This window comes from Mucilaginibacter rivuli (genome assembly GCF_019391655.1).
In the GTDB taxonomy this organism is placed as follows: Bacteria; Bacteroidota; Bacteroidia; order Sphingobacteriales; family Sphingobacteriaceae; genus Mucilaginibacter; species Mucilaginibacter rivuli.
The window spans coordinates 403700-461370 of sequence record NZ_JAHXPQ010000004.1 but is presented as its reverse complement, the minus strand read 5'-3'; the positions used below and the strand labels follow the sequence as shown (position 1 = coordinate 461370).

At 40.8% G+C, this 57671-nt stretch carries 59 protein-coding genes and 1 tRNA gene (2 of these 60 running past the window's edge); 39 read left to right on the top strand and 21 right to left on the bottom strand.

The window, feature by feature from the left end; translation table 11 throughout:
- Nucleotides 1-968 carry the 3' portion of a pyruvate dehydrogenase (acetyl-transferring) E1 component subunit alpha gene (pdhA, locus tag KXQ82_RS11970; protein WP_219488611.1) on the top strand. 25 nt of this gene lie to the left of the window's left edge, so 968 of the gene's 993 nt are visible here — the last part of the coding sequence; its start codon lies off the left edge, out of view; the stop codon is at nt 966-968.
- Between the two features lie 38 nt (nt 969-1006).
- On the top strand, nt 1007-2707 hold the full coding sequence (locus KXQ82_RS11965) for a dihydrolipoyl dehydrogenase family protein (protein WP_219488610.1): 1701 nt from the start codon (nt 1007-1009) through the stop codon (nt 2705-2707).
- A gap of 100 nt (nt 2708-2807) precedes the next feature.
- Here KXQ82_RS11965 and KXQ82_RS11960 read toward each other — a convergent pair whose 3' ends face one another.
- The 3 genes from KXQ82_RS11960 to KXQ82_RS11950 all read right to left on the bottom strand — a co-directional run bounded on the left by KXQ82_RS11960 (nt 2808) and on the right by KXQ82_RS11950 (nt 5036).
- Nucleotides 2808-3350, bottom strand: coding sequence for a hypothetical protein (locus KXQ82_RS11960; RefSeq protein ID WP_219488609.1), 543 nt, complete (start codon nt 3348-3350; stop codon nt 2808-2810).
- A 1-nt stretch (nt 3351) separates the two neighbouring features.
- Complete coding sequence (locus KXQ82_RS11955; RefSeq protein WP_219488608.1) at nt 3352-3828, bottom strand: RNA polymerase sigma factor; 477 nt, start codon at nt 3826-3828, stop codon at nt 3352-3354.
- 140 nt (nt 3829-3968) lie between these two features.
- Nucleotides 3969-5036 carry a branched-chain amino acid aminotransferase gene (locus KXQ82_RS11950; protein ID WP_219488607.1) on the bottom strand — a complete coding sequence of 356 codons (1068 nt, stop codon included), beginning with the start codon at nt 5034-5036 and terminating at the stop codon, nt 3969-3971.
- Nucleotides 5037-5187: 151 nt separating this feature from the next.
- Between KXQ82_RS11950 and KXQ82_RS11945 the strand changes: the two genes are divergently transcribed.
- The 5 genes from KXQ82_RS11945 to KXQ82_RS11925 all read left to right on the top strand — a co-directional run bounded on the left by KXQ82_RS11945 (nt 5188) and on the right by KXQ82_RS11925 (nt 8913).
- Nucleotides 5188-5571: an HYC_CC_PP family protein gene (locus KXQ82_RS11945; RefSeq protein WP_219488606.1), complete on the top strand. Its 384-nt coding sequence runs from the start codon at nt 5188-5190 to the stop codon at nt 5569-5571.
- A gap of 94 nt (nt 5572-5665) precedes the next feature.
- Complete coding sequence (locus KXQ82_RS11940; RefSeq protein WP_219488605.1) at nt 5666-7030, top strand: hypothetical protein; 1365 nt, start codon at nt 5666-5668, stop codon at nt 7028-7030.
- A gap of 25 nt (nt 7031-7055) precedes the next feature.
- On the top strand, nt 7056-7565 hold the full coding sequence (locus tag KXQ82_RS11935) for a DUF3347 domain-containing protein (protein WP_219488604.1): 510 nt from the start codon (nt 7056-7058) through the stop codon (nt 7563-7565).
- Between the two features lie 17 nt (nt 7566-7582).
- The gene (locus KXQ82_RS11930; RefSeq protein WP_219488603.1) at nt 7583-8101 is read left to right on the top strand and encodes a heavy-metal-associated domain-containing protein; all 519 of its coding nucleotides are present in this window, start codon (nt 7583-7585) and stop codon (nt 8099-8101) included.
- Nucleotides 8102-8106: 5 nt separating this feature from the next.
- Nucleotides 8107-8913 carry a hypothetical protein gene (locus KXQ82_RS11925; RefSeq protein WP_219488602.1) on the top strand — a complete coding sequence of 269 codons (807 nt, stop codon included), beginning with the start codon at nt 8107-8109 and terminating at the stop codon, nt 8911-8913.
- Here KXQ82_RS11925 and aat read toward each other — a convergent pair.
- From aat to mqnB, 3 genes are all read right to left on the bottom strand, one after another.
- Nucleotides 8896-9531: a leucyl/phenylalanyl-tRNA--protein transferase gene (gene aat / locus KXQ82_RS11920; RefSeq protein WP_219488601.1), complete on the bottom strand. Its 636-nt coding sequence runs from the start codon at nt 9529-9531 to the stop codon at nt 8896-8898. The genes KXQ82_RS11925 and aat overlap by 18 nt on opposite strands.
- Before the next feature lie 209 nt (nt 9532-9740).
- Nucleotides 9741-10595, bottom strand: a complete 855-nt coding sequence (locus tag KXQ82_RS11915; RefSeq protein ID WP_219488600.1) for a menaquinone biosynthesis family protein — start codon at nt 10593-10595, stop codon at nt 9741-9743.
- A 17-nt stretch (nt 10596-10612) separates the two neighbouring features.
- On the bottom strand, nt 10613-11248 hold the full coding sequence (gene mqnB / locus KXQ82_RS11910; RefSeq protein WP_219488599.1) for a futalosine hydrolase: 636 nt from the start codon (nt 11246-11248) through the stop codon (nt 10613-10615).
- A gap of 64 nt (nt 11249-11312) precedes the next feature.
- Between mqnB and KXQ82_RS11905 the strand changes: the two genes are divergently transcribed.
- The 4 genes from KXQ82_RS11905 (at nt 11313) to KXQ82_RS11890 (ending at nt 17137) form a co-directional block, all read left to right on the top strand.
- Nucleotides 11313-11729 carry a 6-pyruvoyl trahydropterin synthase family protein gene (locus KXQ82_RS11905; protein WP_219488747.1) on the top strand — a complete coding sequence of 139 codons (417 nt, stop codon included), beginning with the start codon at nt 11313-11315 and terminating at the stop codon, nt 11727-11729.
- 6 nt (nt 11730-11735) lie between these two features.
- Nucleotides 11736-12374: a GTP cyclohydrolase I FolE gene (gene folE / locus KXQ82_RS11900; RefSeq protein ID WP_219488598.1), complete on the top strand. Its 639-nt coding sequence runs from the start codon at nt 11736-11738 to the stop codon at nt 12372-12374.
- A gap of 80 nt (nt 12375-12454) precedes the next feature.
- Nucleotides 12455-13336 carry an ACP S-malonyltransferase gene (gene fabD / locus KXQ82_RS11895; RefSeq protein WP_219488597.1) on the top strand — a complete coding sequence of 294 codons (882 nt, stop codon included), beginning with the start codon at nt 12455-12457 and terminating at the stop codon, nt 13334-13336.
- Between the two features lie 66 nt (nt 13337-13402).
- On the top strand, nt 13403-17137 hold the full coding sequence (locus KXQ82_RS11890; protein ID WP_219488596.1) for a sensor histidine kinase: 3735 nt from the start codon (nt 13403-13405) through the stop codon (nt 17135-17137).
- A 91-nt stretch (nt 17138-17228) separates the two neighbouring features.
- Here KXQ82_RS11890 and KXQ82_RS11885 read toward each other — a convergent pair whose 3' ends face one another.
- A complete protein-coding gene (locus KXQ82_RS11885) occupies nt 17229-18131 on the bottom strand; it encodes a DUF8428 domain-containing protein (protein WP_219488595.1) in 903 nt (300 codons plus the stop codon).
- A 267-nt stretch (nt 18132-18398) separates the two neighbouring features.
- On the opposite strand from KXQ82_RS11885, the gene KXQ82_RS11880 reads away from it, so the two are divergent.
- Entirely contained in the window at nt 18399-19970 is a 1572-nt protein-coding gene (locus KXQ82_RS11880; RefSeq protein WP_255563632.1) for a glycoside hydrolase family 10-like protein, read from the top strand.
- Nucleotide 19971: 1 nt separating this feature from the next.
- Here KXQ82_RS11880 and KXQ82_RS11875 read toward each other — a convergent pair whose 3' ends face one another.
- The 5 genes from KXQ82_RS11875 to KXQ82_RS11855 form a co-directional block, all read right to left on the bottom strand.
- The gene (locus KXQ82_RS11875) at nt 19972-20766 is read right to left on the bottom strand and encodes an MlaD family protein (RefSeq protein WP_219488594.1); all 795 of its coding nucleotides are present in this window, start codon (nt 20764-20766) and stop codon (nt 19972-19974) included.
- Between the two features lie 8 nt (nt 20767-20774).
- Complete coding sequence (locus KXQ82_RS11870) at nt 20775-21557, bottom strand: ABC transporter ATP-binding protein (RefSeq protein ID WP_219488593.1); 783 nt, start codon at nt 21555-21557, stop codon at nt 20775-20777.
- Nucleotides 21558-21559: 2 nt separating this feature from the next.
- Nucleotides 21560-22333: an MlaE family ABC transporter permease gene (locus KXQ82_RS11865; RefSeq protein WP_219488592.1), complete on the bottom strand. Its 774-nt coding sequence runs from the start codon at nt 22331-22333 to the stop codon at nt 21560-21562.
- 89 nt (nt 22334-22422) lie between these two features.
- Nucleotides 22423-23133, bottom strand: a complete 711-nt coding sequence (locus KXQ82_RS11860; protein ID WP_219488591.1) for a pirin family protein — start codon at nt 23131-23133, stop codon at nt 22423-22425.
- Nucleotides 23134-23269: 136 nt separating this feature from the next.
- On the bottom strand, nt 23270-24304 hold the full coding sequence (locus tag KXQ82_RS11855; protein ID WP_219488590.1) for an NHL repeat-containing protein: 1035 nt from the start codon (nt 24302-24304) through the stop codon (nt 23270-23272).
- A gap of 168 nt (nt 24305-24472) precedes the next feature.
- On the opposite strand from KXQ82_RS11855, the gene KXQ82_RS11850 reads away from it, so the two are divergent.
- From KXQ82_RS11850 to KXQ82_RS11835, 4 genes are all read left to right on the top strand, one after another.
- Nucleotides 24473-26350 (top strand): ABC transporter ATP-binding protein, encoded by a 1878-nt coding sequence (locus tag KXQ82_RS11850; RefSeq protein WP_219488589.1) that lies wholly within the window; start codon nt 24473-24475, stop codon nt 26348-26350.
- On the top strand, nt 26347-26598 hold the full coding sequence (locus tag KXQ82_RS11845) for a CBU_0592 family membrane protein (protein WP_219488588.1): 252 nt from the start codon (nt 26347-26349) through the stop codon (nt 26596-26598). Before KXQ82_RS11850 ends, KXQ82_RS11845 begins: the two co-directional genes overlap by 4 nt.
- Before the next feature lie 48 nt (nt 26599-26646).
- Nucleotides 26647-28509, top strand: coding sequence for a tRNA uridine-5-carboxymethylaminomethyl(34) synthesis enzyme MnmG (mnmG, locus tag KXQ82_RS11840; RefSeq protein ID WP_219488745.1), 1863 nt, complete (start codon nt 26647-26649; stop codon nt 28507-28509).
- 113 nt (nt 28510-28622) lie between these two features.
- The gene (locus KXQ82_RS11835) at nt 28623-30260 is read left to right on the top strand and encodes an Ig-like domain-containing domain (protein WP_219488587.1); all 1638 of its coding nucleotides are present in this window, start codon (nt 28623-28625) and stop codon (nt 30258-30260) included.
- Here KXQ82_RS11835 and KXQ82_RS11830 read toward each other — a convergent pair.
- Nucleotides 30250-30762, bottom strand: a complete 513-nt coding sequence (locus KXQ82_RS11830) for a gamma carbonic anhydrase family protein (RefSeq protein ID WP_219488586.1) — start codon at nt 30760-30762, stop codon at nt 30250-30252. The genes KXQ82_RS11835 and KXQ82_RS11830 overlap by 11 nt on opposite strands.
- 35 nt (nt 30763-30797) lie before the next feature.
- Here KXQ82_RS11830 and KXQ82_RS11825 point away from each other — a divergent pair.
- A tRNA-Gly gene (locus tag KXQ82_RS11825) sits at nt 30798-30870 on the top strand.
- Nucleotides 30871-30875: 5 nt separating this feature from the next.
- Here KXQ82_RS11825 and KXQ82_RS11820 read toward each other — a convergent pair.
- Nucleotides 30876-31433: a hypothetical protein gene (locus KXQ82_RS11820; RefSeq protein ID WP_219488585.1), complete on the bottom strand. Its 558-nt coding sequence runs from the start codon at nt 31431-31433 to the stop codon at nt 30876-30878.
- Complete coding sequence (nadB, locus tag KXQ82_RS11815; RefSeq protein ID WP_219488584.1) at nt 31433-33028, bottom strand: L-aspartate oxidase; 1596 nt, start codon at nt 33026-33028, stop codon at nt 31433-31435. The genes KXQ82_RS11820 and nadB overlap by 1 nt, the downstream gene beginning before the upstream one ends.
- 410 nt (nt 33029-33438) lie before the next feature.
- On the opposite strand from nadB, the gene nadA reads away from it, so the two are divergent.
- From nadA to KXQ82_RS11800, 3 genes are all read left to right on the top strand, one after another.
- The gene (nadA, locus tag KXQ82_RS11810) at nt 33439-34431 is read left to right on the top strand and encodes a quinolinate synthase NadA (protein ID WP_219488583.1); all 993 of its coding nucleotides are present in this window, start codon (nt 33439-33441) and stop codon (nt 34429-34431) included.
- 103 nt (nt 34432-34534) lie between these two features.
- Nucleotides 34535-35575: a thiamine-phosphate kinase gene (gene thiL, locus KXQ82_RS11805; RefSeq protein WP_219488582.1), complete on the top strand. Its 1041-nt coding sequence runs from the start codon at nt 34535-34537 to the stop codon at nt 35573-35575.
- Nucleotides 35576-35634: 59 nt separating this feature from the next.
- On the top strand, nt 35635-36498 hold the full coding sequence (locus KXQ82_RS11800) for a hypothetical protein (protein WP_219488581.1): 864 nt from the start codon (nt 35635-35637) through the stop codon (nt 36496-36498).
- Here KXQ82_RS11800 and KXQ82_RS11795 read toward each other — a convergent pair.
- From KXQ82_RS11795 to KXQ82_RS11780, 4 genes are all read right to left on the bottom strand, one after another.
- Nucleotides 36495-37829, bottom strand: a complete 1335-nt coding sequence (locus KXQ82_RS11795) for a DNA recombination protein RmuC (RefSeq protein WP_219488580.1) — start codon at nt 37827-37829, stop codon at nt 36495-36497. The genes KXQ82_RS11800 and KXQ82_RS11795 overlap by 4 nt on opposite strands.
- A 97-nt stretch (nt 37830-37926) precedes the next feature.
- Nucleotides 37927-38412, bottom strand: coding sequence for a gliding motility lipoprotein GldH (locus tag KXQ82_RS11790; RefSeq protein WP_219488579.1), 486 nt, complete (start codon nt 38410-38412; stop codon nt 37927-37929).
- A 1-nt stretch (nt 38413) separates the two neighbouring features.
- The gene (locus tag KXQ82_RS11785; RefSeq protein ID WP_219488578.1) at nt 38414-39817 is read right to left on the bottom strand and encodes a PSP1 domain-containing protein; all 1404 of its coding nucleotides are present in this window, start codon (nt 39815-39817) and stop codon (nt 38414-38416) included.
- Nucleotides 39818-39820: 3 nt separating this feature from the next.
- On the bottom strand, nt 39821-40966 hold the full coding sequence (locus tag KXQ82_RS11780) for a DNA polymerase III subunit (protein WP_219488577.1): 1146 nt from the start codon (nt 40964-40966) through the stop codon (nt 39821-39823).
- Nucleotides 40967-41113: 147 nt separating this feature from the next.
- Here KXQ82_RS11780 and ruvX point away from each other — a divergent pair, with 147 nt between their 5' ends.
- From ruvX to ffh, 7 genes are all read left to right on the top strand, one after another.
- On the top strand, nt 41114-41533 hold the full coding sequence (ruvX, locus tag KXQ82_RS11775) for a Holliday junction resolvase RuvX (protein ID WP_219488576.1): 420 nt from the start codon (nt 41114-41116) through the stop codon (nt 41531-41533).
- 27 nt (nt 41534-41560) lie between these two features.
- The gene (locus tag KXQ82_RS11770; RefSeq protein WP_219488575.1) at nt 41561-42202 is read left to right on the top strand and encodes an O-methyltransferase; all 642 of its coding nucleotides are present in this window, start codon (nt 41561-41563) and stop codon (nt 42200-42202) included.
- Between the two features lie 3 nt (nt 42203-42205).
- Nucleotides 42206-42739 carry a glucosaminidase domain-containing protein gene (locus KXQ82_RS11765; protein WP_219488574.1) on the top strand — a complete coding sequence of 178 codons (534 nt, stop codon included), beginning with the start codon at nt 42206-42208 and terminating at the stop codon, nt 42737-42739.
- Nucleotides 42740-42803: 64 nt separating this feature from the next.
- Nucleotides 42804-43676, top strand: a complete 873-nt coding sequence (locus KXQ82_RS11760) for a glucosaminidase domain-containing protein (RefSeq protein WP_219488573.1) — start codon at nt 42804-42806, stop codon at nt 43674-43676.
- A gap of 62 nt (nt 43677-43738) precedes the next feature.
- Nucleotides 43739-44479: a peptidase associated/transthyretin-like domain-containing protein gene (locus KXQ82_RS11755; RefSeq protein ID WP_219488572.1), complete on the top strand. Its 741-nt coding sequence runs from the start codon at nt 43739-43741 to the stop codon at nt 44477-44479.
- 67 nt (nt 44480-44546) lie between these two features.
- Nucleotides 44547-45551, top strand: a complete 1005-nt coding sequence (locus KXQ82_RS11750) for a DUF3078 domain-containing protein (RefSeq protein WP_219488571.1) — start codon at nt 44547-44549, stop codon at nt 45549-45551.
- Between the two features lie 122 nt (nt 45552-45673).
- The gene (ffh, locus tag KXQ82_RS11745) at nt 45674-47002 is read left to right on the top strand and encodes a signal recognition particle protein (protein ID WP_219488570.1); all 1329 of its coding nucleotides are present in this window, start codon (nt 45674-45676) and stop codon (nt 47000-47002) included.
- A 56-nt stretch (nt 47003-47058) separates the two neighbouring features.
- On the opposite strand, the gene KXQ82_RS19850 is transcribed toward ffh, so the two are convergent.
- The gene (locus tag KXQ82_RS19850; RefSeq protein WP_255563631.1) at nt 47059-47181 is read right to left on the bottom strand and encodes a hypothetical protein; all 123 of its coding nucleotides are present in this window, start codon (nt 47179-47181) and stop codon (nt 47059-47061) included.
- A gap of 317 nt (nt 47182-47498) precedes the next feature.
- On the opposite strand from KXQ82_RS19850, the gene KXQ82_RS11740 reads away from it, so the two are divergent.
- From KXQ82_RS11740 to KXQ82_RS11685, 12 genes are all read left to right on the top strand, one after another.
- Nucleotides 47499-48167, top strand: coding sequence for a hypothetical protein (locus KXQ82_RS11740; protein ID WP_219488569.1), 669 nt, complete (start codon nt 47499-47501; stop codon nt 48165-48167).
- An 83-nt stretch (nt 48168-48250) separates the two neighbouring features.
- Nucleotides 48251-49174: a hypothetical protein gene (locus KXQ82_RS11735; RefSeq protein ID WP_219488568.1), complete on the top strand. Its 924-nt coding sequence runs from the start codon at nt 48251-48253 to the stop codon at nt 49172-49174.
- Nucleotides 49175-49587: 413 nt separating this feature from the next.
- Entirely contained in the window at nt 49588-49983 is a 396-nt protein-coding gene (locus KXQ82_RS11730; RefSeq protein ID WP_219488567.1) for a hypothetical protein, read from the top strand.
- Between the two features lie 95 nt (nt 49984-50078).
- Nucleotides 50079-50651, top strand: coding sequence for a hypothetical protein (locus tag KXQ82_RS11725; RefSeq protein WP_219488566.1), 573 nt, complete (start codon nt 50079-50081; stop codon nt 50649-50651).
- Complete coding sequence (locus tag KXQ82_RS11720; protein WP_219488565.1) at nt 50624-51451, top strand: sensor histidine kinase; 828 nt, start codon at nt 50624-50626, stop codon at nt 51449-51451. The genes KXQ82_RS11725 and KXQ82_RS11720 overlap by 28 nt, the downstream gene beginning before the upstream one ends.
- On the top strand, nt 51417-52064 hold the full coding sequence (locus tag KXQ82_RS11715; RefSeq protein ID WP_219488564.1) for a response regulator transcription factor: 648 nt from the start codon (nt 51417-51419) through the stop codon (nt 52062-52064). The genes KXQ82_RS11720 and KXQ82_RS11715 overlap by 35 nt, the downstream gene beginning before the upstream one ends.
- 43 nt (nt 52065-52107) lie before the next feature.
- Complete coding sequence (locus tag KXQ82_RS11710; RefSeq protein WP_219488563.1) at nt 52108-53178, top strand: PA0069 family radical SAM protein; 1071 nt, start codon at nt 52108-52110, stop codon at nt 53176-53178.
- Nucleotides 53179-53289: 111 nt separating this feature from the next.
- On the top strand, nt 53290-54300 hold the full coding sequence (locus KXQ82_RS11705) for a metallophosphoesterase family protein (protein WP_219488562.1): 1011 nt from the start codon (nt 53290-53292) through the stop codon (nt 54298-54300).
- A 4-nt stretch (nt 54301-54304) separates the two neighbouring features.
- Nucleotides 54305-54838, top strand: a complete 534-nt coding sequence (locus KXQ82_RS11700; protein WP_219488561.1) for a YceI family protein — start codon at nt 54305-54307, stop codon at nt 54836-54838.
- Nucleotides 54835-55245, top strand: coding sequence for a c-type cytochrome (locus KXQ82_RS11695; protein WP_219488560.1), 411 nt, complete (start codon nt 54835-54837; stop codon nt 55243-55245). The genes KXQ82_RS11700 and KXQ82_RS11695 overlap by 4 nt, the downstream gene beginning before the upstream one ends.
- 47 nt (nt 55246-55292) lie before the next feature.
- Nucleotides 55293-56306, top strand: coding sequence for a sensor histidine kinase (locus tag KXQ82_RS11690; protein WP_219488559.1), 1014 nt, complete (start codon nt 55293-55295; stop codon nt 56304-56306).
- Nucleotides 56303-57013 carry a LytR/AlgR family response regulator transcription factor gene (locus tag KXQ82_RS11685; protein WP_219488558.1) on the top strand — a complete coding sequence of 237 codons (711 nt, stop codon included), beginning with the start codon at nt 56303-56305 and terminating at the stop codon, nt 57011-57013. The genes KXQ82_RS11690 and KXQ82_RS11685 overlap by 4 nt, the downstream gene beginning before the upstream one ends.
- Nucleotides 57014-57016: 3 nt before the next feature.
- Here the strand turns inward: KXQ82_RS11685 and KXQ82_RS11680 are convergent, their stop codons facing one another.
- A protein-coding gene (locus KXQ82_RS11680; protein WP_219488557.1) for a tetratricopeptide repeat protein crosses the window boundary here: on the bottom strand, nt 57017-57671 show its 3' portion. 833 nt of this gene lie beyond the right edge of the window; only the last 655 of its 1488 coding nucleotides appear in the window; the start codon falls outside the window, past its right edge — the gene reads right to left on this strand; it ends in the stop codon at nt 57017-57019.

The following is a 57671-nucleotide window of genomic DNA, read 5'->3' as shown; positions in this document are numbered from 1 at the left end:
CCTATCTGCATTGGTATGAATCAATGCTTCTGATGCGAAAATTCGAAGAAAAAGCAGGTCAATTATACGGACAACAAAAAATAAGAGGTTTTTGCCACTTATATATTGGCCAGGAGGCTGTTTTAGCCGGTGCCATGTCGGTAATAAGACACGATGATAGTTTGATAACCGCTTACCGCGATCATGCGCACGCTTTAGCAAAAGGCACATCGGCAAATGCTGTAATGGCCGAGCTGTATGGTAAAGCTACCGGTTGCTCAAAAGGCAAAGGCGGCTCCATGCACATGTTTGATAAAGAGAACCATTTTTACGGTGGACACGGTATAGTAGGCGGACAGGTGCCAATGGGTGCGGGTATCGCTTTTGCTAACCAATACAGCGGCCGCGATAACGTTAACATTGCCTACATGGGCGATGGCGCAGTTCGCCAGGGTGCATTAACCGAAACCTTTAACATGGCTTCGTTATGGAAACTCCCTGTAATTTTTGTTTGCGAAAACAATGGTTACGCCATGGGTACTTCGGTAGCGCGTACTACCATCCAACCTGATATTTACAAATTAGGCTTACCTTACGATATCCCTTCATCGGCTGTTGATGGTATGGACCCTGTTGCAGTACACAATGCCATGGACGAAGCTGTTGACCGCGCGCGCCGTGGTGATGGACCAACATTCCTTGAAATGCGTACTTACCGCTACAAAGGCCACTCAATGTCCGATCCTCAAAAATACCGTACTAAAGATGAGGTTGAAAGCTACAAAGCAAAAGACCCTATCGAAACTGTAAAGGCTACTATCGTAAAAGAAAAGTATGCCGATGAGAAATGGTTCGAAGAAATTGATGAGAAGATAAAAGCTATTGTTGATGAATCAGTGAGATTTTCTGAGGAATCACCTTGGCCGGATGCCTCTGAATTGTATACCGATGTGTACGTGCAGAAAGATTATCCATACATCAGAGACTAATTACTAAAATATAATTCAAACTATTCATCGAATAAAACATGGCTGAAGTAGTTAAAATGCCTAAAATGAGCGATACCATGACCGAAGGGGTATTGGCTAAATGGCATAAAAAAGTGGGCGATAAGATAAAATCAGGCGATGTAATGGCCGAGATAGAAACAGACAAAGCCACAATGGACTTTGAATCGTTTCAGGATGGCACCTTATTATATATAGGTGTTGAAGAAGGCAAAGCCGTTCCGGTTGATACTGTTATTGCCGTTTTAGGTAAAGAAGGCGAAGACTACAAAGCTGCTTTAGCTGCCGAAGGTGGTGCTGCTGCTCCAAAAGCAGAAGCTGCGGCGGCACCTGCTGCCGATAAAAAAGCTGACGCTCCGGCTGCTGAAAAGCCTGCCGCTGCTGCCGCTCCAAAGGTTGATCTTTCAAAGATACCAGCAACGGTTATCCGTATGCCGGCCCTTAGCGATACAATGACTGAAGGCCTCATTGAAAAATGGAACTTCAAAGTAGGTGATAAAGTAAAAAGCGACGATTCGTTAGCCGATGTGGCAACCGATAAAGCTACTATGGAGGTTGTTGGTTACGAAGCCGGTACGTTATTATATATAGGTGTTGAAGAAGGTAAAGCTGCTCCTGTAAATGGCATCATAGCCATTGTAGGTAAAGAAGGTACCGACATCACCCCTTTATTACAAGATGGTGGCGCAACACCTGCTGCTGCACCTGCCGCCGCCGAAACCGAAGCTCCTGTTGCAGAAACTGCCGCTGCTCCTGCAACTACCGCTAATGATGATGACAGCCGTGTAAAAGCATCTCCTTTAGCGCGTAAAATTGCTAAAGACAAAGGCATCAGCCTTACCGAACTAAAAGGCAGCGCCGAAGGTGGCCGCATTGTTAAAAAAGACGTTGAAGCATTTGTGCCGGGCGCCGCTAAACCAGCCGCCGCTCCGACCACTGCTGCTGCACCAGCCGCTACAACTACTGCACCAGCCGCTACAACTACTGCAGCTCCGGCAAAAGAAGCACCGAAGGTTGTCATCCCTGAATTTACAGGTACCGAAAAATATACCGAGAAACCGGTTTCGCAAATGCGTAAGGTTATTGCCAAACGCCTTTCGGAAAGCTTGTTTACCGCGCCTCACTTCTACGTAACCATGTCTATCGATATGGACTCGGCTATTGAGGCACGTAACAAAATCAACGCGTATGCGCCAAGCAAGGTGTCATTTAACGATCTTGTTTTGAAAGCTACAGCTATCGCGCTGAAACAACACCCGGTGATCAATTCATCATGGTTAGGCGATAAGATCCGTTACAACGAGCACGTTAACATTGGTGTTGCCGTTGCTATCGAAGATGGTTTGTTAGTGCCTGTTGTGCGTTTTGCCGATGGCAAATCATTAAGCCACATCAGTGCCGAGGTAAAAGACTTCGCTGCAAAAGCTAAATCTAAAAAACTGCAACCTACTGATTGGGAAGGCTCAACCTTTACCATATCAAACTTAGGTATGTTTGGTGTTGACGAGTTTACCGCCATCATTAATCCACCTGATTCTTGTATTCTGGCCGTTAGCGGTATCCAGGAAGTTCCGGTTGTTAAAAATGGTGCTGTAGTGCCCGGTAATGTGATGAAGCTTACCCTAAGCTGCGATCACCGTACAGTTGATGGCGCATCGGCAGCTGCGTTCTTAAATACATTAAAAGCATTGTTAGAAGAGCCGGTTAGGTTGTTATTCTAATCATTCGCTTATTCATATTGAAGCCGCTATCTTTTAGGTAGCGGCTTTTTTGTTGATCGGCTTAGGCTATGATCTATTCATCTTTTAAATACTACCCCTATCAATTAAAAGCCAAAAATGTTTTTTGGAGATTTTTTATTCGTTTTAACCAAATGCTGCTCAAAAACACCATCTGAACGGTAAAGGTTAGGCCGATGATAGCTATCGCCATATACCTGTTCGAATTAAAACTGAGATTATAGGTGAAAAACGACAATAACCCTACTATGAAAATAACCCGTGCAGCAATTGATACAAAAGCATAGATCTTTACTTTGGCAAGATAATTTGCCAACGATGCTTTAATTGACGCCCCGTTGATGAGATATTTTGCAAACCGGTAGCCCATAAGGTTGTGTACCAATGGCAGCAAAACAGAAACAATAAGCAACGCATTAACTAATAGCGGTTTACCAGAACCATCGAACATGGTATAATAACATAATAAGAAAACAATCCAGCCGGTAATCTCAATAACGAGTTGTTTCCTGATCCCCTTTAAAACCGGGTGCTTGTTTTCTAATAGCATAGTTTGCAAATCATCGATGCTTTTTTTTGTGGTTTCCATATTATTCCATTCGGATTTAAATTGATCGAGTTCCATATTATTTGATTATAAGTTTTTGAATTTTATTTTTTATCCTGTTGATCCTGACACCGATGTAGCTTTCGTTAACTCCGATGATCTCGGCAATTTGTTTATAGCTGTGCTCCTCAAAATACAGAGCTATAATTGCCTTTTCATTATCGTCAAGTTGTTTCAATACGGCAAACAACCCTTCCTGGCGTATTGCCAGCTCGTCACTTTGTAGCTCTTCGGGATAATCCGGTAAAATAACACCGTATTCGATTTCAGGCTTTTTTTTACGAAATGTTGCGACCGCCGTGTTCAAGGCAATCCGATACATCCATGTGCTTATTTTTGCCATGCCTTTAAAAGTATCACGCCCTTTCCATAGCTGGAAAACGATCTCTTGAAACAAGTCCTCTCTATCTTCACACGTGTCACGATATAAATGACAAACTTTATGAATGATCTTTTGGTGATCCTTAATCAATGCTAAAAATTCGGCTTCATCCATATATAGTTATTGGGTTAATGTATCCATTAATATCATTTTTCCTTATAGGTTGGTAAAATGTTGGAAAACTTACACTACCCTAAAACAAAAAGAGCGATGAGTTTAAAACTCATCGCTCTTTAAAAACTGTGTAATGCTGATTACACCATATAATTCCATCCATACGGGTCGGCTGTTACACCATAGCGTATCTCGTTCAGTGTTTTAAGCACTTTCTGGCTAAACTCACGTTCGGCTGGGTCACTTAATGTATACAGTTGTCCTTCGTGTTCTATCTGGCCTATAGGTGCAATGGTAGCGGCAGTACCGGCACCAAAAGCATCTTCAAGGGTGCCGTTTTTAGCGGCTTCTAATACCTCGGCAACGCTTACACGACGCTCTTCAACAGGGTAGCCCCAATCACGGGCAAGGGTCAATACTGTATCGCGGGTAACGCCTTTTAAAATAGTGCCTTTATCTGTTGATGGCGTTATCAATTTACCATCCAATAAAAACATTACGTTAGCAGCGCCTAATTCTTCCATATAAGCGTGCTCCTTGCTGTCAGTCCAGATCAATTGATCGTAACCTTGTTCAACAGCCATTTTACCCGGCAACATAGCACCACCATAATTTCCGGCTGCTTTGGCGTAGCCAAAACCACCCTCGGTAGCACGCGAAAACTCTGTCTCAATTTTAACCTTTAACGGTTTAGTAAAGTAAGGGCCAACCGGGCCTGTCAATACCATGTACTTATAGGTTTTTGATGGAGAAACGCCAAGGTAAGGATCAGTAGCGAACATAAACGGGCGGATATACAAAGAGTGGCCCGGTTTTGTAGGTACCCAATCGCTATCCACATCAACCAGCGCTAATATGCTTTGTATAAAAATATCTTCGGGCAAGGTAGGCATACACAAACGCTCCGCCGATTTATTAAAACGCTCGGCATTTTTGTTCGGGCGAAACACAGAGACATTTCCATCGACATGCTTATAGGCCTTAATACCTTCAAAAAACGATTGTCCGTAGTGCAGCGAAGAAATTGCAGGGCTCAGGCTAATATCGCCATAAGGTACAATTTGAAAATTCTTCCACTCACCATCCGCGTAATCCGCGACGAACATGTGATCTGAAAAAGTATGTCCAAAAGTTAAATTATCAAAATCCGTTGTGGTTAAACGCGAGTTTTGATTTTTAGTGATGCTGATGTCAAGTGTCTCAGTCATAATTGTAAATGCTTAGTATAATGAACTACAAAATTACGATTAATTGTCGAAAAAAACAGCCTTACAGCCACGCAATCAACATATTGTGTCCGACCAATATCATAATTAGTATGTTTTTACTATTTAAACGTTTTAACCCTATATTTGTGATATGTTAAAAAGAATGATAATTTATGGGATGGCTGTATTTTACCTTGCGGTAAGTACAGGCTTTACTGTAAACTTTCATTACTGTTTTGGCCAATTTTCATCGGCATCGTTCGGGGCGCCCCAAACCTGCGCCGGTGGCAAAATGCGCATTAATAAGCCTTGCTGCAAAACAGAGCATGTAAACATCGCTGTAAAGGATAAACATGTAAACAGTACAGCACACACATTTACCGCACAATACGCAGCGGTAATGCCGGTTGTTTATCATATCCAATACAACGCTTTTGCTACCTGCCGGGATATTGTTAAACACGCCCCCAACAAAGCGCCGCCCAATGCCGCTGCCAACCCTTTGTACCTTACTTTCGGTAATTACCGAATCTGATCCCTCTTTCCATTTTTTGAGAGCTAAGGCTTTCTCATAACCGTATTTTTCAATACGGTTACCATCAATTTTTTAAGTTTTCAAAACAATTAAAATGAAAAGAGTAATTCTTCTTTTCGCGCTGTTGATGGCATTTACCATCACCAACGCGCAAAAAGTAAAAAAAGACACCACCAAAAACCATGATATGCATGGCATGGATATGGGTGATATGAATATGGACGGCATGAACATGGAGCACCACATGGATATGAAAACCATGACCAGCTCACAATCCATTAACCTACTCATGAACCGCGACGGATCGGGTACCGGCTGGCTGCCCGATGCTTCGCCCATGAATGGCATTATGCTTCAGGGCAAAAGCTGGAGTTATATGCTGCATGGCAATATTTCGGCGCGTTACACCCGGCAGGATATATCAAACTCCGGTTCGCGCGGTAGCGAAAAATTTGACGCGCCAAACTGGTTTATGGGTATGGCGCAACATAAATTAGGGGCAAACGGCCTTTTGCACATTAACATGATGATATCGCTCGACCCGTTGACCGAGGGCGGTTACGGCTATCCGCTGCTTTTTCAATCCGGCGAAAGCTGGAATGGCCTGCCTTTGGTTGATCGCCAGCACCCGCATGATCTGTTCGACGAACTTTCGGCCAGCTATGCCTACGCGCTATCTAAAAACAGCGATCTCAGCATTTATATAGGCTACCCCGGAGAGCCTGCTTTGGGCCCTGTAACATTTATGCACCGCCCATCGGCATTCTCTAACCCCGATGCACCCATCAGCCACCATTGGGCCGATGCTACACATATTACCTTTGGTGTAGCCACCATTGGGTACCGGTTTTATAATTTTAAGATAGAGGCATCCTCCTTTACCGGCCGCGAGCCTGATGAGAACCGTTACAATTTTGATAAGCCACGTTTTGATTCGTGGAGCGCAAGGTTAAACTTTAACCCGTCAAAAAATTGGGCCCTGCAGGTATCACATGGCTTTATCAAAAGCCCTGAGTCACTTAACCCGGCCGAGGATATCAACCGTAGCACGGCATCTGCAATTTATGCTTTACCTTTCGGCGATGGCAAGTATTTTAATGCATCGGCAGTTTGGGGGATGAATAAATCTGAAGGCCACAATGCAGAGCACGCTGTATTGCTGGAAGGCGATCTGAATATTAAAACAGCTACTTTTTACACCCGGTACGAATTTGTTCAAAAATCAACCGAAGAGCTAAATTTAAACCCATTACCTTACGGCGGGCATACTGCTTTCCCGGTTAATGCCATTACATTGGGGCTCAATAAAACGCTCATCAATATCGGCCAGTTTAAAACCGCCATTGGTGCACAGTTAACTTATTACAGTGTCGACGACCGGTTGAACAGCCTTTACGGCAAAAACCCCATAGGTGGCGAGGTATTTATCAGGATATACCCCCGGTTAATGAAAATGTAATATTCAATAATAAAATCAAAAAAACATGAAAACCTTTAAAATAACTCTTCTGGCTATAATTACATTAATACAATTCAGCCAGGTAAAAGCTCAAAATACCAATAGCGCGATCAATAAAATTATCAGCGACTATCTTGATGTGAAAAACACCCTGTTCTCCGGTGATGGAAATGCTACCCAAGCTAAGGCTAAAGTGCTTTATACCGTAATAGCCGGATTTCCTGTTAAAGCAATGTCGCAAGATCAAAAAACTATCTGGGCAAAGTATGCAGATAAATTACAGTTCGATAGCCGCCACATTAGCGAAACCAATGCCATTGGACACCAACGCGAACATTTTGCAAGCCTGTCTAACAATATGTTCACTGTAGTTAAGGCATTGAAGGTTAACAGCACTACCATTTATCAGCAGTATTGCCCTATGAAAAAGGCATATTGGCTAAGCGAAACCCAAGACATTAAAAACCCATACTACGGGGCAGAAATGGCCGATTGCGGTAAAATAACTGAAACATTAAAACCTGTTACCAAATAACATTATCCCAAATTAACATGAAAAATTTCATCATATTTTTTGCCCTTGTCGCCACTATCGCGCAAGCAAAAGCACAATTTATAAAAGCCGAATTAGAAGTGAGCGGCCTAACCTGCTCTATGTGTTCGTTATCTACACAAAAGGCACTAAACACACTCGATTTTGTAGGTCAGATAAAACCCGACCTTAACAAAAACATATTTTACATTACGTTTAAGGCAGACAAAGCTGTTAATCTTGATGCCATAAAGCAAAAAGTAAAAGCGGCGGGCTTTTCGGTAAGTACGCTTATCGCGGTATATAATTTTAACGGCGCCGCAGTTACCGATTCACGTTTTACTTATAATGGATCAATATACCAACTGGCTGCCCCTCCGGCCAAAACATTAAATGGCGACGTACGGCTACAAATTGTAGATAAAGATTTTGTTTCCCCGGCTACTTTCAAAAAATACACCCAGCAGGTAAAAGACCCGGCATACACATCGGGGATAAATGACAAAAAACAACGTGTTTACCATGTTATCGTATCGTAAGTTATATGAAGTATATAAAATTTTTAGTTTGCCTGATACTATTATCGGGTAAACTTTATGCACAGGAGCTATATGTAAATACCGAACCCGCAAGCAATATGGCAACAAAAGCCATTGGTATAAGGTTAAACACCGAGTTGCAGCCCCTGGCAGATAACCGCGCGGGCCTGAGGTTAAATCCCGAAGTAATGTTTGGGTTTTCAAAAAACCTGATGGTGCATGCTAATTTGTATGCCTCATCGCTTTACCAGCCAGCCTTAAATTTTGAGGGCGCGAGCATTTATGCCAAATACCGCTTTTTAGCTCTGGACCAGCCCCGGGCCCATTTTCGTATTGCAGGCACCGGGCGTGTATCCCTTATTAACAACCCGGTTAGTTATAACTCTATAAATTTGCAGGGCGATAATTCCGGCTATTCGGGCGGCCTGGTGGTTACACAGCTATTGCATAAACTGGCACTTTCGGCAACGGCAAATGCCGTTCATAGTTTAAATAATATTTCAAACCCTGTTCCGGCCGCAATAAGCCGCAACCAGTTAGATTATAGCTTTTCGGCAGGTTATTTATTACTGCCTAAAACGTATACTGATTACAAACAAACCAACGTGAATTTATATGTGGAGTTTTTAGGCAAATCAAGTTTAGATAACAAAGGTAGCCTGATTGATATTGCTCCAGCTGTGCAATTCATTTTTAACAGCACCACCCGATTAGATCTGAGTTATCAAACACAACTAAGCGGTAACCTGAGCCGGACATCGAACACCACATACCTCATCAGGCTTGAACATAATTTATTCAACGCTTTTTAACATTGACAGGTATTCATCCCTTCCGATCATCTTCGCGCCTAACGACGCGAGATGATCGGTATGTACCTGGCAATCTATCAATCTGTATTTTCCGGTTTGGCAAAGGCTTATCAGCGCGAGTTTTGATGCATTACTTTTATGGCTAAACATACTTTCGCCACAAAAAACAGTGCCCACCTCAATACCATATAGCCCACCCACCAATTCATCATTAAACCAAGCCTCAACCGAATGCGCCATCCCCATTTTATGCAGCTTGATATAGGCTTGCTGCATGTCCCCGGTTATCCATGTGCCATCCTGGTCGGTGCGCTCTGTAATGGCGCAGGCTTGTATTACGCCTGCAAAATTCCGGTTAAATGTTATTTTAAATTGGCCCGAACGCATTACCTGTTTCATGCTTTTTGAGATCCGTAACTCTTCGGGATATAAGACAAAGCGCTCGTGTGGCGAGTACCATAAAACAGGGGTATCATCACTATACCACGGAAATATTCCGTTTTGATACGCTAACTGTAACCTTTCGGGAGATAGATCGCCGCCAACGGCCAGCAATCCGTCATCTTCGGCCAAAGCCGGGTTCGGAAAAATCAAGCGTTCATCAAGCCGGAATATCATGGGGCAAAATATTTCTTTTTTTTATTAAACCTTTTAAACCCAACACTGTCAAACGTACTCATCTCATAATGAAGCCGCAACAGAACACCTACCTTCTTTACGGCAACAATTTAGTATTAGTTTAATTTGGCGAAGTTGCGGCTGGTTACCGCAACTTCATTTTTTTATACTAATCACATCTTTTTAACACCGCCTATCAGTTCCCCACTTCAGGGGGTTAGGGGGCTAAGAAATATCTCTTCTTTTATGGGTGGGATGATCTCTTTCTCCAGCGCCTTGTCAAATAATAATGTAATGGCCTTTCGGCCTTCGGCACCCAGATCAACCGAGTATTTATTTACATACAGATCAATGTGTTTATACATTACCTCCTCGCTCATTTCCTGCGAGTGCTCGCGGATAAACGCCAATCCCGATTTCGGGTTCGCGAAGGCAAACTCTACGGAGCGGCGAATACATCTGTTTACTTTTAGCTGAACATCCAAAGGCAGGCGGCGGTTAATCACAATACCGCCAAGGGGTATGGCACAACCGGTTTGCCTTTCCCAATAATCGCCAAGATCCAATATTTTATGCAGCCCTTTATCCTGGTAGGTAAACCGGTTTTCGTGAATGATGAGGCCTATATCTATTTTTCCATCCAATAAAGCATTTTCAATTTCTGAAAATACCATTTCCTGTTTGTTCTTCGCCTCCGGGAAAGCTAATCCCAACAGAAAATTTGCTGTAGTGTATTTACCCGGTATGCCAATCTTATACTGCATTGATTTTTCCTGCAGATCCGAAATTGAAATCGCGAAATTCGAAATCAGCAACGGCCCAACACCAAAACCCAATGCGCTACCGGCATCCAGCAATACGTATTTATCGATAACATAAGCAAAGGCATGGTAGCTCAGTTTGGTAATATCCAACACACCCTGCATGGCTTTTTGGTTCAGTGTTTCCACATCATCAAAAAACACTTCAAAATCTAAACCTTCGGTATCAATTTTATGATGGATGAGCGCGTCGAAAATAAAGGTATCGTTAGGGCATGGCGAAAAGCCGAGGGTAAGTTTCATGGTCGGGAATGTGTTTATTACCTGCCGGATGTTAGCTCTTCCAGCAAACTTATCGCAAAGCTATTCAGATTTTTAATAGCCAGCCCTATCTGCCAGTTATCGCGGTTACGTTTTTCCACGTAATTTGACACAGCCCTGATCTGTATCCCCTTCACGCCGGTCTTTTCGCAGCTATAAAAAAAGGCGGCACCTTCCATACTTTCCAACTGTGGTGCTAAACGCAGGGCTACCTTTTCTATCGAAGCTTCGTTGCCGTGGACCGTATTTACGGTAATGGCACTTACGGTTTTCAACTTCAATGTTTGGGTATGATAACGCAATGCCGAGCCAGCCATATACCGGCTTTCGCCGAAACCGAGTTGCGCTATCGGGATAAACATTTCGTCGCTTTCGGCCCCTAACTCTGATAGCTCATCGGCTATCACTTCAACCACATCACCCAAAGCTATCGAACGGTCAAAACTACCGGCTATGCCCAGGTTAATAGCCAGATCATACTTTTTTACATTGACCTGACTGCCCAGGGCAAAGGCTGTAGCAACCATGCCAACGCCTGTAATGAGCACATCAAAAGGCTTTTCATTCGCAAAATGATGGAGTAAGGGTGCAATTTCTGCTTCGGTAGCAGCAACAATTAATATTTGCCTGGCCATTTGCGCACTAAGATAAAACTATTAGCCGTTTTTTGTTTTATATATTTGCAGCAGCAAAACCATGATGATCTACATTACACGTAAAGAACATTTTAACGCGGCACACAAAATGTACCGCGATGAATGGAGCCCCGAAAAAAACAACGAGGTTTTTGGCAAGTGCGCTAACCCCAACTGGCATGGGCACAATTACAACCTGTTTGTAACCGTAAAGGGCCAGGTAACACATGCCACCGGTTACTTAATGGACCTTAAAGAGCTTAAAATAATCATTAACGAACACGTTATTGAAAAGCTGGACCATAAGAACATTAACCTTGATGTACCCTTTATGAAAGGGAAAATGGCCTCTACCGAATTGCTTTGCATAGAAATATTCAACCAGTTAAAAGCGCCCATTGAAGCTTTTGATGGGGTTTTTTTACACTCTGTTAAACTATACGAAACCGAAAACAATAGTGCCGAGTATTTTGGCGACTAAACCAATATGAGCAATCACCACAACCACGATGCCGACGATGATGAATTGGATGGCTATCTGAAAATTGACCGTTATAACGAAGGGCTGATCAACACCATTGCTCATAGCTACACCAATATTTTAGGAGCCTTGGGCGAAGATGCTAATCGCGAAGGGCTGCTTAAAACACCGGAGCGTGTGGCAAAATCATTGCTTTACCTTACCCACGGATACGATCTTAATCCCGAAGAAATATTAAAATCGGCTATGTTTAAGGAAGAGTACAGCCAGATGGTGGTGGTAAAAGACATTGAGGTTTACTCGATGTGCGAACACCACATGATCCCGTTTTTTGGTAAAGCGCACGTAGCCTATATTCCAAACGGGCAGGTTGTTGGCCTGAGCAAAATACCACGCGTGGTTGATGCCTTCGCACGCCGCTTACAGGTACAGGAGCGTTTAACTAACCAGATACGCGATTGCATACAGGAAACATTGCAACCCTTAGGCGTTGCTGTTGTTATTGAGTGCCGCCATTTATGCATGAGCATGCGCGGTGTGCAAAAACAAAACTCGGTTACCACAACATCGGCATTTACGGGCGCGTTTTTACTGGAAAAAACCCGTGCGGAATTTTTACATTTGATATCATCTAAATTGAGCTAAAAGCTTTAAAGGTAAAAAGCAAAAAGCTTTTTTTGGCGCTTGGACAACATAATAAACCTAATCAACTAAATAAACCAACATTGAAAGCATACGTATTCCCCGGACAAGGCGCCCAGTTTGTAGGCATGGGTAAAGAACTTTACGAAAACTCTGAATCAGCAAAAGACCTTTTTGAAAAGGCCAATGATATTTTAGGTTTCCGCATTACCGATATCATGTTTAACGGTACCGACGAAGACCTGAAACAAACCAATGTTACCCAACCGGCTATATTTTTACACTCGGTAATATTAGCTAAAGCTTTAGGGGATAGCTTTCAGCCCGAAATGGTTGCAGGCCATTCGCTGGGTGAGTTTTCGGCCCTGGTTTCGGCCGGTGCGCTATCTTTTGAGGATGGGTTACGCTTGGTTGCCGCACGTGCCAACGCCATGCAAAAAGCCTGCGAGGTACAGCCATCAACCATGGCAGCTATTTTAGGATTGGATGATTTTACTGTTGAGGATATTTGTAAGCGCGTAAGCGATGTGGTGGTACCGGCAAATTATAACTGCCCGGGGCAATTAGTTATATCGGGCACTATTGCCGGAGTTGACCACGCCTGTGAATTATTATTAGCCGCTGGCGCTAAACGTGCTTTAAAGCTAAATGTGGGCGGCGCGTTCCACTCACCGTTAATGGAGGTTGCCCGTGTTGAACTGGAAGCCGCTATTGTTGCTACCGAAATTAAGAGCCCGGTTTGCCCGGTTTATCAAAACATTGATGCCAAACCGTATACTGATCCCGCAACTATTAAAGCTAACCTGGTTGCACAGCTAACCGGCCCAGTTAAATGGACACAAACTATGCAACGCATGTTGCAGGATGGCGTAACATCGTTTACCGAGGTTGGCCCGGGTAACGTATTGCAGGGCCTGGTAAAAAAGGTTGATCGCGCAATACCAACGGCAAGCGCCACGATATAGTTTTGCACGGTCAAAACACTGCGCCCTTTTGTTTGTATTGATAGTACATTTTAAAAAACATACAATTTGACCGCTGCCACTAAAATTCGTTGGTTACTTGGACTTATCTGCCTTGGCTTGTTTTTAACGGCTATTATTGCAAAACAAACCTTTAGTCCGGCCAACAATCTCGAAAGCAGCGCCAAAACGCTTGAAACCAACCTTCAGCAAAAAGAAGAGCTGGTAAAAGAGCTTATTACCAGTAAAACATCAATATTCAAATTAAAGAATATTGATAATGATGAGCAATACGCCCTAAGCCTGGTCAGACTTGCAAAAAACGACAGGATATACCTTTCTGTATTTGAAAGCGGTCGTTTAATTTATTGGAACGGCATCAGGGTACTCCCTAATTCGGCAATAAATATTAAAGATGGCAGTTCTTTTTTAAAAGAGAGCAATGGTTATTATGAGGTAATTAAAAAAACCGACGGTGCTTTTTGCTTTGTTTTTTACATCCCGATAAAAAACAATTACTCGTACCAAAATCCTTACCTTAAAAATGTATTTGCCCCCAATCTGCTACAGGACAACAATATTGAAATAGCCGATTTTACCGACCACAAAATTTACAGCATACATACTATTGACAGGCAATACTTGTTTTCGGTAAAATTAAAAGCAAACGAACCTAATCACCTGTTTCAAAACATACAGATATTACTCTGGCTATCAGGCATGTTATTGTTGTGTGTGCTTACGCACAATCTTGCCCAATATTTCAATAACAAAGGCCGGGTTGTATTATCGTTTTTTATTATTGGTGGTTTTATTGTATGTATCCGGTTTATTGGCCTTTACTATCACTGGCCCGAAATATATTCGGGTATAGGCCTTTTTAAGCCTTATTTATATAATCGGGGTTGGCTTTTTCCAAGCCAGGGCGATCTTGTTATCAATACCATATTACTTACCTGGCTTACTGTATATGTGCACTACAACAGGTTTAAAATTATACAACAAGTACGAGGTAAATCTGCCAGCCTTGTAATTTGCATTGCCTGTGCTTTATTTCTTGTTTTGGTATCATACTTTTTATTGTCAATAGCGGCCAGCCAGATCATTGATTCAAAAATAAACCTTGATGTAAACAACGTACTTAATTTGAGCCAGTTTGGCGTAATTGCAATATTAACCTTGTGTTTTGGCTTCTTCATTTTTGTTCTGTTGGCCGAAACCTGTATTGCCATTACATTAAAACTCAATATTAACCATACTCAGAAGCTGTATGTGTTATTCTCTGCAATTTTATTAGCTACCGTTGCAGATGTTATACAAAAAGATTACTCCTGTTTTTATCTTCTATGGTCGCTTATCGTTATCATAATAGGGTATACAGTATATTATTTAAAAGGTAAATACGATCCGCTTGCTTTTATTGCCATCATCATTATTTGCGCCTGCATATCATCAGTAAAGCTTTATACGTTTGAGTCGGTTAAAGAAAAAGAGGTCCGCAAGCATATTGTTCACCAGTTAGAGGCAGCCGACGATGTACCTGCCGAAAAACTATTTGGCGAAATTGAAGGAAAAATTGTAACCGATGCCTTTTTGCCGCGTTATTTCAACAACGCGTCGCGCAATCACAACTTCCTAAAAAACAGGTTCAAAAAATTGTACTATGATGGATACCTGTCAAAATACGATTTTACTACATATGAATACGATGCTTCGGATGCACCGCTCTCAAACAATAATAATTATGTACTAAATGATTTTAAGAGCATGGTGCTTTACTCGGCAACCAAAATAACTAATACCCGCTACTTTTATAAAGCTACCGATTCTTTTGGCATACAGCGTTATTTTGCCATTATACCCATCAGCGATAAAAACGAAAAAACCGGTACCATGGTGATCGACCTGCAGGCCAAGCAGGCAAAAAGTACGGAGCCTTTTCCTGAATTATTGATAGAGGGGGGGCAAAATCAAAGTAGTAGCTTTAAAGGTTACTCATATGCCTATTACAGGGATGGGAAACTGCTTAACCAAAGCGGGAAATATATTTACAGCTTAGTAAATTATGAGTTTGAGGGTAAATTAAAGCAATACATATATCAAACCACTCACGAAAACAGCACAGACAACAATGGCCTTGTGTATTCGCATTTGATATACCAGCCAAGGGAGCGGGAGCTTATTGTAGTAAGCCGCGAGGAGGATAAAGTATTTACAGGTATTACATCACTTACGTTTTTCTTTCTGGTATTTGTATTATTTACCTTATTAGTGACAGGGACACGAAATGCATGGAATATTCTTAAAAATGTTAACGTACTTAAACCTTTAAAATGGGGCTTTTGGTATAATTTTGATAAGGTGCTTTATCGCACCCGTATACAGCTATCCATGGTATTTGCAGTGGTAGTTACCCTGATAATTATTGGTATACTCACCTTTATATCAGTACGTAACCAATACCTCAACCAGCAGGATGACAACATTCGTGATAAAATAACACGAATAGCCACCGCTTTTGAAAAGAGCGGGTTTGACAGGGAAAATATTGTTGCCGATGAAGAAACAACTCTTGCGTTTAACTCTTTTGCCGATACCTACTCTGCCGATCTTACCTTTTATGATGTTAATGGAAAAGAGATCATTACTACGCAGCCCAAACTGTATGAAGCCGGGCTGATTGCCCCCCGGATGAACGCCATGGCATACATTTATTTGCACAGGCTGCAAAAATCGGGCTTTATTAATCCCGAATTAATTGGCCTACTTAATTACAAAGCGGCATACGCCCCCATACGCGATTCAAAAAAAGCGATCACCGGATACCTGCAGCTTCCATACTTTTCTAACGAAACAGAGTATAAAGAGCATATTGGTGCGTTTTTAAATACCATGATCAACGTTTACGCGCTTGTATTTGTGGCAATCGGTTTATTTGCTGTAGCTGTTGCAAGGCAAATAACAACGCCATTGGCCCTCATTCAGCAAAGCTTGAGCAAAACTATTTATGGTCGCAAAAACGAACCCATAAAATGGCAACATAACGACGAGATCGGCTCGCTGATAAAGGAGTACAATAACATGATAGCCGCCCTTGAAGATAGTGCCAGCAAACTTGCACAATCTGAGCGCGAAAATGCCTGGCGCGAAATGGCCAAACAGGTAGCGCACGAAATAAAAAACCCGCTTACGCCGCTTAAGCTTGGCTTGCAGCTATTAGAAAAAGCCTGGAAAGATAAAGACCCTAAATTTGATCAGAAGTTTGAGCGGTTCAGCAAATCATTTGTTGAGCAGATTGATAGCCTTTCGCGTATTGCATCCGAGTTTTCAAACTTTGCAAAAATGCCCGAAACACAGATACAGCGGGTAGATATTTTCGAGATCATATCACAGGCAGTAAATATTTTTAAACAGACTGAAGATTTTGAAATTTTGTACACGCCCTCAGGAACTCCTTTTTATATTTCGGCAGACAAAGACCAGATATTGCGCTCGTTTAACAACCTGCTTAAAAATTCCATTGAGGCTATCCCTCCCGAAAGGAAAGGACTTGTTGAAATAACCTATACCATTAAACCCGGCGAAGAAATATACATACAGGTTAAAGACAATGGAAATGGTATCCCCGAACCATTGCGCGAGCGCATATTTGTACCCAACTTTACCACAAAAAGCTCAGGAACCGGCCTTGGCCTTGCACTTGTAAAAAATGCCATCACTTACGCCGGTGGCAGTATCTCTTTCGATACTATCCTTAACGAAGGGACTATCTTTTACCTAACCTTCCCCCAGGCCGGAGAGTAATTTACTCCGGTTAACTTTATAGTCATTCTCACATAAAATAAAAAAGGGCGATGAATTTATCATCGCCCTTAAATATAATATTATCGTTTTTCTATTTAAGCGTTATGGTTGATTTGCCCATCGAGTAACCATCGGCATAAAGCAATATGGTATATGCCCCTTTTTGAAACTTGTTAGGGTTTATCCAATCAATGGTAAAGCCGCTTCCGTCATCCTTAAAATCTATAGGCGCTTTGTAAGTATATTGCAAGTCCTGACCATCCACCTGGAATGTTGCCGATTCTGTAGACGTGATAAGGTTGCCCGTAGGATCAATAACTCTAACAAAAATATCATGCAAACGTTTATCGGCAATTGGGTTGCTGGCTATGGTAAATTCTATCTTCAGCTTTTTAACAACCGCCGCACGGTCATTATCAGATTCCTTTCCGTTATCTTTAACTTTAAACGATTTGATATTCATACTGCCTATTTTTAATGCAGATGCTATCTGCACTTTTGACGACAGGTTTTCGTTTTCTTTTTGCAGTGTGGTTGCTTTTTCTTTTACAGTGCTCAGGTTGGTTTTTAATGTATCCCTTTCTACTGTAAGGTCATCATTCTTCTTTTTCAACTCATCAATATCAGCAGTGTATTTGGTAACAAAGTAGCGCAGTTGTTTTACGTCTTCCTGTGCTTTGTTCAATTCGGCAAGGGTAAGTTTTCCTTTATCCAGCTGTATCCTTAACTCTCTTATTTTTACTTTAAGCGAGTCGTTTTTTGCCTGCATATCGGCAGTCATTCTGGTTTTACCGGCATTTACCTGCTCAATTTGCAGTTCAAGACTATCTAATTCTGATTGCAGCCGTGTTTTCTGATCACTTTGTACAGTAACAACGTTTTCGGTTTGTTTCTTCTTCAGGAACAAGTAAATATCAGTTCCTATCAATGCTAAAATAACGACTATTAAAAAGTAAATAACGTTCGAATTTTTCTTTGGGGTTTGGCTTTCCATAGGTGCGTGATTAATTAATTTGGCTAAATATTAAACGGCTAGGGTTAGTTTATAATGTGTTGATCTGTCGGTTTTCAAAACAATAGCGCTCTAAATATATCGTTTTTTTGACTTTAAACCGACAAAATATAACTACATGGTGTAACATTTTATTAAATAGCGCATACAATATTCAAGTTAAAGCAAATAAAGCCCGTTTTTGTTTTAGGTTTTTTGGGGGATGTTAGTATGTTTAAAAACACCCATGTTAATAATAAACGGGCTTTAATGTTGTTTAATATCTTTGCAACAAATTATACCTGGATGCCTGTATTAAAAAAACGTTTTCTCCTTACCTTTCTTTTTTTTATTACGCTAAACAGCACATTGGCACAGGTAAGCACCGCGCCTAAAAGAGAGTTCAGGGGGGTATGGCTGGCAACGGTAACCAATATTGACTGGCCCAGCAACCCTCGCGCCCCGTCAGATACACAAAAAAAAGAACTGATCGATATTCTGGATTTCCATCAACATGTGGGTATCAATGCTATTATTTTCCAGATAAGGCCCGCTGCTGATGCTTTATATGCCAAAAGCCGCGAGCCATGGTCACAGTGGTTAACAGGCAAACAAGGCGTAGCACCGAACCCGCTTTTCGACCCGTTGGAACTTGCTGTAAAAGAAGCGCACAAACGCGGTATGGAACTGCATGCCTGGTTTAACCCCTACCGTGCAACCATGAGCCCTAACGAAACCAACCTGAGCCCTAACCATATTACCCGCCTGCGGCCTGAATGGTTTTTAACTTATGGCGGTACAAAATTGTTTAACCCTGGTTTACCCGAAGTACGCGAGTATATTGTTAAAGTGGTTTTAGATGTAGTTGATAACTATGATATTGATGGCGTACACATGGACGACTATTTTTATCCCTACCAAATAGCCGGTCAAAAAATAAAGGATACCGAAACGTTTACTAAATACAATAACGGCATAGTTAATATTGAAGACTGGCGCCGAAATAACGTTGACCTGCTTATTAAAATGCTGACCGACAGTATACATAAGCATAAACCCCGTATGAAATTTGGCATCAGCCCTTTCGGGATATGGAAAAACAGGGGCCGCGACCCGGAAGGTTCTGATACACATGGCGGCGATTCTTTTTATGAATTATATGCCGATAGCCGTAAATGGGTAAAAAATGGTTGGGTTGATTATATTAACCCGCAGCTATACTGGCAAATTGGCAACGGCGCCGCCGCTTTTGATAAACTTTTAGATTGGTGGAGCCTGAACACTTATGATAGACACCTGTACATTGGCCAGGCTGCGTACCGTGTAAACGAGCGAGGGAATATTGCTTTTAAAAACCCGGCACAAGTACCCAACCAGGTAAAACTATTGCGCAAAAACCCGCGCGTGCAGGGTAGTGTTTATTTCAGTTCGCGCTCATTAATGAATAACCCTTTGGGTGTTACCGATTCGCTTACCGATGATTATTACCTTTACCCGGCCCTGCCGCCACCCATGCTTTGGCTTGATTCTGTAGCCCCAAACAAGCCCCTGGAGCTGACTTATAAAGCAGGCGCACGCGCTGTTACCCTAATGTGGAAAACACCTTTATTGGCCAAAGATAAAGAGCCTGTGTATGGTTATGTTATTTACCGCTTTACAGGCGATGAAAAAGTATCGCTCGACGACCCTAAAAACATACTGCACATTCAGTATGATGCTACAACCAGTTTTGAGGACGATGATATTGACCGGGGCAAGACCTACCGGTATGTTGTTACCGCTATTGACAGGTTAAAGAACGAAAGCTACCCGTCTAATACCTTAGTGATCAGTACGCAGTAAATTATTCTCCTTTACCTCCCAATCCTAAAAAGCCTTTACGTTTTTTCTTGGTGGTATCCGGTGGTGTATTGGCTTTTTTGATCGAATCCTGTTTTGCTTTAGCTGCTTTTTCTTTCTTTTTAAAGTAGCCTTTCAGCAGGAAGTTATTTTGAGCAGCTTTCAGATCTTCGTTTGCTGTACCAATGGTTGTTTTAACAGATTTCATGGTACTTTTTGCTTCTTTAACCGTATTCTCCATATCCTTAGCCATCTTATCGTTATTCAGCAAGCGGCCAATACTGCCTTTGCCATTGTTGATCTTGGCTACTATCTCAGATAAGTCGCCGGTTAATTCCGACGCGTTTTCAATGATTTTGGTGGCACGCCCTATCAATTTATCAGTATCAAATGGAGGTACCGTTTTCAGTTGTGCATTATCCTGCGCTACTTGTTGGGATGATACACCTCCCGGTGAAATATTTATTAGTTTATCACCAATAAAGCCATCGCTTCCAATGGCAAGACGTGCATCGGTTTTAATAAACTTTTGATATTTGCTGTTCAATGTTACATCAACACGCGCTGTTGAATCGGTTATCAGCTCAACGCTGCTTACTACACCAACGTTTATCCCTGCAAGGCGAACATTGTTGCCAACCATTAAGCCGCCTACGTTTTTAAAAGTGCCGTGCAGGTTGTATGTAGAGCTAAACAGGTTTTTCTGGCTGCCTATTAAAAATATCGCGACAAACAGGATAACAATACCTATGATGGTAAATATCCCTATTTTTAATTTTTGTCCTGTAGTGGTTCTCATGGTTGTTCTTATTTAAAAAATGATCTTACAAATTCTGTTTTTGAGTTTTCGAGCTCTTCGTATGTTCCCTCTTCTACAAACTCCCCGTCGTTCAGTACAATAAGGCGGTCGGCGGTTATGCGCGCGCATTCCATATCGTGGGTAATAATGATTGATGACGTTTTATATTTTTCCTGCATCTGCAGTATCAATTCGCTTATCTCTCTTGATGTAATGGGGTCCAGGCCTGTTGTGGGCTCATCATATAGTATGATCTCAGGTTTTACAATCAGCGTCCGGGCAAGGCCCACACGCTTGCGCATACCGCCTGACAGGTCAGACGGCATTTTGTCTATCGCATCCTTCAGCCCTACTGCATCCAACACCTCTTCAACACGTTGGTCGAGTTCGCTCTGTTCGTCTATTTTTAATACTCTTGTGAGCGGAAATTCCAGGTTCTCGCGTACGCTCATCGAATCGTATAAAGCGCCGCTTTGAAACAGGAAACCTATTTTAACACGTAGTTCTTTCAGTTCCTTCTCATCCATTTCGGATACCTCATCGCCAAATACCTTTACTGTGCCTTCATCCTGCGTAAGCATACCCACAATACATTTGATGGTAACCGATTTACCCTGGCCCGAGCGACCAAGTATAACCAGGTTTTCGCCGCGCTTTACCGTAAGGCTCACCTTTTTCAGGATGTCTTTTGTGCCAAAGGTTTTGCGCACGTCTTTCATTTCAACTACCAATTCATTAGTTGCTTTGCCGCGCTTTGCTTTTGGTACGATATCTTCTTTAACCTTATCCATAATCAATAGAAAAATATTTGAGTGATCTGTACAGCAACAACATCTAAAAAGAATATCCATAATGAAGCGCTAACCACCGCTGAATTTGCTGCAAGGCCTACGCTTTCGGTACCATTATTTGAATTATAGCCCTTATAACAACCTATAAAACCAACCGCGAAACCAAAAAATATGGTTTTAACAAAAGCGGGTAACAGATCGGCAAAGGTGATGGAGCTTAAACATTTGTTAAAGTATAACGACCAGCTGGTATGGTCGGCAAGGTTTACAGCAAGGTAACCACCAAAAAGGCCTATTACATCCCCCATCAGGGTAAGTATAGGTATCATTAATGTAGTGGCTAATATGCGGGTTACCACCAGGTATTGCATGGGGTTGGCACCCGATACATCCATGGCGTCAATTTGTTCGGTTACCTTCATGCTACCCAGCTCGGCACCTATTCCCGACGATATTTTGCCCGCGCAAATGATGGCGGTAATAACCGGGCCTATCTCGCGCACAATAGATACGCATACCATAAAAGGCAGCATGCTGCTTGCGCCAAACTTTACCAATGTTGGCCGCGATTGCAACGTAAGCACCACACCCATAATAAAGGAGGTAATGCCAACCAATGTGATGGATTTATAGCCTATTTCGTAACATTGGCGCACAAACTCCGACCATTCGAAGCCTCCTGCAAATACGTTTCGGAAAAAGCCGGTGAAAAAGTTAACCTGGTTGCCGGTTTCTTCTACCCATTTCTTCCATCCGCTTAGTTCATGTTCTGCCATATTTTACTTGTTATAAGGCATATAACAAATAAAAGGGAGATTGTTTTTAATCTCCCTAACATTAACTTAACAGTAAAAAAATTATCTTATTAATACATCGGCATCTCTATGATCAAAACCTGGCTATCCTTTTTTACTTCTGCGCTAAATTCCTGTGTATCAGATATACCCAGTGCATCCCTTTTATTCAAAGTGCTTCCATCAATAACAGCGCTGCCTTCAATAATAAAAACATATGCGCCGTTAGCTTCGGTTGTTACCTGGTAATTAACAGTAGTGTCTGTATCAAATTTACCCATTGTAAATTTCGCGTCCTGATTTATCCATAAAGCTTCCCCGTTCTTTTCAGGCGATATCAGGGTAACCAATTCGTTCGGTTTCATGGCATCGGCAAAACTTTTCTGATCGTAACGTGGCTCAATATCATTCTCTTTAGGGAAAAGCCATATCTGTAACAGGTTCACGGTTTCTTTATCAGATGGATTGTACTCCGAATGCCTGATACCTGTTCCGGCCGACATTACCTGTACTTCGCCTGTATGTATAATGCCTTTATTACCCATACTATCCTGGTGCTCTAACAGGCCTGATAAGATGATAGTAATGATCTCCATATTATCATGCGCATGCATGCCAAAGCCCATTGATGGGGCTACAAAATCATCATTCAAAACCCGCAATGCTCCAAAGTTCACTTTTTTAGGGTCATAAAAACTGCTGAAACTGAACGAGTGCCATGTATTTAACCATCCTAAATCATTATGCCCACGTGAGGCTGCAGGGTGCAATATTTTTTTCATTTTCTTGTTGATTTTAATTACGTGTTCAAACACACAATTGGCATGCCGAATAGCTTATCAAGCCTCCTTTATTTCAAAAAAAGCAACCACTAATAGGCATTACTTAATATAGATTAAGACAATCTGTCGGCCGTGCTTATTTTTTATAGGTAATCTTGCGGATCTGGTTAGTTGTGTCAGTTATATATAATACGCCTTGTTTGTCAATAGCTAATTGTAAAGGTTGAAAAAAGGTAGCTATGCTGCCGCTCCCGTTTACCGAACCAGCTCCGCCGCTGCCTGCAAGCGTGCTTACGATGCCCGCTGGTGATATGATCCGGACAAGGTGATTAATTTTATCGGCAACAATTATATTTCCCACCGCGTCAACAACTATTCCTTCAGGAAAGTTAAACGTAGCCGTTGCTCCCGGGCCATTAGATGTTCCTGTTTTTCCGGTACCTGCAAAGGTGCTTACCATACCCGCAGGTGTTATTTTACGGATCATGTTATTACCGGAGTCAGATACATAGAGGTTTCCTGAAGCATCAAAAGCCAAACCACCCGGGCTGTTGAATGTAGCAATGTTGGCAGCGCCATTATCTGCACCCGTACCGCCACCACCGGCGTATAGGCTCCTTACTCCTGCAGGTGTTATTTTATATATCGCGTTATAAGCAAAATCCGATACATATATATTACCGGCTGCATCCATTGTCATATTTCCAGGCCTTCCCATGTTAGTTATAAAAGTACTTACTACGCCATCCGGAGTTATTTTACGGATATGGCTACCCTCGCTCACGTATGAATTACCCAACGCATCAACAATAATACAATAAGGAGCATTAAAAGTGGCAGTTAAAGGGCTGCCATCAGTAACATTATGCGTGCCATTGCCGGTAAAGCTGGTGACAACACCTGCAGGCGTAACCTTCCGGATCTTCGCGTTTTCCGAATCTACCACATATAAAATTCCAGCAGCATCAAATGCCATACCTATAGGCCTGTCAAAATACGCGGCTGCACCGGTGCCATCCAATGGCCCGTTGGTGGGGTTTCCTACAAAGGCACTCACCGTAGCTATGCTATTATCGGGTACATCAATAGTTTTTTTTGAGCAGCCTGTAAAAACACCCACAGCTATAAATGCTGAAACAGCAACACTGTTATATAATATATTCTTTATCAATGTATTATGGTTAATTTTATTGTGGTTTGACAATGGTTATTATCAAATATAGATAATCTATCTTGTTTAGCCATCCTGATAATGGCTCATACAGACATTTTAGTCATAATTAAAATTCCGTACTTTTGCAGCAAAATGGGCGTTTTATGTCCCATCAAATAAAATACAGTGAGTACATATATATCAGCAGAGAATTTAGGTCATTCATTTCACGATACATGGTTGTTTCGCCAATTAACTTTTGGCATTAACCGTGGCAGGCGCGTAGCATTGGTTGGCGCCAATGGCGCGGGCAAATCTACATTACTAAAATTACTGGCAGGACACCTTGGGCCAATGGAAGGCAAAGTTGTGCGCAGTAAAGAATTAAAGCTTGGCTATTTAGAACAAGACCCTCAGTTTGCTAAGGGAGCAACCATAAGCGATTTTATTTTTGCATCTGACAATGTGCAGCAACAATTGATACGCCGATATGAGGAGTTGCTGGAAGACGACCCGGATAATTACGAAGAGATAGAAAAAATAACAGAAGAGATCAGTAATAATGATGCCTGGGAATATGAGCATAATATCAAAACCATATTAGGCCGACTTGATATACATCACCTGGAGCAAAAGATCGAAACCTTATCGGGAGGTCAAAAGAAACGACTGGCTTTGGCACAGTTACTTATAGCCAACCCTGAAATTTATGTTTTAGATGAGCCAACCAACCACCTTGATATTGATACCATTGAATGGCTGGAAAGCTTACTGACAGAAGGCAACAAAACCATCCTGCTGGTTACGCATGACAGGTATTTCCTGGATAATGTATGTAACGAGATCATTGAGATAGAACGCGGTAAAATATTCAACTACAATGGTAATTACGGTTATTATTTAGAGAAGAAAGCCGAACGTGAAGCTAATGACCTGAACGCGTTTCATAAGAACTCGCAGTTATTAAAAAAGGAATTGGAATGGATGCGCAGGCAACCACAGGCACGTGGTACCAAATCACAGTCGCGCATTAACGCCTTCTACGAGTTAGAGGATAAAACAAAGAATGCCGGTCCGCTTGAAAAGGTAGAGCTGAGCATGAAAGCCGCACGCCAGGGCAACAAGATCATGGAGATAAACCATGTAGATAAAGGCTTTAATGGTAATGATCTGATCAAAAACTTTAGTTACACCTTTAAAAAGGGTGACAGGATCGGTTTGGCCGGAAAGAATGGTAGTGGTAAATCAACCTTGCTTAACATGATAACCGGTGCTTTACAGCCTGATACCGGAAAAATAGATAAAGGAGAAACTACGGTGATGGGTTACTTTCACCAAGGAGGCATCCAGTTTAAGGAAACTGATCGTGTAATTGACGTGGTTAAAAACGTGGCCGAGTACATTTTGATGGCCGATGGTAAAACCATTACTGCATCATCATTACTTACACAATTCTTGTTCCCTCCGGTAAAACAACATGGGTTTATATCAAAACTAAGTGGTGGCGAGAAGAAGCGTTTGCAGTTGATGCATATCCTGATGAAGAATCCAAACTTTCTGATACTGGATGAGCCAACTAATGATCTGGACATTGATACGTTGAATGTACTGGAAGATTTCCTGGTAAATTACCCGGGCGTACTGGTTTTGGTAACGCACGACAGGTATTTATTGGATAAACTAACCGACCAGCTTTTTATTTTAGAAGGTAATGGTTCGGTTAAGATATACAATGGCAATTACTCGGATTACAGGATAGAACTGGAAGAAGCTAAAAGCGAAGCTAAGCGATTGGCAAAAATAGAGGCACAAAAACCTGTTATAAAAGCACCTGAACCTAAAAAGAGCAAGCTAAGCTTTAAGGAGCAAACGGAACTGAAAGACCTGGAGCAACGCATTGCAAAGATAGAAGTTGAAATAAAAGACATGACGGCGCAGTTAAATTCGGGTATTACAAACCATGAGGAATTAGCTTACCTGGCAGATAAGATACAAGATTTGAATGACGAGTTGGAAGACAAAACAACCCGCTGGTTAGAGTTGACCGAATTAAGTGAAGCATGAGCGAATCGGATATTATAGCTACCGTCGGTGTTGTTATCCTGCTTGTGGCTTTCTTTTTAAACTTGTTTGGAAGGGTTAAAGCGAGTGGTAAGTACTATATATATTCAAACATTATTGGCGCAGGGTTAAATTGTTTTTCATCATACCTTATCCACTTCTACCCGTTTGTGGTTTTGGAAGCCATTTGGTCGGGTGTAGCTATAGTGTCATTATTTAGGCATGTTCCACGTGGAACATCAAACGAATAGTTTATTAACTAATTTTGCTATGTTCCACGTGGAACATTGATGATAAAGATGTTTAAAAAGTATAATGTTATTGTAGTGGGTGCCGGCCATGCCGGATGTGAGGCAGCAGCGGCAGCAGCTAACCTTGGTTCAAGCGTGCTATTGATCACTATGAATATGGAGACCATCGCACAAATGAGCTGTAACCCTGCAATGGGAGGTGTTGCCAAAGGGCAAATTGTGCGAGAGATTGATGCATTGGGCGGTTATTCGGGTATTATATCTGATAAAACAAGTATCCAGTTCAGGATGCTAAACCGCTCGAAAGGGCCTGCTATGTGGAGCCCCCGTACACAGAATGACCGTAAAAGATTCTCTGAAGAATGGCGGTTGGCTTTAGAAAGAACTCCTAATGTTGATTTTTGGCAGGAGATGGTATCATCACTGATCATTAAGAATGGTAAGGTATGTGGCGTTAAAACATCGTTAGGTATCGAGATCGAATCGGATGCGGTAGTGTTAACCAATGGCACCTTCTTAAATGGAGTGATTCATATTGGCGAAAAACGTATGGGTGGCGGGCGTGCTGCAGAGCGTGCAGCTACCGGAATTACCGAGCAATTAATAGAGCTAGGCTTTGAAGCAGGCCGCATGAAAACGGGTACACCACCACGCGTAGATGGCAGATCGCTCAACTATGCATTAATGGAAGAGCAGTGGGGTGATGAAGAACGCGGCCGTTTCTCTTATACTGATGTTGAATTAAAAGAAGAACAACGCTGCTGCTGGATAACGTACACCAACCTTAAAGTACACGAAACATTAAAAGAAGGCTTTGAGCGTTCGCCAATGTTTACGGGTAGAATTAAAGGTTTGGGCCCGCGCTATTGCCCATCCATCGAAGATAAAATTAACCGGTTTGCTGAACGCGAACGCCATCAGATATTTGTTGAGCCTGAAGGTTGGAACACTTGCGAGATCTATGTAAATGGTTTCTCTACCTCTCTCCCCGAAGATGTACAATACAAAGCGTTGCGATTGATACCCGGTTTTGAGGATGTAAAAATGTTCCGGCCGGGTTATGCGATTGAGTACGACTACTTCCCTCCTATTCAATTAACCCTGACATTAGAAACAAAACTGATCGCCAATCTTTTCTTTGCAGGACAAATAAACGGTACTACCGGTTACGAGGAAGCTGCATCGCAAGGATTAATTGCCGGTATAAATGCACACCAAAAAGTATTTGATAAACATGAGCTGATCATGAAACGATCGGAATCATACATTGGTGTGTTGATAGATGACCTGGTAACCAAGGGTACAGAAGAGCCTTACCGCATGTTTACCTCAAGAGCAGAGCATCGTTTACTGTTACGCCAGGATAACGCTGATATCAGGTTAAGCCCTATTGGCCATGAGTTGGGATTAATAAACGATGAGCGCTTAGCCAAAGTAAATAAGAAGATAAAAGACTCTGATGATATAGTTGCATTTACGCGTACCAAGTCTATACAAACGGGCGAGGTTAATACGTTATTAGAGGAGTTAGGAACCAGCCCTGTTAACCAGGCTGTAAAGCTCTTCAATTTATTGGGACGCCCGCAGGTAGGTTTTAATGATTTGCGTAAAGCTGATGCTACTTTAAATGATCTGTTATTAAACTATGATAAAGAGACCATTGAGCAGGCTGAGATAAAGATAAAGTACGAGAGCTATTTTGAAAAAGAAATGGACATTGTTGAGCGGATGAAAAAAATGGAAGACAAGGAAATTAATCCTGACTTTAATTATCATCAATTGGTGTCCTTATCAAAAGAAGCACGTGAAAAACTGATGCGTATTAAACCGCGCACCTTAGGGCAGGCTTCCCGCATTTCGGGCGTATCTCCTTCTGATATTTCAGTTTTAATGGTGCATGTAAGTAGATAATTATATAATATACTGATAATCAATTAATTATAAAATACCGTTTATAAGCCGGTATTTTCAATTTTGAATGATAATCTTCATAAAAAGTAAAAAATTGTTTATAAGCCCTAAAAATGACGTTAAATAAAAAACCTCTGTTTTTCATTCAAAATTTATTGGTTTTAACAGCATTTTTAATAGCTACCGGCTGTGCAAACATACAAAGGCCAATGGGTGGCCCGCGCGACAAGACACCGCCCAAATTATTGAAGGCAACTCCACTCAACCCCACCCGTAATTTTTCGGCTAAGCAAATTCAGCTCGACTTTGATGAATATTTTAAATTGAATAGTGAGTATACCGAAATTACCATTACACCCAACATGGAAAAAATGCCGGATTTTAATGTCAAGTCAAAAAGCCTTATCATTAAATTAAAAGATACGCTGGCAAAAAATACAACTTATGTAATAAACTTTGGTAAGGCCATAGCCGATGTAAATGAAGGCAACATTCTAAAAAACTTCACCTATGTTTTTTCTACCGGGCCAAATATTGATTCGTTAAGCATATCGGGTAATGTAACTAATATCTTAACCCAGGCAAAAGAAAAAGATGTAACGATATTACTTTTTCCATTAAGGTTAGATACCTTGTTCGGAAAAAAGAAACCTGCCATTTATACAACTACAGATAGTGCCGGGAATTATAAGTTAGGTAACCTGCACGCCGGCGATTACAAAATTTACGCGCTTAAAGAATCAACTGTAAATAAGATATACGACAATGATGCCGAACTGATCGCATTCCAAAAAAATACGATTCACTTAACAAAAGATACGGCCGATGTGCGCATGAACTTGTTCAGGCAAATTCCGGCTAAATTACGTGTTACAGAGCGCCGGATAGAACAGGATGGAAAACTGTTCTTCCTGTTTAATAAAAGTATACCCGACCCGGGTGTTAAAATATTAGACCCGGAGCTTGATGCACAAAAGATAGTTGATTTTGGCCAAAATGCCGATACAGCCCAAATATACTTGCCAAATATGGCTTTTGATTCTATTAAGGTGTCTTTTTTAAGTGGTGGCAAAGCGCTTGACACTTTAACATTACGTAAACGTAAGAACGAAACGTATAAACGTAATATTCAACTACGCTTTAATACAACCTTTGATGATCATTTAAAAACTGGCAGTGATCTAACGGTAACTGCCAACTACCCTATTCAAAATATAGATCAGTCGAGAATAATACTGATAGAAGATACCGTTGATGCAGGCGAAGTAAAGCTTATCCGCAATTTAAAAGATCCTAAAGTTTTTACTATAAAATACCCTTGGAAAGCAGGAAAAAGATATGGACTAAGCTTTAACATAGGCACCTTTACTGATATTTATGGTGATAAAAATATACTGTTGAAAAAGAGCTTTCAGTTAGACAAGCCCGAGAACTATAGTACATTAACTTTAAAAGTGACGTTGCCCGATACGGGAAGTTACGTAGTTCAGCTATTAAATACTGAGACAAATACCGAAATACGCAGTGATGTGATCACCAAAAATGGTTCGATATTGTACAAAGATTATCCTACCGGTAAATATGGTGTACGCGTTATATACGATAAAAATCATAACGGTAAATGGGATACCGGCGATATGAAAACAAAAAAATATCCTGAAAATATATGGTACCTTAAAAAAAATATCACGTTAAGGGCCAATTTTGAGGTAGAAGAAGAATTACCTGTTCCCAAAGAGGTTAGTCCTTAAACCAGCTTGAATACATTATATAATTATTGGGCAATTTTTTAAGTAATTCCTTTTGTTCTTCAGTAAGGGGTTTAATCTTTTTAGCAGGCATACCTGCGTAAAGGTAGCCCGATTCGCAAACAGTGTTTTCCAACACTACTGCCCCTGCAGCAATAATAACAAAGGGCTGCACATCGGCATGATCCATTACAATTGCACCCATGCCAATTAATACATTATTATGCAGCGTACAGCCATGCACCAGGGCGTTATGGCCAATTGATACATTATCGCCAATGGTGGTGGCAGCACGCAGATAAGTGGCATGTATTACAGCGCCATCCTGTATGTTGGTATTATTACCTATTTTTATGTAATTAACATCGCCACGAATAACAGCGTTGAACCATACAGAACAATTATCGCCCATTTGCACATCACCAACAATCGTGGCATTTTCGGCAATAAAGCAATCATTTCCCCATTGCGGGTTTTTATCTTTTACAGGTAGTATTAGTGGCATTGTATATAAATTTTATATTTTAGTACTCAATAAACGCGGGAATAGCTCAGTTGGTAGAGCATCAGTTTCCCAAACTGAAGGCCGCGGGTTCGAATCCCGTTTCCCGCTCTTATTTAATCCCTAATAAACTCTCCAGATCTTATTTCGCCCTTCAATTTATTAATAGCAGCCTTCGCCTCATCAGGATAATCTTCAAACATTAAAACCGTATCATTAAACTCATTGGGAGTAAGCTTTTTAAATCTATCGTAATAGAATTTTTCCAGCTTTTCTTTTTTATCTTTTCGCTCTCCGTCAGAGCCATAAATCAAATCGAAAATACTTCGCCTGTTAATAACCATAAAAAGCAAAAGAAGTAAAAAGGACAAGGGATCAAAGCTAATGCTTCCTGCATGGAAAGAAGAATGAGAGCTATATGTAGCATTACCAATTGTGTAAGTAAACGTGACTACTCCGGCAATAGCAAACACTATCAAAAAAAATAAAAGATACTGCCCAAATGTTGACCTGAAAAAAACCAAGCGAACTGAAAAAATAAATAACAAAACTATCAATAGATCATTTACTGTTAAAAATGCCAAGTCAGAAATATCATAATAAAACATCACAACCATCAGTAAAGACAGCAGTACCAGCAATGTACTATCTAACTTGTTATATATTTTCTTCATTACTTTAGCACCGTATCTTCTACCTTTTCAGCGTGTTCCGGATAATCTGTAGTATAATGCAAGCCCCTGCTCTCTTTACGGAGCATGGCCGATTTGATGACAATGTAAGATACCTGTATCAAATTACGTAACTCGCAAAGTTTTACTGATAATTTGGTCTTTTTATAGAACTCCTCTGTTTCTTCGTATAATAATCCTAAACGGCGCATGGCTCTTTCCAACCTAAAATCAGATCGTACAATACCCACATAATCGCTCATTACCTTTTGCATTTCGCGCACATTGTGTGTTACCAAAATATCCTCGTTTGATAACTGTACGCCCTTTTCATCCCAATCAGGGATACCTGTCGGGATATTGTTATTTTCGAAATTCTTGATCGCATCTTCATAAATACGGTGCGCAAATACTAATGCTTCCAACAATGAATTGGAAGCCAAACGGTTAGCGCCATGTAAACCTGTTGACGAGGTTTCGCCACAAGCATATAACCTTAATATTGACGATTTACCCTGTTCATCAACCATTACACCACCGCACATATAATGGCAGGCAGGTGCAACAGGTATCATATCTTTGGTCATATCCAAACCAATTTCCAAACACTTAGCATATATGTTTGGGAAGTGTGACAATATATCTTTCTTGCTACGGTGACGTATATCAAGGTAAACAAAATCATCTCCCGATCTTTTCATTTCATTGTCAATGGCACGGGCAACAATATCCCGTGGGGCTAATGAACCACGTTCGTCATACTCTTGCATAAACTCTTCGCCATTACGACGTTTCAATACCCCACCAAAACCACGCACAGCCTCTGATATTAAAAAAGACGGATACTCACCCGGATTATATAAAGCCGTTGGATGGAATTGAATAAACTCCATATTACGTACCCTGCCTTTAGCCCGGTAAACCATGGCCACACCATCACCGGTAGCTATGGTAGGATTAGTTGTAATGGAATAAATATGCCCGGCACCACCCGAAGCTAATACAGTAACCTTAGCTAATATCTTATCTACAGTTTTACGTTCTGTATCAAAAGCATAAATACCGTAACAAGTAATATCATCAGATGATTTATCTACAAAATCCCCAAGATGATGCTGCGTGATCAGATCCACCGCGAAATAATGCGTCAATATTTCTATGTTAGGGTTTTGATGTATCTGTTCTAATAAAGCGCGTTCAATTTCAAAACCGGTTATATCTTTATAATGCAATACGCGAAACTCAGAATGACCACCCTCTTTAGCCAGATCAAAAAGGCCCTGATTGGTTTTATCAAAATTGGTTCCGTAGTCAATAATTTCCTGTATACGCTCCGGCCCTTCTTTCACCACTATCTCTACAATTTCTTTATCACATAAACCATCACCGGCAATTAAGGTGTCTTTTATATGTTTTTCAAAAGAGTCGTCTTTTTTATCCACAACTACTGCAACCCCGCCCTGGGCATACTTAGTGTTAGATTCGTCTTCGTTAGATTTAGTAACTATCAGTACTTTACCATGTTTTGCTGCTTTAAGCGCAAAACTTAAACCTGCAATTCCCGAACCTATTACCAGGAAATCAACATCTCTGTTCATGTATTATCAATAAAGTGTAGAAAAATGTATAGTGTGTTAATAAGCACCCATAAAGATGTTAATTTTGCGTCTGTAAAAAATCAATAAATAAAAAAATAGTTAACAACTTACAATTACCTTACTCAAAAGCTAAACTTGTCATTAAATTGTCAGCCCATTTTCATGGGTAATTAACAATTTGTCCCACTCAAAACAATTAACATAAAAGATGGTGATAAGTTATTTACCCAAACTAAATACTTCAGTAAATCAGTTAGATAAAGTAAAAATTATATCAATTTAATGTTAATAAATTATTAAAACTTACTTTATCAAACTTTTGTTGGACCACTTTTAAACACTACCAACACACTAACAAGTAATAGTTTTATTTTATATAAAAAGTAATTGTAATTATTAGAACGTGGAGAATGGATACATTTGAAGAAATAAAACGAGAAGTATTCGTGGAAGAAGAAATTGATCCGACGCTTGATCTGTTTGAAGAAATAGAGCGGCTGAAAAAAGAAAAGAATGCTGTTATACTGGCCCATTACTACCAGGACGGCGACATACAGGATATTGCCGATTATATTGGCGATAGTTTAGGATTATCGCAACAGGCTGCAAAAACCGATGCCGACATTATTGTGTTTGCAGGTGTGCATTTTATGGCCGAAACAGCCAAGATACTTTCGCCAAATAAAAAAGTTTTATTGCCCGACCTGAAAGCCGGCTGTTCATTAGCCGACAGTTGCCCACCGCATTTGTTTAAAAAGTTTAAAGAGCAGTACCCCGATCATTTGGTAATTACCTACGTGAATTGCACTGCCGAACTGAAAGCCTTAAGCGATATTGTTTGTACATCGAGCAATGCGATAGGTATTGTGGAAAGTTTACCTAAAGATCAAAAGATAATCTTTGGCCCCGATAAAAACCTTGGGGCTTATGTGGCTAAAAAAACCGGTCGCGAGTTGGTGTTGTGGAATGGTGCCTGTATGGTGCACGAGATATTTTCGAGAGAGAAGATCACCAAACTAAAAGAACGTTACCCAAATGCTAAATTACTGGCACACCCTGAGTGTGAGGATGTTATTTTGGAAATGGCCGATTATATAGGATCGACCACAGGGTTGTTAAATTATAGTTCGAAAAACGAAGCAAATGAATTTATTGTAGCTACAGAATCTGGCATATTACACCAGATGCAAAAGGAAAACCCGGGTAAAACATTTATACCTGCACCTCCAAATAACAATTGCGCTTGTAATGATTGCCCGCACATGAAGCGAAATACTTTAGAAAAACTATACCTCTGCTTAAAAAATGAAACGCCGGAAATATTTGTACCTGGGCATATTATTGAAAGAGCAGTAAAACCAATAGAAAGAATGTTGGAGATATCAGCTTCGCTGGGATTATGATTTTGCTGATTTGTCAGCAAAATTATCCATCGATAAAGTTTAAAATATAAGAGCTGCTATAAAAATAAGCGGCATCAACGTAATAAAATTAATAAACTGTAAAATGTTTGATAATAAAGGAACAACAGAAATAGCGCAATTAGGAGAATTTGGTTTGATAGACCATCTCATTAAAAATATTGAATTAAGCCAGCCAAGTACAATTAAAGGTGCAGGTGATGATGCCGCTGTTTTAGATTTTAAGGATAAAAAGGTGTTGGTAAGTACGGATATGCTACTGGAGGGTATCCATTTTGATTTGGCTTATACTCCCTTAAAACATTTGGGTTATAAAGCCATCCAGGTTAACCTGAGTGACATTTATGCCATGAATGGGATGGCTACACAGGTTACTGTATCCTTGGGTTTTTCGAGTAAGTTTCCGTTAGAAGCTGTTGAAGAATTGTATGGAGGCATGTTATTAGCATGTGCTAAATATAAAATAGACCTGATAGGTGGCGATACATCATCATCAAAACAGGGTTTGGTAATTAGTGTAACCAGTATTGGCTATGCTGATGAAAACGAAATTGTTTATCGTAACACAGCCCAGGAGGGTGATCTGATTTGTGTATCCGGAGATTTGGGAGGCGCTTATATGGGCTTACAACTATTGGAGCGCGAAAAACAGATATTTTTAGAAAACCCTAATATTCAGCCCGATCTGGAAGGTAAAGATTATATTGTTGAAAGGCAGTTAAAGCCTGAAGCACGCAGGGATATTATAGAAATACTAAAAGAATTAAAAATTAAGCCGTCAGCTATGATCGATGTATCGGATGGTTTGGCGTCGGAGGTATTGCACATTTGTAAACAAAGCAATAAAGGCTGTAACCTTTATGAAGAAAAAATCCCGCTCGACCCGATGACTTATGATACAGCGCGCGAATTTAACCTTGATCCTACCATTTGTGCATTAAGCGGCGGTGAAGATTATGAATTATTGTTCACCATAAAACAAGCCGATTATGATACGATAAAGCATAATGCCGATATCAGTATCATTGGCCACATTACAGAAGCTTCGGCAGGTTGTAATTTGGTTTCAAAATCCGGAGTGGTGCATGAGTTAAAAGCTCAGGGTTGGAATGCTTTTAAAGCTTAATACACCTTTTTTTAAATTATAGATATTAGTAAGAATACCCATAATTAACATACCATATTATGAAAAAACTCCCGGTTATTTTTTGCTTATTGATTTTTATTACTGTACAAGTAAAAGCACAAAAAGAGATGCTTTTTAAAATGCAATATTTACCTAATCACAATTATTCATCAACCACAAAAATGGATATGAATATGCAAATGGATATTAGCGGTGATACGGCTAGTGTAAATAAAATGAAAGCATCCGGTCAAAGGGTGCCCATGATCATGCAAATACAAAGCACATCTAAATTGGATACAAAAACAGGAAACCTGAGTTCAAATAATGATATTCCGTTGGTTATGAGCGTTACACCATTATCAACAAAAATTACAATGAATGGTAAGGAAACTAATGTGCCTGTGCTAAACAATTCTAAAAAGTTTTATGCTAAGTACACTAAAGAAAATAAACTGGAAATAGATTCGGTATCAGGGATAAAAGTAAATGACAGTGTTAAAAACGTTGTAATGAAAATGGTGAAGAACATGCAGGCTAATATAGTTTTCCCGGATAAGGCAATGAAAGTTGGCGATACTTTTCTTCAAACTATACCGATAGATATGCCTGTTGCAGGAATGAATTTGAAACTGTTGGGAAAAACAACGTATAAATTAATTGACATTGAAGCAAACAAGGCTTACTTTGATGTAAACATGGTAATAACTATGGATATGACCGGCAAAGGAATGATGATGGATATTACAGGCGGTGGAGAAGGAAAAATGATATTCGATATGGTAAACAGTTATCCAAGCATTGTACATAACAGCATGAAAATGATTTACTCAATGCAAATGCCGCAAAGTAAAAAAATGAAAATGGATGGAAAAATGAATATGCTGATGGATATGCAAACAACTGTCACAGCAGTAAATTAATCAACACCATTCATATATTTCTGATCTATTTGCTTATCTGCCTTAGCGCCTAATTTTTTTACCTTATCGGCAGTAACTAACAAATTGCCCCGCCCGGTAGATAGTTTATTAATCGCTTTATCATAACTATCCTGTGTGGAGCGGATACTTTTGCCGATACCTTCCATATCAACAATAAAACCGGCAAATTTATCATACATCTCGCCGCTTAAGCGGGCAATTTCTAATACGTTCCGGTTTTGGCGTTCTTGTTTCCATATACTGGCAATAGTGCGTAATGTTGCCAATAATGTTGATGGGCTAACTATAACTACGCGCTTATCCCAGGCATAATTAAACAATTCGGCATCCAATTGTACAGCTATGCTAAACGAGGACTCTATAGGCACAAATAACAAAACAAAATCGGGCGATGTGATCTGGTAAAGATCCTGGTACCGTTTGCCTGATAGTGATGTGATATGCGCACGTATAGATTCGATGTGCGCCTTTGCAAATAATTTACGGTCTTCTTCCGTGTCGCAATTTACAAGCCGCTCATAAGCCACCAATGACACCTTAGAATCGACTACCAAATGTTTATCGTCGGGCAGGTCTATAATAACATCAGGCTGATATCGGGCGCCTTCGGCGCTATTAAGGCTCGCTTGAATCCGATATTCCCTGTCGCGGATCAAACCGGAGCTTTCCAATACGCGTTCTAAAATTACCTCGCCCCAATTACCTTGCTTTTTGCTATCTCCTTTAAGAGCTTTTGTGAGGTTATGTGCTTCATCACTGATCTGTTTGTTCAGGTCCATCAGTTGCGTTATCACACCCTTTAAAATATTGCGCTCTTCGGCCTCCATTTTGTACACCTTATCAACTTTATCTTCAAAATCTTTCAACTTATCTTTAAATGGATTTAGTATCACATCCATGTGGGCGCGGTTATGCTCGGTAAATTTTTGCGATTTTTCGTCGAGCAGCTTATTGGCAATGTTTTCGAACTCGATTTTGAAATTTTTTTGCGCTTCGCGCATAAAGGCTTCCTGTTCAGTCAGCCTATCGCGATAAGCTTTTGCTGATTCCTCTGTTTTTGCAACCAGGTTTTTTTCGAGTATCAATTCCTGGTTCAAGCGGGCAAGGCCAGCCTCTAAACGCAGACGCTCATTTTGTAAATGTTGCGCGATGTTGTCGCGTTCAATTGCGAGCGACAGGGCGCGCTCTTCAGCACGGGCTAACTTAATATTCAGTTCCTCGCCCAATTTTCCGGAGGATGGTCGTTTTAAAAATAAAAAGATCGCGATGATAAGTATAGCTACTGAAACGCATAAAATAACAATATCCATAATGATAAAATTTTTAGCAAAACAAATGTAGTGCTTTTAGCAATAACTAAAAATTTTATGATAATAGAATAAAAAATGATGAGAATTGGTTAAGGGGTTATTCCGCCTTTTCTACCCGTAAACCCACATCACTTACCTCTCGCAGCGGGTTATCGCGCATGTTTTGTTCTATCACAAAATGGTAAATACCCTTTGCGGGGAATTTATAATGCAGCCGCGATGGCATTTGGTAATTATATAAATTACCCGAACCCTGGCCAAGCCATTCGCCATCGGGGTTTGCTAAAGTGTATTCCTGGCGTATGTTTTTTACCTGCCTGTCGGGACCTATTTGGTGTATCAGCACAAACAGGTTTGAGTATTTATAATCGGGCGTTATACGCAGGTTTAAGTAAACATTATAAAAAACCGAAGGGTCATCTATCTTAACGTCTATCTTAACTTTATCTACGTATGACCAGTTGAGATCAGTTACCTCAACATTATGATCAATAATGGTGTTTTTATCAGCATTCATACAGGCGTTTAATAGCAACGTTAAGGTTGTTGCTATTAAAACCATATAAATTTTTGAAACCCGCATACTATTCTGTTTTTGGTGCGCTGTTATTGTTTGGATTGCCGTTAGCCCCATTGTTGCCCCTGTTTTTATGCCTGTTTTTGTTGCGGCGTTTATTAGGGTTTGCATTTGGCGCGGCCGTTACCCCTTCAGCAGGTTTAGCGGCGTCAATTGGGATACCTTTAGGCGCATTTGGATTGCCTTGTGGCCTGTTGCCCTGGCGTTGCGGTTGTTGATTAGCCTGTGGCCTGTTTTCGCCCTGTTGTGGTTTATTATTATTGCGGTTGCGATCCCGGTCTCTGTCGCGGTTTTGGTTGTTATTCCTGTTTTTGTTGCGGTTGCGGTCGTCCAGTCGGGTAAGACTATCCTGTCCAACAACATTTTCGTAATCCAGTACCTTTGCAGCCTTGGTTTCAGGCTCTTTTAACTCGCCCAGATCGGCAGGAATAATACCCTCTTTATTTTGTTTTTGAATTTCTTTAACACGGTCTATCTCAACAGGTACCCAGTTATCGTCTTTAGGGTAGCTAAACCACATTATCTTTTTAAAGATGTCGGTTTTTTGCAAACGGGCATCTCCTTTTTCGGTTTTCAAGTAGTTTACGTTATCAGGGATGTGTTTTAAAGCATCCATGTAAGTATCCAACTCATAGTTTAAACAGCACTTTAACTTACCGCATTGGCCGGCAAGTTTCAGGGTGTTTAGGCTCAGGTTTTGGTAACGTGCCGCAGCGGTAGAAACCGTTTTAAAATCGGTTAACCAGGTTGAGCAGCACAGCTCGCGACCGCAGGAACCTATCCCGCCAAGACGGCTGGCTTCCTGCCTCATGCCTATCTGGCGCATCTCGATACGGATACGGAAAGCCTCGGCCATTTTTTTGATCAGCTCGCGAAAATCAACGCGGCCTTCGGCCGTATAATAAAATGTGGCCTTGGTTTTATCGCCCTGATAATCCACATCACTTATCTTCATTTGCAGGCCAAGCTCTAAAGCCAGCGTGCGCGATTTGTGCATGGCTTCCCATTCCAGGTCTTTAGCAGCTTTCCACTTATCTACATCGGCAGGAGTAGCTTTGCGGTATATTTTTTTGGCAACATCGCCTTCGTTAACATGGCGCTTTACCATTTGCATGCGCACCAGTTCGCCTGTTATGGATACATGGCCAACATCAAAACCACCGGTGGCAGTTTCAACAGCAACCAGTTCACCTAACTCTAAATAAAGGTTATCGGCGTTAATAAAAAACTCCTTCCTCGATCCCTTGAATTTTACTTCAACGACCTGGAAAGGCTTATAATTTGTTGGCTTATCCATATTGGAAAGCCAATCGTAAACATCTAATTTACTGCAGCCGTTAGTAAGGCAAGATCCATTACTTTTACAGCCTGCAGGCGCGCATCCGCCTGTTGAGCAACTTCCACATCCCATAATTTAACCCGGTATATATTGATTCCCTTTCGGGATTATTTTAAAATTTAGTACGCTAACAATTTGTAAAGATACATCTAAAAATAAAATTTTAGGGTTTGCATTTCTTTCCACATGATAATGAGCTTTTTCGAGGATATTACCAATGGCTTCGGCCATAGGCAGGTTCATCACTTTAGTCATTTTTTGAGCGGTATCCAACTCTGTTGCTGGCAGGTGAACCAGGCTGCCGGCACCTGCCAGTATCATGCAGCATTCGCGGATATAGCTGATACCGTAACGCATAAAATTCTTTTGGTTTTCGCGGCCAAGTTTAGCCAGGGTCTCCGTAAAATCCATAATAGTAGCCCCTTTATTTGAATAACACATGCGCAGCCAGTTTACAAACATATCATGGTAGCTGCTGTCGTTTTCGCCAAGCATGGCTAAGGCTTCGGTTAAATTGCCGTTGCTTAAAAAAGCGATCTCGCTTGCCGCGTGTTCTGTTTGATGATGCTCCGCCATAAGGTATTCTTTTATCACATCATCTTTTACGCAAGGTATTTTTATCAGCTGCGTTCGTGATAAAATGGTGTTCAGTATCTGGTCCTGGTTTTGTGCCACCAGCAGGAATAAGGTATTGGGCTGCGGCTCTTCAATAATTTTGAGCAGCGCGTTCCCTTCTTTATCTAAATATTCGGGCAACCACAAAATGATGATCTTGTATGCCGATTCGAATGGTTTTAAGCTCAGTTTTTTTATGATCTGGTGGCATTCGGCAATGTTAATATTCGCCTGCTTGTTTTCGGCCTGCAGGTAACCGCGCCATATATCCAGGCTCAAATATGGATTGGCCAAAAAAGCCTCGCGCCATTCTTCGATATAGTTTAATGAAGTTTCATCACTTTTTTTGGCGAAGAACGGGTACGAAAAATGCAGATCGGGGTGTACCAGTTTTTGGTATTTACGGCATGATGAACAAATACCGCATGAATCATCGGATAATTTATCCTCGCAACTCAGGTATTGAGCATAAGCCACAGCCAATGCCAGGCTACCCGAACCTTCGGGGCCTAAAAATAATTGCGCGTGACTAACCCGGTTATCTTTTACCGTATTGATGAGCCTTTGCTTTATCTCATCCTGCCCTACTATCGTACTAAATTGCATTTGGTGCAAAATAGTAAAATACATTTGAGTATTGAGATATGGGATGTGAGATTTTGCATTCAGATTAGATTTGATAGAAAAAGTGAAGTCGGTGTTTATACTTAACTTTGTGGAGGTCTAATATCTCACATCTAATATCTCACATCTATGCCTCGCATCATGGCTTTCGATTATGGCACCAAACGTATCGGTATTGCCGTTACCGATCCGCTGCAGATTATTGCCAACGGGCTCGATACCGTGCACCCGAAAGATATTGTGGAGTACCTTAAAAAATATATGGACACTAACCCGGTAGAACGTTTTGTAGTTGGCGAACCTAAACAAATGGACGGCACTGCATCCCAATCGGCACTGCATGTGCGTGGCTTTGTCACTATCCTGAAAAAGAATTTTCCGGATATACCCATCGAGATGCTGGATGAGCGCTTTACTTCAAAAATGGCATCGGCGGTTATCGCGCAAAGCGGGATGGGCAAAAAAGCCAGGCAGAATAAGGAGTTGGTGGATACGATATCGGCAACGATAATACTGCAGTCTTGGCTTGAAAAAGGCTCATTTAGGTAAAATGATAATGTTCCGTATTTTTGCAGGATGGAAATACTCCCGGAAATACTCCAGCAATACCTCGACACCCACACCGACCCTGAGCCAGAGCTGCTAAAAGTTATCAACAGGGAAACGTACCTTAAAGTGCTTAAACCACACATGCTTTCGGGCCATTACCAGGGGCGGCTGCTGAGCATGTTGAGTAAACTGATGCAACCTAAATGCATATTAGAAATAGGGACATACACGGGATACGCTACGATTTGCCTTGCCGAAGGGCTTGTTGAAGGCGGCGAATTACACACCATTGAGGTAAACCTGGAGATGGAAGAAATGCTCCGAAAAAGTTTTCAACAATATGAGCGCGGGAATTTGGTTTATCCACATTTTGGCGACGCGCAGCAGATTTTATTGGAATTATCCGGCAAGATTTACGATCTTGCGTTCATTGACGCAGACAAAAAGAACAATTTAACTTATTTTAAGTTGATTCTTGACCAGGTCAAGCCTGGTGGTTTAATTATAGTTGACAATGTGTTGTGGAAAGGAAAAGTATACGATACGGCAGCAAATGATGCCGATACCCGACTGATCCGCGACTTTAATGATGCGATCAATACTGATACAAGGGTCGAGAAATTGATTCTCCCGGTGCGGGACGGTATTATGATCATCAGAAAAAAGTAAATTATGAAGAAAATCTTACTGGTTGCATTTTTGCTCATCTCTGTTGGTGCCTCCGCACAAACAAAATCGCAAAGCTACATTGAGAAATTTAAGGACGATGCTGTACGCATTATGCACCAAACCGGTGTGCCTGCAAGTATTATTCTGGCTATAGCCATGCATGAGTCGGCAAGTGGCTGCAGCGCCATCGCCCAAAACCTGAATAACCAATTTGGTATGAAAGGTTACGGAACCACAACTTACAAAAAACGAAAAAAAACCATTACCTCATCATACCGCAAATACGATTCGCCAACGGATTCGTTTAATGATTTTGCACGTATCATGACGGAGAAGCCCAAATTTATTGGTTTATCTGACCAGTTTACGCATTATGATTATTTAGGATGGGCACACGGTATTCAAAAAGCAGGTTATGCCAGCAGCCGCAAATGGGCCTCGCAAGTGTTGGGTATGATAAAAAAATACAACCTTAACATGTTCGATGAAAACCCGGACGATAAATCGACCATTTTAGCATCGGCCGACAGTAAATAATTTACTCAGTAGTTTTAATGCTTAATTGTGTAGTTTTACTTGCGTAAAATTTCAAACCTTTTTTATGCGTAAACTTGCCCTTGGCTTATTTTTAGTTACAGCTCTCTCATCGTGCCTTACACACAAAAAAGCAACTACTTCCAAACCGGCTTCGCATGGTTCATCACCGGGTATCTCAAATAAAGATGCGCGCCGTAATAATGAAGAGGTACAAAAAACGGTAACAAAAAATGGAGTTACGTATGTTACCTACACCTCCGATTCATACATCCAGCGCTTTAAAACCATAGCGATACAAGAAATGAATACCTATGGTATACCTGCAAGCATTACATTGGCGCAGGGCCTGTTTGAATCGGGCAATGGCAATAGTGAACTGGCCCGGGTAGCCAACAACCACTTTGGTGTAAAATGCAGCAGCAACTGGACAGGTAAGAGCTATTATAAGAATGATGACATGGTGAATGATTGCTTTCGTGTTTACAGCAACCCCGAAGACTCCTATCGCGATCACTCCAATTTCCTGAAAAAGAAGAACTACGCGGCACTGTTCGAGTTGGATAAAAACGATTACAAAGGCTGGGCCAATGGTTTGAAAAAGGCGGGATACGCCACTAACCCCAATTATCCCAACCTGCTTATTAACATCATCGAAAAATACCACCTTGATCAATATGATCGCCCGGAAGGAAGCGAAGCGCAAAAAACAAAACGTGAAGACAAAGTTTTTGCCCAGATCACCACTAATATGGGTAAGGACATTAAAGACTCGATAGTGAATGTTACCCCGGTTAACAAATTGTACACGGTTAAGCAAGGCGATACACTCTATAACATTTCAAAACGTTTTGGGTTAACCGTTGATGAGTTGAAAGCATTGAACCGCATGGGCGATAACAACATTAAGCTGGGCCAGCAGTTGGTAATAGCAAAGTAATGTTGTTAATTTTTGTTAAAAGGTATAACAATAAGAAACAGATAGGTTAGTTTTAGTGCGTAATGAAGGTTTGCCTGATCTTGTTGTTGTGGATAATCCAAATTTCGCTTGCCCTGGCCCAGGAAAAGCAGTTTGATGGTATTGTGTTTGATAAAGAAACCAAAGAGCGTATAGCCAAGGTAAACATATTGAACCTTAACTCGAACGCGAATAATTACGATAACCTAAAGGCGGAGTTTAAGATCAGTGCCAAAACGGGTGATGTATTGATTTTTTCGAAAACGGGATACATTAACGATACTGTAAAACTGGGAGCAGAAACCTCCATAGCTGTTTATATGAAACGGAAAAGCATACAACTTAAAGAGGTTTCTATTAATGATAACGCCGATCCACAAAAGCGGTACGAAGCAGCCAAACGCGAATACAATAAAGTTTACGGCACATTAGCCAACCGCGATCTGCTAAGCATTGGTAATGGTGGTGCAGGTTTAAGTATTGATGGTTTGTATAATATACTAAGCTTTAGGGGGCGGAATGCCGCACGGTTGCGCGAAACTATTGAAAGGGACTATCATGAAAACACGATTGACGCCCGGTTTAACCATCAGTTTGTAGCAAATATTACCGAGCTTAAAGAACCTGAACTATCTGATTTTATGCTCAAATACCGCCCGAGTTACTATGCCGTTACTAACTACAGCGATTATGAGTTTATTAAATATACAAGGAATAGTTTTGTACGATATAAACGTAACCCCAAAGCTTTTGCATTGCCACCTTTAGTAAGGCAGCCGGAATAGGGTAAAATAAACATAACGTTTAAAACTCCGGATTTACATTTAGAGAAATTTTGTCTTAATTTGCCAAATGTCAAGGTTGGGCGCATATTTATCGGTTTTTGCTTCGCTGTTTGTATTTGGAACCGTTGCGGCGCAAAAAGCCGATTCTGCTAAAATTGATACCAACCTGCTGAACAAATACCGGGTAGACCCGCCCAAAAATGCGCTGCCCATACGTAGCAGGCCCATAGCGCTACATCCCGAATTGATACCGGTTTCGCCTTTGGGTTATGAGGTAAGTTACTGGCGCAAATATTTTACGCTGGGGATAAACCTTAACCAATCTGCCTTTAGCGATAACTGGAGCGGTGGTGGCGTTAACTCATTTGCCTTGGGGACGAATTTTGATTTTAAAGCAGAATATAACCAAAAGCCTTTAAGCTTTACTACCGAATTAATACTCATATACGGCATATCAAAAAATAAAGGTCAGGTATCGCGCAAAACCAACGATCGTATTTTTTTTGATAATAAGCTGGCTACACAGCTATCTAAAAAATGGTATTTCTTTGGTTCGTTAAGTTTTGAATCACAATTTGCGGTGGGGTACCAATATAGCACCGATTCAAAAGGCAATATAAATGCTGCCCAGATCTCTAAATTTATGGCACCCGGTTATTTTACCGAATCGATAGGTTTTGAATATAAGCCGGTAAAGTATATTGATATCAGGATAGGTACAGGTACAGCACGCCAAACATTTGTATTAGATACCACCATTTACCATAACATACCGGGCAATTACGGCGTAACGCCAGGCAACAGGTTTAAAAATGACCTGGCTTTCCAGGTGGTATCAACCATTAATAAAGATGTTGCCCAAAATATGAATTTGCAGGCGCGTTATGCCTTATTTATTCCATACAACAACTTTAGCCGTATTACCCATAGGCTTGATGCCACTTTGGCTGCCCGTGTAAACCGCCTGATAAACGTTACCCTGAGCGGCACGTTGCTTTATGATATTACTACCAATCAAAGCGTGCAGGCATCGCAAGGCCTGGCCTTGGGCATGGTTTATAAATTCCCGTAAAAGGTAATCTGCTGCACCATCGCACAATAATTGAAATTTCAAAAGAAAGCGATAGGGCTATTCGTGTCAAAATCATACCTTTGTGGGCTTAAATTTTTTAAGTTTAATAGAATTATACTAAGATGTTTGAAAATCTTTCGGATAAACTCGACAGGGCATTTAAAGTCCTGAAAGGACAGGGATCCATTACAGAAATAAACGTGGCAGAAACCATGAAGGAAATTCGTAAAGCCCTTCTGGATGCCGACGTTAACTATAAAACCGCAAAAACCTTTACTGATGATGTAAAGCAAAAAGCGATTGGCCAAAATGTATTGACCTCAATTTCGCCGGGCCAGTTACTTACCAAAATAATGAACGACGAACTTACCCAGTTAATGGGTGGTTCAACAGCTGAGATCAACTTTCCGGCAACGCCAACAGTTATCTTAATTGCAGGTTTAAACGGTGCAGGTAAAACCACCTTTACGGGAAAACTGGCTAATTTTTTAAAAACTCAGAAAAACAAAAAGCCGTTATTAGTTGCAGGCGATGTTTACCGCCCAGCGGCTATTGAGCAGCTGAAAGTTTTAGGTAGCCAGATAGGTGTTGAAGTTTATGCCAACCTGGAATCGAAAGATCCGATTGCTATTGCACGCGAAGGTGTTGCTATGGCAAAACAGGGTGGATATAATGTAGTGATTGTAGATACCGCCGGCCGCTTATCAATTGATGAGGCCATGATGGTGGAGATTGAGCAGGTAAAAGCTGCTGTTAACCCGCACGAGATTTTGTTTGTTGTTGATTCGATGACGGGACAGGATGCGGTAAATACTGCTAAAGTGTTTAACGACAGGCTTGATTTTACCGGCGTTGTTTTAACCAAGCTTGATGGTGATACCCGTGGTGGAGCGGCGCTATCGATAAAATCGGTGGTGAATAAGCCTATCAAATTTGTTGGTACGGGCGAGAAGATGGAAGCATTGGATGTTTTCCACCCTGATCGTATGGCTTCGCGTATTTTGGGCATGGGTGATGTGGTTTCGTTGGTAGAACGCGCCCAGCAACAATTTGACGAGAAGGAAGCCGCCGAACTTCAAAAAAAGATCCGCAAAAACAAATTCGATTTTAACGATTTTTACAGCCAGATACAGCAGATCAAAAAAATGGGTAACATGAAAGATCTGATGGGTATGATACCTGGTGTAGGTAAAGCCATGAAAGATGTTGAGGTTGATGATAATGCATTTAAAGCTATCGAAGCCATCATCCAATCGATGACACCGTACGAAAAATCTAACCCCGATAGTATTAACCAAAGCCGCCGTAACCGTATAGCAAAAGGATCGGGTACTAACCTTACCGAGGTTAACCGCCTGATAAAGCAGTTTGACGATATGCGTAAGGTGATGAAGCAAATGAGCAACCCTGCGGCAATGGCCAGCATGATGAAACGTATGCCTAAAATGTGAGGCAGATAATTAATGATAATTTAAACCCTGGTCCATTATTGGTTCGGGGTTTTTTGTTATACGTCGGTTTTGGTGGTGTACCTGTTTGACGCGCTTACAACTGATGAGGGTTTCAGCATCACAAAAACAAACGCCGGCATCGAAAGGAACAACATAACCAACAGGATAAGCTTTTTCATAATCGTTAAGTTTTACTAACTTATATAAAGCCCTGGCATAATTTCTACCGCCCCCCCATGCTATGTAGTTTATCAGCATAAACTACGTTTCAACGTAATCACACTTGTTTTTGTATCTCAATATAAACAGTTAAGCTATTTTTGTATTAAAAAATATACACATGCTTTACTGCCCTAATGTGTGTTTTTTAACTGTATTGGCCATTTTGGAAAATGTGGAATATAAATTGCCTTTAAATGTTATACAATGATGGAATATGTTGGATTAAAAGAGATAATACCCACAAAGCCATCACTTAATTTAAATACTAAGTATCATGAAAAATCTATTTAAACCTATGCTTTTCATAGCAGCTATTTTTGTTACTAAAGCAAGTGTTGCCCAGGTTAATGTAGGTGCAGCCACAGCGACGAAAGTAGTAACGCAAGCAACTGTACCCACAGTAAATGCAGCCAGTACAACACAGAAGGTGGTTAGCCATGCAACAAATGTAACGAGCCATGTTTCAAACCAGGCGCAAACAGCGGTTAAAGAATCGGCTACACAGGCAACTAAAACAGCTAATGCTAATGTAGCAGCTAATGCCAATCAAACAGCCGCCGCCTCAAACAATGTAGTATCTACCACAACCAACGCAAGCGGTAATGTTAATGCCGATGTTAATACAAGCGGAACCGCTGCCGCGGCAAAAAGTAAAGCTACAGCGGTTAAAGCAGATGCAAGCGCTAAAAAAGATGCGGCAATAGCAACAAGCCATAAAGCAGTTGCGAAGACTAAAAAAATTGTAAAGGCAAATAAAGTTAGCGCAACCAGTTCAACATCAACAACCGGATCGGGTAATACAACTGTTTCAAGCCATAAAGTTAGCACCGATGCTTCCAACACTACGGTATCAAGCACAAATGTTAAAGCAGGCAAAAAACAAGCCAGTGTAAGTGGCTCATCAAACACTCAAGGTAGTGTTAGTGCTACAAAAAACCAATAATATATATGTTATAAACAAAAATCAAAAAGGCCGGTAAGGCCTTTTTGATTTTACAATCATATTTCAATGCAAACCCTATCGCCATGAAAAAACTTAAACTATTAGCTATTGCCATTTTATTATTTAGTGCTGTTAAAACAAACGCACAAACTGATACTGCAACAACAACTAAAGCTATATTTTTTAATGCCGGCGCCCAATATATGTCCAATCTTACCTATGCCGGCCGCCGTGACGAATCAAGCGTACCTGTTTTATTACCTAATTTTACGGTAATATCAAAAAAGGGTTTTTTTGTAAGCGCCATGGGATACTTTGACCTTTCAGGTTCGAAATCGCAATCAGAGGGTTTGAGTGTTACACCGGGTTATGTTTTTTCGTTCGATAAAAAGAAAGAGTTTGGGGGGGCTGTTTCTGTAACCAAATACTTTATTACAAGCAACAGCCCAATTATATTATCATCGTTTAATTTCACTGCAGACGCGCAGTTGAACTACAACCCCGCAGATATAATTAAGATGACGCTTGGCGCAAGCTACCGCATAGGTAAAGATAACAGCAATGATATTATAAATAATGCTGAGCTATCTAAAGAAATATGGATAGTAAAAACCGGTACAAATAAAAAAGACGGCTTAAAAGTTGACCCAACTGCCACATTATATGCAGGCACGCAATCATTTTATCAAACCTATTATACTGAATCGCAGGTGCAGCGCGCGGTAGCCAACCCATCGCCGTCAAACCCGCTGAATGTGTTATTTCCCAGCCAGCCCAGTCAATCTATAGTTACACAAACCGTAACACAACAAAGGCAAGAAGAAGTAAAAAAATATAACTTGCTGGCCATAAGCGGCTCAATACCGGTTACTTATGCCATAAACAAAGTGCAGTTAAGCTTTACGCCATATTTTATTAAACCGCTTAACCAGGTTGACTATACAACCAATAACGCTATGAATGGTGTGTATTTCTTATTTACTACAGGAGTAAGTATTACTTTTTAATTGAAAGGTAATCATCTCACCGGGCAATAATTGCCGGTGAGATGAAAAGATGCAGGGTATATTAATTTTTTGCGATATCTGATATATTGGGTTTTACATTATTTGCCCTTGATGATTGATTTGGCTCCATGCCGAAAAACACTACTAATAGCAGCAAAAAAAACATCATCACTAACATAACAAGCTTTTCCATAATTGTTGGCATTGCCTACTCTTCCGTTTTCGGCTGATCCGTATATTTAATTAACTTTTGTAAAGTTGGGTAAACAATACGCTGCCGGCAACGATGTAATGACTGAATTTATACGGTGTTTTAACGGGGTGGTTTTCAGTTAAAACACCGTATAAATAAATCAAGTTATATGTTATTTTTACAAATTATATTAAATTCACCTCTAAAAACATAAACTATTATGGGAAAACACAGACCTGTTAATAAAAGCCTTGCTGAGCAATGCATGGAAAAGTATAAAAAAGTGTACAAAAACAGCTCGGACCCCGCCGTTCAGAAAGCGTACACGGAAGGGCTTGTTTTTGATAAAACAGAATTAATAAACTGGTTAAATAAAATACCTAACCCAAGTGTTAAAATAGCTTTTGGGGTTTATAATGATGATTTTGTTGCAAAATACCCATTAGCAAAAAAAGGTCGTTTATCGGCATTTATATTCCCCTCTGATGTAATTCCGCATGCCGGAGGAGGCCCGATAATTGCATTTTCTGCACCGGGTGGCGAAGGAGATAATCCTCCAAACGATCCACCTCCGAGCGATGGCGATCCGTTAAATATGGGAGATCTAATGCCATAATTCAGAAATAGATGAATCTGCATTTATCAGAGTACTTTGAAGTGCTGAGTCTTGTTTTTGCGATAATATTTTATCGGCAACTAAGGTTTTTTAAATTGAAACCATTTTTGTTGTTACTTATTATTGTTTGCGCAACCGAAATTATTGGCGCTAATGTTCAGTGGTTCAACGTTAAAAAAAATTACCTTATATATAACGTTTATTTATTGCTCTCAATGCCTGTATATTTTTGGATATTTATGAACATGCTTGATTTTAAGGGCTATATAAAAACCATATACTTAATAGTTGTAACATTGGTTATGTGCTTTCTGGCAATTAACTTCCTTTTTTTACAAGGGCCCAAAGAATTCAATGTATATTCCCTGATAATGGTTGAGTTTATAAAGGGAATATTAGCATTAATGATAATAACTAAGCTATTCAGAGAAGATAATTATGAAATAGGCATTAGCAAAAACCCTTATTTTTGGATAGGTGGAGCTACGCTTATTTTTAGTGTTTGTGCTATTGTTCTTTTTGGGCTGCAAAGGTTTATAGTTTTAAATAAAATTCAGATAGAAGGCAAAAGTATCTATCGTGTAATTGTGCCCTTAATTAATGTAATTCTATATTCAAGTTATTGTTATGCATTTTATTTATGCAAGAAGCTAACCAGCAACTTATAGTTACCATATTGGCAGCCGTTGTGCTGCTTATCCTTATTGGGGTAATTATGCTATTGCTGGCTGTATACTATCATAATAATAAAAAACGGCATTACATTGAAAAAGAACATCTAAAATCAGGGTTCAAACAAGAGCTGCTAAAAGCGCAATTAGAGATACAGGAGCAAACATTTACCCACGTAAGCCAGGAAATACACGATAACATAGGGCAGGTGCTCTCGTTTGTAAAACTTAGCCTGGGTACGGCGGTATCATTAGGCGATGTTGAAAAAGATGAGCGAATTGCCGAAAGCAAAGAACTGATCGCCCGGGCTATTACCGATCTGCGCGACCTTTCAAAAAGCCTGAGCTCTGATAGCTTTTCGGCCAAGGGCTTTATACCTGCGATAAAGACAGAAGTAGAGCGGATAAATAAAAGCAAATTGATACATGCCGATTTGAAAGTAGAAGGCACCCCGAATAACCCGGGCGAACAAACCGAATTGGTATTATTCAGGATATTGCAGGAAACAGTTAACAATACATTAAAGCATGCCAATGCCGAATGTTTAAACATAACCTTGCAATATGCGCCCGAATTGCTAACTTTAACCATTGCTGATGATGGATTGGGTTTTGATAAAGAAGAAGCGTTAAGCAGAAACGGGTCGGGCCTGAAAAACATACGCAACAGGGCAAATCTTATTGGTGCCACGGTTGGGATAAAAAGTGTAGTAGGCCGTGGTTCTGAAGTTAAGGTAAGCCTGAATCCATTAGAACAACCCTATGCAGACAGAAACTATTCAGGTAGCACTGTGTGATGATCATCGCCTTTTCAGGAGTGGCATCGCATCACTTATTAATACCCTCGAGGGTTATGATGTGATGCTCGAAGCTGCTAACGGAAAGGAATTTATTCAAAAAATAAGCAAAAAATTTAAGCCTGATATTGTGTTGATGGATATCAACATGCCCGAAATGGATGGTATTGCAACTACAAAATGGCTTTCTATAAACCATCCCGAAATTAAGGTTATCATTTTATCCATGTTTGAAGATGCCCCAACAGTGGTATCATTGGTTAAGATGGGTATAAAAGGCTACCTGTTAAAAGATGCTGAGCCCGATGACTTTAAAGAGGCCTTAAATACCGTATCTGGTAATGATGTGTATTATCCCCCGTTTGTTGCAAAGCACCTTATTAATAACCTGCAAATACCAGCTACAGTTAAAGGGATTAAACTAAGCGACCGCGAAATTGATTTTTTAAAATTAGTAGGTACCGAGCTTACTTATAAACAAATTGCCGACCAGATGGTACTCAGCGTACGCACCGTAGATAGCTACCGCGATCAGCTTTTTGATAAGTTGAATGTTAAAAGCCGTGTTGGCTTGGTAATGTATGCTGTTAAAAATAAGCTGATAGAAATTTAAAGAAACGATTGGTTTTTACTAATTATTTTAGCAAATTTGTTTCATGTCACATGAGCAGAATCCGGATTATTTTAAAGGCAGGGGGGCACAGGTAAATACCCATAATAAATTTCTGAAAAACAAGTATGTGCTTGAACATATCGAGGGCCTGGACGAACCATTGCTCGAAAACTCATCAACTCAAATATTCGAGGAGCATCCTAAAAAAATAGTCAGCACATCCAACAGCCCCGATCTGCATTTTATGCATTCCATAAACCCGTACCAGGGTTGCGAGCACGGCTGCATTTATTGTTATGCCCGCAACACGCATGAGTATTATGGTTTTAGCGCCGGTTTGGATTTTGAACGCAAGATCATCATCAAGCGCAACGCGCCCGAATTACTGGAGGCTCACTTCAACAAAAAAAACTACCAGCCGGTAATGATACTCCTGTCTGGTAATACCGATTGTTATCAACCCATGGAGCGGCGGCTTAAAATAACACGTGGTTTATTAGAGGTTTTTTTAAGATACAAAAATCCGGTAGGTATCATCACCAAAAATAATGTGATACTGCGTGATATTGACTTGCTTACTGATTTGGCAAAATTAAACCTGGTCCATGTAAATGTATCCATTACATCGCTCGATGAGCAACTAAGACAAAAGCTTGAGCCACGAACCATTACAGCAAGCGGGCGGCTGGCTGTAATACAAAAACTATCAGAGCAAGGCATCCCCGTAAGGGTAATGGCGGCACCTATTATCCCGGGATTGAACAGTAATGAGTTGCCCAATATTATTAAAGCTTCTGCTGATAGGGGCGCACTGGCAGCAGGCTTTACTATTGTAAGACTTAACGGCAGTATAGGCGAAATATTTAGCGACTGGGTACATAAAGCTTTCCCCGACCGGGCCGAAAAAGTATTGAATATGATAGCCGATTGCCACGGCGGCCAGCTTAATGATAGCCGTTTTGGAACACGCATGAGCGGCGAAGGACGTATTGCCGAATCAATACACCAGCTTTTCAGGATGGCTTGCGTAAGGTTTTTATCGGGAAGGCAAATGCCCGAATATGACATGAGTCACTTTACCCCGCGTGCAGGCAGGCAGACGGAAATGTTTTAAAAACTCAGGCTTCGTCAAGAATTTATACCTGTTGGTGTAAATGTTTTTATCGGGTTAAGGGTTTTCACTTTTTTAGTGATGTAATTGATTTTCATCATTAAAAAGAAATATATGAAAGACCATTTTCAACCTGAAGACAATTTAAATAATACAACCAATAACGATGGTGTTGACCGCCGCGGTTTTTTAGAATGTATGGCCTGGGCAGGCACCGGGGTGATCTGGATGATGAGCGGCGGGATACTCAAATCATTCGGCATGAGCCAGATGATAGATAAAACCACAGGCGGCCTTAAAAAAGGGCTTATTATGCCCAAGTCAGATTTTAGCTTCGCGCAGATAAGCGATAGCCATATCGGTTTTACCAAGCCTGCAAATACCGATGTGGTAGGTACGCTCAACGCTGCCATATCTAAAATAAATAACATGCCGGTAACACCATCATTTGTGCTGCATACCGGCGACCTTACCCATTTAGCCCAGGCAGAAGAATTTGACACACTGGAGCAATCGCTGAAAAGCGTAAAAACAGAAAAGATATTTTATGTACCCGGCGAGCATGACGTTACCGATAATGGCAAGCTGTATTTAGAGCGTTACGGAAAAGGAACACTTGGCGATGGATGGTACAGTTTTGATTCGCACGGGGTGCATTTTATAGGGCTGAATAATGTTACCAACCATGTTGATGGTGGTTTGGGTTATATTGGCGCGGCGCAGTTAAAATGGCTGGAGGCTGATTTGAAACCATTATCAAACAGTACGCCTATAGTTGTTTTTGCCCACATACCGCTTTGGGCAATTTATCCGCAATGGGGTTGGGCCACTGATGACAGCGCGCAGGCTATGGGGCTGTTTAAACGTTTTGGCTCGGTATCGGTACTCAACGGGCATATCCACCAAACCATACAAAAGGTAGAAGGCAATATTACCTTCCATACCGCTAATTCAACCGCATTCCCGCAACCGGCGCCGGGTGCCGCGCCATCGCCGGGGCCAATGAAAGTGCCTGCCGAAAAGTTGCGTAGCTATTTGGGTTTAACAAGCGTAAATTATGTTGAACATGATCATACCCTTGCCATTACCGATACCCCGTTAATTGTCGATACCGATCAGAGATAAGAAAATGAAGAAAATGATATTGCTGCTGGTGATAGCAGGGTTAGCGAAAAACACGCTTGCGCAATATAAGCCTGTTGAGCAGGGTTCGTTGTTAAAGTTTACCATTAAAAATTTAGGGTTTAAGATTGATGGTTCGTTTAGCGGCTTTGAGGGCCAGATAGATTTTGACCCTCAAAACCCAGCCAACAGCAAATTTGATGTAAGCATTAACGCCGCGACAGTAAATACCGATAATAACCTGCGCGATGAGCATTTACGTGGCGACGGGTATTTTGATGTAAAAAACAGTCCAAAAATCAGGGTTGAATCAAATAAAATAATTGCAAGCGGTAAAGCGGGAACATACCGGTTTACAGGGATGCTAACTATAAAAGGAAAATCGAAACCTATATCGTTTCCGTTTACGGCTACGGCATCAGCAGATGGTTATCTGTTTAAGGGCGGGTTTACCATGAACAGGAAAGATTTTGGCGTAGGCGGAACAAGCACTGTATCCGACGAGTTGGAGGTGAATATCAACGTTATCGCGAAAAAATGAAACTCAATAAATTTACATTGATAACAACACTTGCCGCAATTGTAATTATTGCAGCTGCGGCAACAACCCGCACACCCGAACCACCTAAATATACCAATTTAAAGGTGTTGCCAAAAAATATAAGCTCACGCGAATTGCAAAGCATTATGGCAGATGATTTTGAAGATGGCTTAGGCGTAAGCTGCGGTTTTTGCCATGCCAACGCAAAAGACGGGCATGGGCTTGATTTTGCCAGTGATGCCAAGCCGGAAAAGGAAATTACAAGGAGGATGATGCGTATGACGCTCGACCTGAATAAACGCTGGCTTGAAAACAAACATCCTAAACTTGGCGATGCCGCTCTGGTGGTACAATGTAATACTTGCCATAAAGGCCAGGCCTTCCCCGATGGGACTGAGCCGAAATAGAAATTTAAATAGCTTTTGCCGCCTTAAGCTGTATTTTTGTTAGCGTATTGAAGATCAAAGTAATATATCATCTCCTGTTTTGGCTGCTGGCCTACTTTTTCTGGATATTTATTTTCAGGAATGGCACATTGGTACTTACCCACACCATTACCATACAATTTTGCTACCTGGCATTCATATCTGTAAATTATTACTTTAATGCCCTATACACTATTCCTAAACTGCTTAACAAAAAGCATTACGTAAAATTTAGTATACTATTTATTACCGGGATTGTGGTAACCGCGCTCATCAGGATACCGGTATCCATGTTTGTGGTGACTTTTATTTTTAAAGTACCCAATCCTCAATTTGATCAATTGGCCATTTTTCGAGATTCGTTCATCAATATTATGTTTTGGGTGCTTTGCATATTGGCGGCCAAAATGATGATCGAAAAGATACGCTCGCAGATCTATATCGAAAAGATAGAAAAAGACAAAGCTACCAACGAACTTAACTTTTTACGGGCGCAGTTTAACCCGCATTTTTTATTTAACTCCATCAACTCCATTTACGGGCATATCGATAAATCGAACAAAGACGCACGTAATATGCTGCTTGTGTTTTCTGAAATGCTGCGTTACCAGTTGTATGAGTGTAATGTTGAGCAAATAGAATTGGAAAGAGAGATCAATTACATTAAAAATTACATTGCGATACAAAAAGGTAGAATAGATGATCGTATTTTTGTGTCGTTTTTTGATGAAGGGATAAACGGGCCAATAAAAGTAGCTCCGTTGTTATTTATTAACTTTATCGAAAATGCTTTTAAGTATATCGGCTTTAATGAAGACAAAGAAAACCGTATTGATATTTGCTTGCAGTATGAGCATGGGGCTTTAACCTTTAAGGTGTTCAATACCAAAGAGTCGTTTATTAACCATGATGAACGGGCATCGGGGTTGGGTATAAATAATACAAAAAGACGCCTTGAGATACTCTATCCTAAAAAGCATATGTTAACAATAAATGATACCGATGATAGTTACCAGCTTACCTTGATCTTATTTGATTTATGACGCTGAACTGTATTATAATTGACGATGAGCCGATTGCCCGCAAGCTATTGCAGGAGTATATTGAGGAAACTGATTTTTTGAAGCTGGTTGGTACGGCAGAAAACCCGCTGAAGGCAACCAACTTGATCAGCGAGCTTGACGTTGACCTGATCTTTTTAGATGTTAATATGCCTAAAATGAACGGGTTCCAGTTTTTACGATCGGCCCCTTACTTGCCAATGGTGATTATGACAACAGCGTACGGCCAATACGCGCTCGATGGTTTTGAAATGGCTGTGGTTGACTACCTGGTAAAACCATTTTCATTAAATAGATTTATTAAGGCAGGGAACAGGGCGCTGCAGTTAAAAACATTAAAGCAACGGCCTCCCGCAAACGCTAACGACTCTTTTTTTGTAAAAAGCGATGGTAAAATTGAGCGTGTAGTGTATAGCGAACTGGTTTACATTGAAGCGATGGCCAATTATGTAACATTGTATACAATAAATAAAAAACTGGTAGTTTATCTGACCATAAAAGGCATACAAGAGAAACTACCTGCCGATCAGTTTATACAGGTACATAAAAGCCATATCGTAAACCTTGATAAGATAAGCAGCATTGAAGGTAATATACTAAACCTGGGCATTGCCAAAGTAAGTATGGGCCAAAGCTTTTACGATGATGTAATGGACAAGCTGTTGAAGGGTAAGTTTTTTAAACGGTAGCGCTTATTTCCCGCTAATCCTGTTTAACCCATCTTTAGCTTTTTGCTCCAGGCTGTTTTTAAACTGTTTAGTGCCAAAGTTTGATATCATTTGGTATGCGTTACGTGCACGGGTAAAATCCTTTTTCTGTTCGTATATCATCCCCATACGGATAGCCGAACTGGCGGCATAGTGGTAAGTTGAGGTTTTACCTATATTGATGGCACTGGTATAAAACTTCAAAGCTTCATCATCATTATCCATAGAATCGTATATGCGGCCTATGCGGTAGTAGTACTCTATCTTATCACGCTGAAGTTTAAAATCGCCTGCGCCATGATTGGCTAATACTGCTAAAGCTTTGTTATAATAACCGCCATCGCATAATAAACGTGCACGTAACAACAATACATTGGCGGGGTCATCATTAGCTTCATCCAGGGCTTGCTTGTCTTTATCATTGTATAGGTATCCTTTGCTTCGCACCAAAACAATAAACGCGTTATAGCGCCTTATATCGCTATCTAAAAGGCATTGCCAGGCAAGGTGCAGGTAAGCGTCTTTAATGTAGTTAACGCCTTTGTATTCCTGTATAAACTTATTGAAATAGTTGTTTGCGTCATTATCACCCCGGTTCATTTTAGCTATGGCCATAATATAATCCAGTGCAGGGTAGGGT

Bases quoted from the DNA above. Each gene is read 5' to 3' on its own strand.
- nadB (WP_219488584.1), bottom strand. From the start codon at position 33,028: ATGAACAGAGATGTTGATTTCCTGGTAATAGGTTCGGGAATTGCAGGT.
- KXQ82_RS11865 (WP_219488592.1), bottom strand. From the start codon at position 22,333: ATGGCAGAACATGAACTAAGCGGATGGAAGAAATGGGTAGAAGAAACC.
- KXQ82_RS11760 (WP_219488573.1), top strand. From the start codon at position 42,804: ATGCGTAAACTTGCCCTTGGCTTATTTTTAGTTACAGCTCTCTCATCG.
- KXQ82_RS11685 (WP_219488558.1), top strand. From the start codon at position 56,303: ATGACGCTGAACTGTATTATAATTGACGATGAGCCGATTGCCCGCAAG.
- KXQ82_RS11755 (WP_219488572.1), top strand. From the start codon at position 43,739: ATGAAGGTTTGCCTGATCTTGTTGTTGTGGATAATCCAAATTTCGCTT.
- KXQ82_RS11795 (WP_219488580.1), bottom strand. From the start codon at position 37,829: ATGGATATTGTTATTTTATGCGTTTCAGTAGCTATACTTATCATCGCG.
- KXQ82_RS11860 (WP_219488591.1), bottom strand. From the start codon at position 23,133: ATGAAAAAAATATTGCACCCTGCAGCCTCACGTGGGCATAATGATTTA.
- KXQ82_RS11780 (WP_219488577.1), bottom strand. From the start codon at position 40,966: ATGCAATTTAGTACGATAGTAGGGCAGGATGAGATAAAGCAAAGGCTC.
- KXQ82_RS11820 (WP_219488585.1), bottom strand. From the start codon at position 31,433: ATGAAGAAAATATATAACAAGTTAGATAGTACATTGCTGGTACTGCTG.
- KXQ82_RS11885 (WP_219488595.1), bottom strand. From the start codon at position 18,131: ATGGAAAGCCAAACCCCAAAGAAAAATTCGAACGTTATTTACTTTTTA.
- KXQ82_RS11915 (WP_219488600.1), bottom strand. From the start codon at position 10,595: ATGAAACTTACCCTCGGCTTTTCGCCATGCCCTAACGATACCTTTATT.
- KXQ82_RS11695 (WP_219488560.1), top strand. From the start codon at position 54,835: ATGAAACTCAATAAATTTACATTGATAACAACACTTGCCGCAATTGTA.
- nadA (WP_219488583.1), top strand. From the start codon at position 33,439: ATGGATACATTTGAAGAAATAAAACGAGAAGTATTCGTGGAAGAAGAA.
- KXQ82_RS11835 (WP_219488587.1), top strand. From the start codon at position 28,623: ATGACGTTAAATAAAAAACCTCTGTTTTTCATTCAAAATTTATTGGTT.
- KXQ82_RS11955 (WP_219488608.1), bottom strand. From the start codon at position 3,828: ATGGATGAAGCCGAATTTTTAGCATTGATTAAGGATCACCAAAAGATC.
- ffh (WP_219488570.1), top strand. From the start codon at position 45,674: ATGTTTGAAAATCTTTCGGATAAACTCGACAGGGCATTTAAAGTCCTG.
- KXQ82_RS11735 (WP_219488568.1), top strand. From the start codon at position 48,251: ATGAAAAAACTTAAACTATTAGCTATTGCCATTTTATTATTTAGTGCT.
- KXQ82_RS11925 (WP_219488602.1), top strand. From the start codon at position 8,107: ATGAAGTATATAAAATTTTTAGTTTGCCTGATACTATTATCGGGTAAA.
- KXQ82_RS11935 (WP_219488604.1), top strand. From the start codon at position 7,056: ATGAAAACCTTTAAAATAACTCTTCTGGCTATAATTACATTAATACAA.
- KXQ82_RS11700 (WP_219488561.1), top strand. From the start codon at position 54,305: ATGAAGAAAATGATATTGCTGCTGGTGATAGCAGGGTTAGCGAAAAAC.
- folE (WP_219488598.1), top strand. From the start codon at position 11,736: ATGAGCAATCACCACAACCACGATGCCGACGATGATGAATTGGATGGC.
- KXQ82_RS11870 (WP_219488593.1), bottom strand. From the start codon at position 21,557: ATGGATAAGGTTAAAGAAGATATCGTACCAAAAGCAAAGCGCGGCAAA.
- KXQ82_RS11705 (WP_219488562.1), top strand. From the start codon at position 53,290: ATGAAAGACCATTTTCAACCTGAAGACAATTTAAATAATACAACCAAT.
- KXQ82_RS11830 (WP_219488586.1), bottom strand. From the start codon at position 30,762: ATGCCACTAATACTACCTGTAAAAGATAAAAACCCGCAATGGGGAAAT.
- KXQ82_RS11960 (WP_219488609.1), bottom strand. From the start codon at position 3,350: ATGGAACTCGATCAATTTAAATCCGAATGGAATAATATGGAAACCACA.
- KXQ82_RS19850 (WP_255563631.1), bottom strand. From the start codon at position 47,181: ATGAAAAAGCTTATCCTGTTGGTTATGTTGTTCCTTTCGATGCCGGCG.
- KXQ82_RS11740 (WP_219488569.1), top strand. From the start codon at position 47,499: ATGAAAAATCTATTTAAACCTATGCTTTTCATAGCAGCTATTTTTGTT.
- KXQ82_RS11715 (WP_219488564.1), top strand. From the start codon at position 51,417: ATGCAGACAGAAACTATTCAGGTAGCACTGTGTGATGATCATCGCCTT.
- KXQ82_RS11800 (WP_219488581.1), top strand. From the start codon at position 35,635: ATGAAAAAACTCCCGGTTATTTTTTGCTTATTGATTTTTATTACTGTA.
- KXQ82_RS11720 (WP_219488565.1), top strand. From the start codon at position 50,624: ATGCAAGAAGCTAACCAGCAACTTATAGTTACCATATTGGCAGCCGTT.
- mqnB (WP_219488599.1), bottom strand. From the start codon at position 11,248: ATGGCCAGGCAAATATTAATTGTTGCTGCTACCGAAGCAGAAATTGCA.
- KXQ82_RS11950 (WP_219488607.1), bottom strand. From the start codon at position 5,036: ATGACTGAGACACTTGACATCAGCATCACTAAAAATCAAAACTCGCGT.
- KXQ82_RS11785 (WP_219488578.1), bottom strand. From the start codon at position 39,817: ATGGGATGTGGAAGTTGCTCAACAGGCGGATGCGCGCCTGCAGGCTGT.
- KXQ82_RS11945 (WP_219488606.1), top strand. From the start codon at position 5,188: ATGTTAAAAAGAATGATAATTTATGGGATGGCTGTATTTTACCTTGCG.
- KXQ82_RS11790 (WP_219488579.1), bottom strand. From the start codon at position 38,412: ATGCGGGTTTCAAAAATTTATATGGTTTTAATAGCAACAACCTTAACG.
- KXQ82_RS11750 (WP_219488571.1), top strand. From the start codon at position 44,547: ATGTCAAGGTTGGGCGCATATTTATCGGTTTTTGCTTCGCTGTTTGTA.
- KXQ82_RS11845 (WP_219488588.1), top strand. From the start codon at position 26,347: ATGAGCGAATCGGATATTATAGCTACCGTCGGTGTTGTTATCCTGCTT.
- KXQ82_RS11875 (WP_219488594.1), bottom strand. From the start codon at position 20,766: ATGAGAACCACTACAGGACAAAAATTAAAAATAGGGATATTTACCATC.
- KXQ82_RS11880 (WP_255563632.1), top strand. From the start codon at position 18,399: ATGTTGTTTAATATCTTTGCAACAAATTATACCTGGATGCCTGTATTA.
- thiL (WP_219488582.1), top strand. From the start codon at position 34,535: ATGTTTGATAATAAAGGAACAACAGAAATAGCGCAATTAGGAGAATTT.
- KXQ82_RS11905 (WP_219488747.1), top strand. From the start codon at position 11,313: ATGATCTACATTACACGTAAAGAACATTTTAACGCGGCACACAAAATG.
- KXQ82_RS11965 (WP_219488610.1), top strand. From the start codon at position 1,007: ATGGCTGAAGTAGTTAAAATGCCTAAAATGAGCGATACCATGACCGAA.
- KXQ82_RS11765 (WP_219488574.1), top strand. From the start codon at position 42,206: ATGAAGAAAATCTTACTGGTTGCATTTTTGCTCATCTCTGTTGGTGCC.
- KXQ82_RS11930 (WP_219488603.1), top strand. From the start codon at position 7,583: ATGAAAAATTTCATCATATTTTTTGCCCTTGTCGCCACTATCGCGCAA.
- KXQ82_RS11710 (WP_219488563.1), top strand. From the start codon at position 52,108: ATGTCACATGAGCAGAATCCGGATTATTTTAAAGGCAGGGGGGCACAG.
- KXQ82_RS11730 (WP_219488567.1), top strand. From the start codon at position 49,588: ATGGGAAAACACAGACCTGTTAATAAAAGCCTTGCTGAGCAATGCATG.
- mnmG (WP_219488745.1), top strand. From the start codon at position 26,647: ATGTTTAAAAAGTATAATGTTATTGTAGTGGGTGCCGGCCATGCCGGA.
- ruvX (WP_219488576.1), top strand. From the start codon at position 41,114: ATGCCTCGCATCATGGCTTTCGATTATGGCACCAAACGTATCGGTATT.
- KXQ82_RS11770 (WP_219488575.1), top strand. From the start codon at position 41,561: ATGGAAATACTCCCGGAAATACTCCAGCAATACCTCGACACCCACACC.
- aat (WP_219488601.1), bottom strand. From the start codon at position 9,531: ATGATATTCCGGCTTGATGAACGCTTGATTTTTCCGAACCCGGCTTTG.
- KXQ82_RS11940 (WP_219488605.1), top strand. From the start codon at position 5,666: ATGAAAAGAGTAATTCTTCTTTTCGCGCTGTTGATGGCATTTACCATC.